This is a genomic window from Geodermatophilus sp. SYSU D00684, assembly GCF_054050455.1.
In genome coordinates, this window is record NZ_JBJGZI010000029.1 from 1 (window position 1) to 55,988 (window position 55,988).

The following is a 55,988-nucleotide window of genomic DNA, read 5'->3' on the forward strand; positions in this document are numbered from 1 at the left end:
GTACGGACGCCGCTTCCCCGACGGCGTCCGGACGACCTGGTCTGCAGCCTACGACGAGGAGGCGGGGTGCCTCACCTCGTGTGCCCTGATCGTGACCTGCGCCTTCGCCCCGGACCCTCAGACGACCTGGTGCAGCCAGGTGGTCTGGCTGCCGTCGCCGGCGTAGCGGTAGACCTCGAGGTCGGCGTCCCAGGCCGCGCCGAGGAGCTGGTCGACGCCGTGGCGGAACGCCTCCGCCGAGGTGGCGGTCGCCGCGAGCGTGCGCAGCTGCTGCTCGGTCACCACGATGTCGCCGTTGGCGCTCGTGGGGGCGCGGAAGACGCCGTGACCGGGCACGTAGGACATGCGCTCGCCGTCGTTGCCGTGGCTGGCCTCCTCGGTGACCTCGAAGCGCAGCATCGGCCACGCGCGCAGCGCGGCGACCAGCTTGGCGCCCGTCCCGGGAGAGCCGGTCCAGGCGACCTCGGCACGGTAGGCACCGTGCGCCGCGGGCTGGTCGGCCCACGACAGGGAGACCGGCGCGCCGATGACGCGTTCGAGCGCCCACTCGACGTGCTGGCAGAGCGCCTTCGGGCAGGAGTGCACGAAGACGACACCCTGGGTAGACCGTCGCTGCACGAGGCACCTCCATCGACTCGATCGGTCTCGTCTTCCCCAACGGACGATCGATTCGGTGACAGGCTGTGGTCAACGGCGGCGGACCAGGGCTTCCGGTGACAGTGTGCACGATGAGGTGCCGGTCGCGCCAGTGCGGATGCAGCGACTGTTCCGGATGTGACCACACCCGCCCCGCGCGTCACGGAAGTGCAGGTCAGCGCCATACCACGAGCACCGGCGCGGCGTCCAACCCGGGGTCGGACCGCCCCGACGGTACACCGTGGCACCCGTCACGGGCCGTTGCGGGGCCTCGTGTCGCATACGGAACTCCGTCGGCCGCCGGTCACGCTCGGTGAGCGCTGCTCGGGAGTGTCGGTCACCCTGCGAGATCGGCGACCCGGTCCCCGCCGGCCGCCTTGGCCCGGTACATGGCCTCGTCGGCGCGGTGCAGCACGCCCGCGACGTCGTCGTCGGGGTGGACGAGGACGCAGCCCACGCTGGCGGTCACCCCGCAGCCGGCCCCGACCTCCGCGACGGCGGCCCGCAGGCGGTCGGCGAGCAGGACGTCGTCGGCGGGCAGGAGGGACCCGGCGAGGACGGCGAACTCGTCGCCGCCGAGCCGGGCGACGGTGTCGGTCTCGCGGACCACCCGGCCCAGCGCGGCGGCGACCGAGCGGAGGACCTCGTCGCCGGCGGCGTGGCCCCGCAGGTCGTTGACCGCCTTGAAGCCGTCCAGGTCCACGATGCAGACCACCGCCCGCTCGCCCCGGCCGGCGAGGCGCAGGGCGCGGCCCACGCGGTCGAGGAAGACCCGGCGGTTGGGGACGCCGGTGAGCGGATCGGTGGTGGCCAGCGCCTCCTGGGTGCGCAGGAGCAGCACCTGCCGGTCGTGGGCGGCCCACTGGTTGGCCGAGGACAGCGTGCAGATCAGCGTGACCGTCCCGAGGACGGTGGCCACCAGCAGGGAGTGCGCGTCCGGCGGGCCGGCCACCAGGGTCGCGTACGCGGTGGTCATGAGCGTGCCGGTGAGCACCACACCGGCCGGCGGGTAGGCCACCGCCATGTAGACGAGGACCAGGAAGAACACCGCCGACAGCGGGCTGTCGGTGCCGCCGTCCAGGCGCGCGGCGGTGGCGACGATGGCCGTCACCGCCGCCGTCCAGGCGTAGAACAGCAGCGGGCCGCGCAGGTCGCGGACGATCCGGTGCAGCGGCAGCAGGAGCAGCAGGGGCGTCAGGACGACGACCGAGCCGGCCAGCGTCAGCAGCACGGGGTGCCGGTGACCGGGCGTCGGGGTGGTCAGGGTGTAGACCAGGCAGGCCCAGCCGGCGATCTCGCTGAGCAGCACGCCGGTATGGACGTGGCGGACCCAGAAGCGGGCGCGCTCGTCGTCCTCGGCCAGCGGCCGGTACAGGCCCGCGCCGAGCCAGGCGGGCGCGGCACGCCGCGGCCGGCGTGGGGTCCCCGCCCCGGTTCGCCGCACTCCCGCCCCGTCCACGGTCGGGTTCTCGGCCGATTCCGTTCCGTTCTCCACCCGGACGCACGTGCCGCTCCCCCGACGGGGTGGGTAGGGGCCCGGGCATGGGACGGGACGACGCGACGCACGGGATGGCCGACGCCGGCCGGGACGTGGTGGGGGCGATGGTGCTCGGCGCCTGGGACGCCTTCCTCGAGCAGGCGGCGGCGGTGGACCTGACGCGGCCGACGCGGCTGCCGGGCTGGCGGGCGCACGAGGTGTGCGTGCACCTGGGCTGCTGGCCCGACCACGCCGCCCTGGCCGACCTGGCGGCCTCCGCCCGGGCCGGCGGCACCGGGACGCCGGCCGACGTCGACGCGACCAACGCCCGGGTGACCGCCGCCCACCGCGACGCCTCGCGGGAGGAGGTCCTCGCCGCGCTGCGCCGCAACCGGGAGGCGACCGAGCGCTACCTGGCCGAGGAGCCCGAGGAACTGGACACCGCGCCCGCCGTCTCCACGGTCGGGCGGCTGCCGATGCTGTCGGTGGTCCTCGGCCAGGCCTACGAGCTCGCCGTGCACGGGCTGGACCTGGTGCCGCTGGGCGCTCCCCCGGTCCCGGCGCCGGTCCTGGACGCCGGGCTGGCCGCGCTGGCCGACGTCACCGGCGCGCTGGCCGCCTCCTCGGGCATCACCGGCGGCGCCGCCCTGGTCACCCCGAACGGCGGGTGGGTCTTCGCGGCCGACCCGGCGGGCTGGACGGTGCGCCGGGTGGGCGGTGCGCGCCCGCGCGGCGCCGTCGTCGAGGCCGCGGCCGACGTGCTGCTGGAGGCGGCGTCGGGGCGGACCAACCCGGCCGCGGCGCTGGTGCGGCGCCGGCTGCGGGTGCGGGACCTGCCGGAGCTGATGCGGCTGGCCCCGATCGTCGAGTCGGCACCGGGCATCCCCGGCGGGCCGATCCTGGCGCTGGCCGCGCGGACCGTCGGGGGCGCCGGCGACCTGCTCGGCCGGTTCCGGGGGCGCCGCTAGCAGGCGCCGCCCAGCGAGATGCCGTGCGCCTGCAGCCACGGCATCGGGTTGACCCGGCTGGCGTAGAGCCCGCCCTCGTGCACCTCGAAGTGCAGGTGCGGCCCGGTGGACTGGCCCTTGTTGCCGACCTCGGCGATCTGCTGGCCGGCGCCCACGACCTGGCCGGCCGAGACGAAGAACCGGTTGACGTGGCCGTAGAGGGTGATCGAGCCGTCGTCGTGCTGGACGTAGACGGCCTGGCCGAAGCCGCTGGCGGGACCCGCCTGCAGGACGACGCCGCCCTCCGGGGCGAACACCGGGGTGCCGATCGGGGCGGCGATGTCCACGCCCTGGTGCATGGTCCCCCAGCGGGGGCCGTAGCAGGAGGTCACGCGGCCGGTGGTCGGGGCGATGCCGCCACCGGCGGTGGACTGGACGTTCACCGCGGCCTGCTGCTCGGCGGCCTGCTGGGCCTCCCAGGCGGCCTCGGCCTCGGCGATGCCGCGCAGCCGCAGCAGCTCGACCTCGGCCGCGCGCAGCTGCTCGTCCAGGCGGGCCTTCTCGCCGGCCAGGGCGTCGTAGTCGCCCTGCGCCTGGGCCAGCCGGGCGTCGGCGGCGGCCTGGGCCTGCGCGGCGGCCGCGGCGGCGGCGTCGCGCTCCTGGACGGCGGCGCGGGCGGCGGCGTCGGCCTCCTCCTCCTGGGTCTCGAGCAGCTCGTACCGCTGGAGGGTCTCGGCGCGCTGGGCGCCGAGCAGGTCGAGGGTGGCGGCGCGCTCGAGGACCTCGCGGGGGCCCTGGCTGTCCAGCAGCACCGAGGCGGTGCCGCCGAGGTCTCCCCCGCTGCCCATGTAGGCCTCGCGGCCGAGCTCGACGACCTCGTCCTGCGCCTGCGCGACGGCGTCGCGCGCGGCCTGCAGCTCGGCGGCGGCCACGGCGGCGGCCTCCTGGGCGGCGGCGAGCTCGGCCTGGGCGACCAGCGCGGCGTCCGCGGCGGCCTCGGCCTCGACGGTCATCCGCTGGAGCTGCTCCTCGGCGGCGGTGACCGCGCCCTGGATCCGGCTCACCTCGGCGACGAGGGCGGCCTCGGCGGCCTCCGCCGTGGCGACGTCGTCCTCGGGGTCCGCCATCGCCGGGACGGGCGCCGCCAGCAGGAGCGCGGCGGCGCCGACGGCGAGCACGGCGCGGCGCAGCCGGGAGGCGGGGCGGGCGGTCCGGTGGTGCACGGTCGCCAAGAGGGCGGCTCTCCCTTTCTCGCGGCCGCCTGCCGGTCGGGGCCCGTCCGGGACGGGCGACCTGCCCGCGCATGGCGTCCGCGGGCGCGACCGAGCCGGGGACCTCGGTGCGGTCCCCGCGTCCGGCGCGTGCCGGGACGGTCAGGCGGAGTCCGGCCGGGGTCCCCGTCGGTCCGAGGCGCAGCGGCCCGGCAGGACCGCGGGCGAAGGTACTACGGATGAGGCGGGTGAGGTCACGGGGACGTAACGGCACCCGCGTGTCCGCTTGCGTTCTCAACCGTTTGCACACCTCGGCGACCTGGATGTCTCACCGTCCGTGCCCGGACCAGCACGCCGGGTCACTCCTGCGTCCGGGGCATGTCTCACGGTGCCGGGGCTCACAGGTCCGTCACAGGAACCGCGGGCAGGCTGGCCGGCCGGACCGGCTCTCGTGGGGAGGAACGACATGGACGGGACCCCGATCCCAGGACCGACGACGCCGTTCGACGGCCGGGCGCGGTACGCGGCCGCCGTGAACGGCACGGCGCGGCCGGGCGCCGCACCCCAGGCGCCGCCGGTGCGCGCGACCGACGCCGACCGGCTCGCCACGGTGCACCGGCTGCAGGACGGCGTCGCCCGGGGGGCGCTCACGCCCGACGAGGGCGGGGACCGGATGGCGGCCGCCTGGGCCGCCGTCCACCTGCGCGACCTCGCGCCGCTCACCGCCGACCTCCCGCCGGTAGCGGCCCGGCCGGAGGTCACGGCGCCGGGCTGGCGGCCCCTGGGGCTCATGGCCTGGGAACAGGTGCGGACCACCGTGGCCGGGGCGCGCGCCGGCCGCCCCGCGGCGGTGCGGGTCGCGCTCGTGGGCCTGGTGACCCTGCTGGTGCTCGTGGCGCTCGGCTCGCTGGTGCTGCACGGGCTGGTGGAGGGCCTCGGCGGCGGTCCGGACGGGTTCGGCGGCGGGCCCGGCGGCTTCGACGGCTTCGGCGACGGCCCCGGCCGGGGCTGACACCCCCCGGCCGGGGCCGCCCGCGCGCAGGGTCGGGCGCTGTCGTCGGTGGTGCCGTCGTCGAGGCCCGGCGGGTTCGGAGGCTGTGAGGTGACTGCGCGTCCGGAACCGCTCCGGCGTCAGCTCCAGAGCGCGTCGAGGGTGACGAAGCCGTACCCGGCCGCCCGCATCCGGTCGATCACCGTGGGCAGGGCGGCGGCGTCCAGCGTGGAGCCGTCGTCGGGGTGGGCCCCCACGTGCATGAGGACGATCTCCCCCGGGCGCAGCGCCCCCAGGGCGCGGTCGACCACCGTCTGGACCGACCGGCCCCCGCTCGTGCCCTGCCAGCCGAGGGTGTCCACCGTCCACCGGACCGCCCCGTAGCCGGCGCCGTTGACGACGGCGATCGTGTGGGCGGTGCGGTCGCCGAAGGGGAAGCGGAACAGCGGCCGGGGGTCGGCGCCGCCGGCGCGGATGGCCCTCTCGGCGTCGAGCAGCTCCTGGCGCATGGCGGCGTCGGTGGACGCGGGGAAGTGCGGGTGGGTCATCGAGTGGTTGGCGACGCGGTGCCCGGCACTGCGGATGGCGGCCACGCCCGACGGGTTCGCGGCGGCCCACCGCCCGGTGAGGAAGAACGTCGCCGGGACCTGCCGGCCCGCCAGCGTCGCGAGGATGCTGGCCAGCCCGGAGGAGTCCCCGCCGGCGTCGAACGTCAGGGCCACGACCCGCCGGTCGGTCGGGATGACCTCGAGGTCCTGCCCGCGCAGCACGAAGGGCAGGCCGCCCCGGGACCCGGTGGCCCACGCCGTCGACCAGTCCGGCCGGACGAGCACCACGTCGCCGTCGTCCTGCACCACCAGGCGGGTGGCGCCGCTGCCGTAGGTCGCGGTGTGCCACACCGCCCGCCCGTCGGGCGCGTAGCCGACCAGGTTGCCGTCGGCCTGCATGGCCAGCACGGTGCCGGGGACGAAGCTCCAGCTGCCCCAGGTCGCCCCCCACGGGCCGTAGACGACGACGTGGCCGTCGGCCTGCATGGTCAGCCGGTAGGCGCCGCTGCGGGAGTACACCGACTGGCCGACGCCGAGCCGGTGCCCGCTGACCAGCGCGTCGGACGACGCCCAGGTGTTGGTCGACCAGACCGCGCGACCGTCGGGCCGGTACAGGACCAGGTTGCCGTCGTCCTGCACCACGAGGCGGGTGGCGCCGCTGCCGTAGGTCGCGGTGTGCCACACGGCCCGCCCGCCCGGGGCGTAGGCCACCAGGTTGCCGTCGGCCTGCATCACCAGCACCGTGCCGGGGACGAACGTCCAGCTCCCCCACATCGCGGCCGGGCCGTACAGGACGACGTGCCCGTCCCCCTGCATCACCAGGCGGTACGCCCCGCTGGGCGACACGATCTCCTGACCGACAGCCAGTTGCTGGCCGGCGAGCAGCTCGCTCGTGACCGCGACGACCGCGGTGCGGGCGGCCGCCGGACCGCCTCCTGCCACCCCGGGTGGCGCCCAGAGCAGTGCGGCGACGAGGGCGAGCGCCGCGAGACCCGATCCGAGCGCTCCCCGGTGACCGCGCATGGCGACATCGCCGTCCTCCCGCCGCCCCCCGCAGCACGGATCGCACCAGGTGAGCCGCTCCCCGCGCTGGGGTCCTCGGTCACCTCCCGGCAGGTCCTCGGTCGTCCTCGCGGCCGCGAGGAGTCGGGGCCAGCCAGGGCGTGCGGCCGGGCGGCCGGCGTCTGGCAGGCCGGACGCCGTCCGGGGCGGTAGCTCAGCCGGTCAGAGCACGGGACTCATGAGCTCGTGGTCCTGATGCCCCAGAGATGCAGACTTGCACTGCCGACCAGCTGGTTCTTCCGCTGGTGAGCCTGGGAGTGCCACCCTCTGCCACAGGCCGGCTCAGCGAGCAGGAGCGCACCGTGCTCGCGCTCATCGGCGAGGGCCTGACCAACCGGCAGATCGGCGAGCGGATGTTCCTCGCCGCGAAGATCGTGAAGAACCACGTCTCCCACCTGCTGGCCAAGCTGGGCCTGGAGCGCCGCACCCAGGCCGCCGTCCTGGCCACCCGGCTGCGGGACCACCGGGCCGCCGACGCGAGGTGATCGCACCGCCGCGAGAGCTGGTCGAGTCCGCGCCGCCGAGCTCGAACGCACCCGGAGTCGGGCCATGGCGGTCACCGACAGGTGGTCGCCGACCGTTGACGCACCGGCACCGTCACCGTCGTCACCCCGATACACGGCCGGTTGGACACGGACACGGGTGTTTCCTCAGCCGGTTTGCGACGCGACGACGACGCCACGGGTCACCGCATCGCGTAGCTGCAGGTACTGGGACTCGGTGCGGTCGGCGTAGCCCTCCGCGAGGGCGGCCACCGCCTGGTCGAAGGCGTCACTCTTGCCCAGGTAGGCGGCGATCGCGATCCGGTCACCGGAGCGGGCGTGGGCACGGGCCAGCGTCCAGGCGCACATCTGCCCGTAGACGGCCAGCCGCCGCGGGCTCATGTCCTCTACGTCGGCCGAGGCCTTCCCGTCCCGCAGCTGGCGCACGTAGTAGTCCCGCACCTGGCCGTCGATGTCCCGGGCACGCTGCCAGCCCAGGAAGATGTCGCTCGCGGCCTGGATCACCCGCTGGCCGTGGACCACCCGCTGCCCGGCAGTGGGCCAGGGGCTGACGCCGCAGTGCGTCTCCAGCACGCTCTCGCCCGCCTCCTTCACCTGCAACACGAGCGGGTCGGTGTCATCCCGCCCGGTGAGCAGCAGCACGAACGCTCGCGTCCCGACGCTGCCGACGCCCACCACCTTGCGGGCGACGTCCACCAGCCGGAACTCGTCGAGCAGGTGCCGGCGGTCCTCCTGCAGCGTCGACCGGTAGGAGGCCAGGATCTCCCGCAGGGATGCCTCGAGTGCGGCCGCCGTCACGTCGGGCAGCAGGTCGCTCAGCCGGACGAGCAGCGGCGGGTCGTCGACGAACCGCGGCGGGCCACCGTCGGAACGGGTGAGGCGGTGCAGGGCGTCGACGTTGTCCCGGGTCCGTGCCCGCCGCACCGCCTTCGCCGTCCGTCGCCGGTCGGCGGCCTTGAGGCGCGGGGTCAGGTCGGCGAGCACCCGGTCGACGTCCAGGCTGGCGTACCAGACCGCCAGGTTGCCCATCCGGGCGAACTCCCGCATCGCCGTCCGGTAGCGACCCACCGCGGCGCGGAGCACCTGCCGCCGGGCGCGGGCGTCGTGCCCGTTGGCCCGCCCGGCGAGCGCGAGGCTGGCCGCGAGCCGCTTGACGTCCCACCCGAACGGCCCGGCCAGGGTCTCGTCGAAGTCGTTGACGTCGAACACGAGCCGCCGCTCCGGGGTCGCGTAGACGCCGAAGTTGGACAGGTGCGCGTCACCGCACAGCTGTGTGCGCAGTCCGCTGCCCGGTCCTCGGGCGAGGTCGGTGGCCATGACCACGGCCGACCCGCGGTAGAACGCGAACGGCGAGGCGAGCATCCGCTCGTAGCGGATGGGGAGCAGCTCCGGCACCCGGGCGCGGTCCTCGGCCTGCAGCAGCCCCACGACGTCGACGGGGTCGCGGGGCAGGCCTTCGTGCTCGTCCAGCGGCAAGGTCCGGCGGGCGGCCTTGCCCAGCTGCGCCCGCTCCCGCGGCGTTCGATGGGGCGGCGCCGCCGAGGACTCGGCAGCGGAGGCCCAGAAGCCCGCGGCCGCCGGTGGGGTCAGCACCGTGTCGGTCATGCCGTCCTCCTGCTCTTCTCCTGCCGCGATGCCGGCATGGCGTGGGCGTCCGCCGGCATCCCGGCACGCTAGGAGCCCTGCGCGTCGACCCACCCCACCCGCTGGGGGTGAAGCCGGCCTGGTGGCGGTGTCATGGGCCGCGATCCGGACGCGGTCAGCCGGCCGGCAGCCGTTCCCGTGTCCCCACCGTCCAGGTGACGTCGGCGGGTACAGCGGTCAGCCCGGCGTCGTCGAGCGCCTGCCGGAGCCCGTCCCGGACCGAGCTCCCTCGGTCGGTGGCCGGTGTCACGGTCCTCGGGTGGGCTCGGTCAGAGCAGCCCGAGGTCTCGGGCTCGCGGCACCACCTGCTGCCGGTCGGTGACGTCCAGCTTGGCGCGGAGGCGGTGGATGCGAGTGCGGGCGGTGTTCGTGGAGATCGACATGGCCGCGGCGATCTGGGCGGTCGATCGGCCCTGGGCGAGCAGGTGCAGCGCGTCGAGTTCCCGGGCGGACAGGACCGGCCGTCCGTCGGATCGGGCGACGTCTGGTTCGGCCGCGGTCGGGTCGTGCATGGCTGCGCTCCGTTCCCCACGGTCGCGCCGGGCCGGCCGCTCCCGGTCCGGTGCGGCGGATCCCCTGCAGCACCCCGGGGACCGGCGACCTGCTCAGGCGGCGCAGGTCCGGGTGTCGCCACGGTAGGAAGTCGCAGGTCGGCCCGCTTTCCCGATGAGGCCGGTTTACTTGCGGATGCGGGCCACCAGCGGAGGGAGCCGGCATGGAGCGCCTCGTTCGCTACGCGGCGCTGACCGGATACCCGGAGGTGGCCCGCTCCGTCGGCCTGGACCCGGCGCGGTTGATGGCCGCAGAGGGGCTGGACCTCGGCGCGCTGGCCGAACAGGACCGGTGGGTCCCTGCGGCGCCGGTCGCCCGGCTGCTGGAGCGCTCGGCGGCAGCATCCGGCTGCGAGGACCTCGGCGTGCGGATGGCGGGCTACCGGCGACTGTCGGCCCTGGGCCCGCTCAGCGTGGTGCTGCGCGAGGAGCCGGACCTGCGCAGCGCGCTGGACCTGCTCATCCGCTACGAGCACGCCTACAACGGCGTGCTGGACCTGCGGCTGCTCGAGGCCGACGGGCTGGCGACGGTGCAGGTGTGGTTGAACTTCGGCGCGCCGGTCCCCGTCCGCCAGTTCCTCGACGGCACCACGGCGGTCCTGGTCGGTGTCGTCCGCAGCCTGGTGCGGGTGGACTGGCAGCCGCTGTCGGTGGTCTTCGCCCACGGCCCACCGGCCGATCCCACGCTGTTCCACCAGGTGTTCGGCCCGGGGTTGCGGTTCGACGAGCCGTTCACCGGGGTGGTCTTCCCGGCGCGTGACCTGGAGCTGCCGACGGTGACCGCCGATCCGGGGATGCGGACGTACGCCCGCCGGCTGCTGGAGACCGTGCCCGCCCCGCGGCCGACCAGTCCCACCGAGCAGGTCCGTTCGATGGTCGAGGTGCTGTTGCCGACCGGCCGCTGCTCGTTGGTGCACGTCAGCCGCTCGCTCAACATCCCGCCGCGCACGCTGCGGCGGCACCTGGCTGAGGAGGGCGAGACCTTCTCGACGATCGTGCACGCCACCCGCATCCGGTGGGCCGAGCGGTACCTGGCCAACGACGCCTACTCGCTGACCCGAATCGCGCATCTTCTGGGATTCGCCGCTCCCAGCGCATTCTCCGTCTGGTTCCGCGGGCAGTTCGGCGCCACCGCGACCGAGTGGCGCCGGCGCGCGCAGTGCCGCCCGGCGCCGGGCCCGCCGCTGGAGGACGGAGTCGGCGACCGTGGCTGACGCCGTCGCCGACCCGCCGGTGCCCGGGGCGGCCCGGTCGGGGTTCCCCGGGGTCGTCTTCGCGCTGGCGTTCGCGCTGCTGCTGTCGGACTTCATGTGCCGGCAGGTCCTCGTGGCGGTGTTCCCGGCGCTCAAGGCCGAGTGGGCGCTGAGCGACACGGAGCTCGGGGCGCTGAGCAGCGTCGTCGCGCTCACCGTCGCGGTGCTTACCGTGCCGCTGTCGCTTCTGGCCGACCGGTACGGCCGCCGCCGCGCCGTCCTGCTGATGGCCGGGCTGTGGAGCCTGGCCACGCTGGGCTCCGCGATGGCCGCCGGCTACGGGCAGCTGCTCGGCGCCCGCGTGCTCGTCGGCGTGGGCGAGGCCGCTTACGGCAGCGTCGGCCTGGCCATCGTGCTGGCGGTCTTCCCCGCACACCGACGGGCCACGCTGTCCGGGGCGTTCACCGCCGGCGGCTCGTTCGGCGCCGTGCTCGGGATCTTCTTCGGCGGGGCGCTTGCCGACCGGTTCGGCTGGCGCCCGGCCGTCGCGGCGATGGCCGGGCTCGGCCTCGTGCTGCTGGTGGCGTTCCGGCAGCTGGTCACCGACGACCGGCTCACCCGCCACGCGCAGCCCGACGCGGCCTACGGTCCGCCGGGCGCGCGGACGCCGGCGCGGCTGTCCGCGGTGCTGTCCCCGCCGGCGGTGCTGTGCGCCTACCTCGGCAACGGGCTGCAGCTGTTCGTCGCCGGCTCCCTCATCGCATGGCTGCCCAGCTACCTCCACCGCGCCCACGCGCTACAGGCCGGTACCGCCGCCGCGCTCGCCGCAGCCCTGCTGCTGCTGATGGGCGTCGGCATGATCGGTTGCGGGCTGCTGACCGACCGGCTCGCCCGCACCCGGCCGGCGCGCCGCTGGACGACCGCGGTCAGCTTCGTTGCGGCCTCACTGGTCCTCCTCGGCGTTGGCTTCTCCCTGCCCGTCGGGCCGGTGCAGCTGGCCCTGATCGGCGCCGGGGCCTTCTTCGCCGCCGGCACCTCCGGTCCGGCCGGTGCCCTGGTGGCGGAGCTGACTCCCGCGTCGGTCCGGGCCAGCGCGCTGGGCGTGCTCGCGATGGCGAACAACCTGATCGGCCTGGCTGCCGGCCCGGTGATCACCGGCGCGCTGGCCGACCGACTCGGCCTGGCCGCTGCGCTGCGGTGGGTGCCGGTGGTCTCCGTCGTCGCCCTCGCCGTCCTCGCTCTCGGCCGCCGCACGCATCGCGACGGTCTCCACCGCGTCGCCCCCGCCACCTGACCGCGGCGCGCCGCGCCGGCGCGGTGACCGGTCACGACACCAGCGGTTTGCCGGCAGGCTGCCCCTGGCCGCGCAGTCACTCGGCGTGTGGGTCAGAACGGTCGCGGCTGACGCACCCGGCGCTCCAGAGGACGCCACGCTGCTGTAGCCGCCGGAGTCGACTCCCGCGCCATGCACGGCACCGCGGGAGCCATGCCGGTGTGGACGCCGCTGCAGATGGCCCAGCGGGTCCGTGACAGGACGTCTGCGCCGCCATGCGACGAGGCGGACCCGCCCGTGCACCGCGTACCGCCACCGCCCCAGCGCCGGCCGCGGCTCCAGCTCACCACCACACCGTGTCCGCTCCGCGTTTGCCACAATCGGCTGTGGCACGGCGTGGCACGCCCCCCGAGCGGCACCCCCGCGAGCGGGCGAATGACACACCCATGCCACACGCTTCTTGTGGCAAGACGCACCCTACTGCCCTTGCCTGGTGGGCACACAGGGCGCTGAGCAGGGAAGATGCAGTTCAGGGGCGGTAGCTCAGCCGGTCAGAGCATGGGACTCATAATCCCTGGGTCGTGGGTTCGAGCCCCACCCGCCCCACGTACGGACCCGCAGCTCAGCGCGTCGTCGGGGCGCTCAGCCGACAGGGCGCTCGAAGGTCACCAGGATGCCCTCCACGCTGCCGGGCCCGATGCGGCCCTTCACGTCGACGGAGGTGATCGCCTTGAGCTGCCAGCCCTCGCGGGCGTGCTCGTTGAGCACCCTCTCGAGCTTGTCGCCGGACATCTTGCCGCCGATCATGCCCTCGCGGAGCTCCTCGACCTTGTACTCGTAGCGTCCGGCCATCGACTGCTCCCCTCGTCGGCGCTGGGCAGGTCAGTCTGTCGGGCCGGACGCCCGGGCGTCCACGACCGCGCCCGCCGCCGCCCGGCAGGCGCCCGCGCGGACCGGGAACACCGAGGACGCACCCCGTGGACGCGACGGTGGCCGGCGAGTAGACCGGACCCCTCACCCGAGTGGAGGGAGTGGGACATGACCACCACCAGCGGCCAGGAGGCCGGGCAGGTCACCGGCACTCAGGACAAGGACTACAACCTCATCTGGTTCACCGAGCAGTGCCTGAGCAACGCGCTGCGGCTGGAGACCTACATCCAGGACGCCGACCGCGACGGCGACGGCGAACTCGCCGAGCTCTTCCGCAAGGCGCAGGCGGACAGCCGCAAGGGCGCCGAACAGGGCAAGCAGCTGCTCAGGTCCCGGCTCGGCGGCTGAGCCGGCCGGGCGCACGCCCCCGGGGGACCCGGCGCGGGCACGGCGAGGGCCGTGCCCGTCGGCCGGGACTGCTGAGGGCACTGCGAGCCGGGACCGTCGCGGCGGGGCGGGTGGACGGCCCGCCCCGCCGCGGCGCGGGTCAGCTGTCGAGCTCGGCCAGCAGCTGCTGCATCTCGGCGATCTCGGCGGTCTGGCCGTCGCGGATCGACTCCGCCAGGGCGATCGCGTCGGCGTCCTGCCCGTCGGCGATCTCGGTCTCGGCCATCTCCACGGCCCCCTGGTGGTGGGCGATCATCATGGTCAGGAACATCCGGTCGAACTCGGCGCCGGACGTGCCGGCCAGGGCGCCGGTGTCCATCTCGCCCGTGCCGCCGTGGTCCGTGTCGCCGTGGTCCGTCCCGTCGTGGTCCATCCCGCCCGTGCCGCCGTCGGTGGCGCTGCCGGAGGCAGCGGCGCCCCAGTCGGCGAGCCAGCCGGTCATGGTCTCGATCTCCGGGTCCTGGGCGGCCTCGATGCGGCCTGCGAGGTCCTCCACCCGCTGGTCGGCGGCCTGGTCCTGGGCCATCTGCGCCATCGTGATGGCGGACCGGTGGTGCGGGATCATCTCCTGAGCGAAGCGGACGTCCTGGTCGTTGTGGTCGGCCTCGGCGGTGTCCGAGGAGCCGACCGAGCCGCTGCTGCTCGTCATCGAGCCGTGCCCGGGGACGTCAGCGGGGTCGTCGCCGCAGCCGGCGAGCAGCAGGGTGCCGGTGACGAGGGCGCCGGCGAGGCCGGTGAGGCGGACGGTGGTGCGGTTCATGGCGTGCTTCTCCTGCTGGGGATGGTGGGGACGAGGGCGTGCGCGGACCGCCGCCGCAGGCCGGCGGATGCCGGCGGCGGGGCGGTGACGGCGGTCGGCCTACGTCCGCAGCAGGCAGAAGGCGTGCAGGTCCGGCGGTCGTGGCAGCGGCAGCGAGCCGCGGGCACCGGCCAGGGCGCGGGGAAGCGCGAGCGTCACCACCGCGATCAGCCGGGGTGCGAGAGCGGCGAGCACGGCCGCGAGGCCGGCGGCGAGCACGGCGAGGCAGACGGCCCACAGGTGGGCGGCCGAGCCGTGCGGGGCGCTGCGGTGGTCCGTCGACGGCACCACGGTCGCGGCCCCCGCACCGGAGACGGCGACGTCGGATCCGACGTGGTCGGCAGCGACCGGGCCGGCGACGGGGTGCCCGGGCACCGGATCGGCGAGCACGTGGGTCACGACCGCGGCCGTGGTGGGCGCGGATGTCCCGGCGATCGTCACGGCCGGGGTGGGGTGCCCGGCGCCGGCGTCCGCGGTGCCGGTGCAGGACAGGCCGTGCATCGCGAACACGGCGCCGAGCAGCAGCAGCGTCACGACCAGCCGCGGCGTCGTCACCCGGTCCGTCACGCCGCTCCTGCCCATCACGGTCGAGGCTAGGCGGGCCACCCGGCGCCCCGCCGGGTGGCCCGCCGTCGCCGTGGTCACACCGGTCTAGTGGGTCACCGGCTCCGGCGCCGGCGCGCGGGTCGCCGCGGGCTCAGCCGGGGCGGCGGGCAACCGCAGTCGCTTGAGCAGCAGCGCGTTGACCGCGACGAGGAAGGACGAGCCCGACATCGACAGCGCGGCGATCTCCGGCCGCAGCACCAGGCCGAAGGCCGGCTCGAACACCCCGGCCGCGATCGGCAGCGCGACGGCGTTGTAGCCGATGGCCCAGCCCAGGTTCTGCCTCATCTTGCGCAGGGTGCCGCGGCCGATGGTCAGCGCGGTCGGGACGTCGAGCGGATCCGAGCGCATGAGGACGACGTCGGCGGTCTCGATGGCGACGTCGGTGCCGGCGCCGATGGCGATGCCGAGGTCGGCCTGCGCCAGCGCGGGGGCGTCGTTGACCCCGTCGCCGACCATCGCCACCCGCTTGCCGGACCGCTGCAGCTCGATGATCTCCGCGGCCTTGTCGCCGGGCAGGACGTCGGCGATGACGGTGTCGATGCCGAGCCGGCCGGCGATGCGCCGGGCGGTGGCCTCGTTGTCGCCGCTGAGCATCACGACCTGGACCCCGGTGTCGTGCAGCGCGGCCACCGCGGCGGCCGAGGTGTCCCGCGGGGCGTCGGCCAGGGCGATCACACCCGCGGCGCGGCCGTCGACGGCGACCAGGACGGCGGTGCGCCCGCTGCCGGCCAGCTCGTCCCGGCGCTCGCCGAGCGTCCCGAGGTCGACGCCCTCGTCGGCCATCAGCCTGACGTTGCCGACCAGCACGCGGCGTCCGGCGACCTCCGCGGACGCCCCGTGGCCGGGGACGTTGCGGAAGCCGGCGGCGGTCAGGGCCGGGACGCCGAGGCTGTCGGCGTGCCGGGCCACGGCGGTGGCCAGTGGGTGCTCGGACTCCCGCTCGACGGCGGCGGCCAGCGCCAGGACGTCGTCGGGCTCCATCCCCTCGACGACGACGTCGGTGACCTCCGGCTCGCCCTTCGTGAGGGTGCCGGTCTTGTCCATCACCACGGTGTCGATCCGGGCGGCGGTCTCCAGCGCGGTGGCGTTCTTGAACAGCACGCCGCGCTGCGCGCCCAGGCCGGTGCCGACCATGATCGCCGTCGGGGTGGCCAGGCCGAGCGCGTCCGGGCAGGTGATCACGACGACGGTGATCGCGAACAGCATCGCCGTGGCGAACGAGGCCCCGGCCAGGAGCCACACGGCCAGGGTGAGGCCGCCGCCGACCAGCGCGACGAGGACGAGCCAGAACGCGGCCCGGTCGGCCAGCCGCTGGCCGGGCGCCTTCGAGTTCTGCGCCTCCTGCACCATCGCGACGATCTGCGCCAGCGCGGTGTCGGAACCGACCCTCGTCGCCCGCGCCCGCAGCGTGCCGGTGGTGTTGACCGAGGCGCCGATGACCTCGTCGCCGGGTGACTTGTGCACCGGCAGGCTCTCGCCGGTGACCATCGACTCGTCGACCTCCGAGTCGCCGTCCTCGACCCTCCCGTCGACGGGGACCTTGGCGCCGGGACGGACCAGCAGCAGGTCGCCGACGACGACCTCGGCGGTGGGCACCTCCACCGGCTGCCCGTCGCGGAGCACGACCGCACGCGGCGGCGCGAGTTCCAGCAGGGTGCGGATCGCGTCGTTGGCACCGCCGCGGGCGCGCATCTCGAACCAGTGCCCGAGCAGCACGAACGCGGTGAGCACGGTGGCGGCCTCGTAGAAGACCTCCCCGCCGCCGGTGAGGGTGATCACCAGGCTGTAGAGCCAGCCCGCGCCGACCGCGACGGCGACCAGCACCATCATGTCCAGCGTCCTGGCGCGCAGCGCCCGCCAGGCACCGTCGAAGAAGATCCAGGCCGCCCAGAGGACCACCGGCAGCGACAGGATCAGCGAGAGGACGTCGTCGCGCAGGCCGAACGGCGCGGGTGCGGTGAAGCCGAGGACCTCCCGGCCGATCGGCGACCACAGCAGGATCGGGATCGACAGGAGGGCGGCGACCAGGAACCGGTTGCGCATGTCCCTGGCCATGTCGTCCATCGACGTGCCGGCGTGGTGTCCGCCGTGACCCATCGCGTCCTGTGGCGTCATCCCGTCGTGTCCGCCGGAGCCCGTCGCGTGCCCGGCGGGGGCGGCCTGGCCGTGGTGCGTGTGCGGCTCCGCGGCGGGGTCGCACACGTGCCGGGGCACCGACTGCCCGGCGCAGTGGTAGCCGCAGTCGCGGATCCAGCCGGCGAGGTCGGCCACCGACGTCCGCGTCGGGTCGTAGGTGACGGTGGCGGTCTGGCTGACGGGGTTGGCCTCGACGCCGAGCACGCCGGGGCGCCGGCCGAGCACGCGCTCGACCGTCGCCTTCTCCGATGCCCAGTGCACGCCGGCGACCTCCAGGACGGCCGTCGTCGGATCCGTTGCCATGACCTCTCCTCTCGGTCCACCGCGCACCCGTGGGCGCGCGGGTCTCGCAGTGAGTGGGCGGCCGCTCAGCGGGCCGGGGTGGTCTCCCGTGGTGTGTCCCTGGCCGCGTCGGCCGCCGGGGCCGGGCCTGCGCCGGCCGGTGCCGCACCGTCGGCGGTGCGGAAGCGGCGCAGCCGCAGGCTGTCGGAGACGACGAACACGGAGGAGAACGCCATCGCCGCGCCGGCGAGCACCGGGTCGGGCAGCCCGGCGGCGGCCAGGGGCAGCGCGGCGACGTCGTGACCGGAGGAGTGCTCCGCCCCGGGTCCGGGTGAGGCCGGGACGACCTCGTAGCCGGCATCCCCGACGGCCTCGGACACGGCTTCGTCGGTCACCGGACCGCGGCTCTGCACGGGGACCCGGCCGGTGGCCGCGGCGGCGCAGTGCCCACGGGTCATCCCTCGGACGGTGTACTCGGCGCTCGTCACGACACTCCTCCTCCCCGGATACCCCCCTGGGGTACCCGGTACAAGAGATACCCCCCGCCCGTACTTTCCGCAACCAGGTCGTCGGTGCCCGGCACCGGCCACCTGCGTCCACGGCACGGGCGCCCGGCCGACGCCGCGGCCCACGGCGTCACCACGAGGCCCGATCCCTCGGACTGCCGGTTCCTCAACCGGACGGCGGCCCCGTGTCCACCCGATGGGCGGACCGCGCGACGACCAGGGGCCGCTTGCCGGCCGCACCGACCGGGATGGTGTCGACGACCTGGACCCGCACTGCTGTCGCGGTCGCGCCGGCGGCGGCCACCGCACCGACGACGTCGGCCTGGAGCCGGGTGGGGTCGACACCGGCGCCGGGAGCGGCGAGCAGCACGGTCAGCCCGCCGTCCTCGTCCTGACGGACCTGCCATCCGGCCGCGTCGAGGAGGTCGAACACCTGGTGGAACGCAACCGGGTGCACCGCCACCGTGCCGCCGCCGGCGGCGGGCAGGGTGAGCACGTCGTCGGTGCGGCCGTCGACGCCACTCACCAGCCGGAACGGCAGCCCACACGGGCAGACGGCGGTCGACAGCCGCACCCGGTCGGTGAGCTCGAACCGGATCAACGGCAGCGTGCGGGAGGACAGCACGGTGACCAGCAGCCGGGACCCGGCGACTCCGGCCGCCACCGGGGCGTAGTCGTCATCGACAGGCTCGGCGACGACCAGGTCCTCGAACAGGTGCAGGCCGGCGTGGTGCCCGCACTCGGCGGCGATGCCGCCGGTCTCGGTCGCCGCGTACACGTCGAACGGTGCCACGCCCCAGGCCCGGGTCGCCAGTTCCCGCGCGGCGGGCGTGAGCACCTCGGAGGCCGAGTTCACCGCCCGCGGCGCGATGGTCAGCCGGCCGGCGAGTTGCTCCTCGGCCAGTACCCGGACCATCGAGGCGTAGCCGACGAGCACCTCCGGCTGCAGCTGGTTGAGCCGGGCGACGATCCCGGGCAGGGGGTCGGCCGCGTCGAGCCGGGTGCTGTCGACCAACGGGCTGCGGATGCTGGCAGCGACCCGGGACGACTGGTGCCAGGTCGTGGTGGAGCTGACCACGGCCATCCGGGTGCGGTGCCGGAGCCGGGCACGGACCCCGGCCCACTCGCCGGCCCGTGCATAGGAGGCGATCACCGCTGTCCACTCGTCGATGTCGGTGGGGATCACGCTGCGTCGACCGGAGCTCCCCGACGTCGCCGCCACCCAGTACCGGCCGGCGAACAGCTGCCCGTCCCCGCGGCCGTCGGCCTGGTCCGCCTCGAGGTAGGCCTGCAGATCGGCCAGCCGCAGGCTCCGGTCGGTGACCACCTCGTCGAAGGCGTCCATCAGGGCCGCCTTGCTCACGGGAGGCAGCGCGGTCAGCGGCGCATCCTCCAGTCCACGGTGCAACCGACGGTAGAACGGCGAGCCGTCCATCGCGTGCGCGCGCAGCACTCCCAGGGCGCGCGCCTGGTGTGCGGCCACCTGCACCGGCGTCCACCGCTCCCGGGCACGCAGCCGGCGCCGGAGCCAGAGCACCCGCGCCACCAGCGCCGTCGACGTCATCGCACCACGCTCCCCGCCGGGCCGGCCGTGGCCCCGATCAGACACCCGGTGACGGTGCTGCGGGCCCCGTCTCGCCCTGGTGCACCGCCACACCGTCGGCGCGGACCGCGTCGGCGGGCCGGGCCGTCCCGGCGCGGGCCGCTCAGGGACTTGGCGACGGCGTGGAGGTCGCCGGCCGGAGGTGGGCCACCAGGTCGCCCCTGCTGCGCACGCCGGTCTCGGCGAACACCGACTTGAGGTGGTCCTGCACGTCCGCCTCGGCCAGCCGTGGTCCGTACTCCGCCGGGATCCGGTCCTCGCCGCTGACCACGGTGCTGACCACCAGCTCCTCCGTGTCGATGGCGACCCAGCAGGTCAGATCGGCCCCGACCACGGCACCGATCCGGCGGATCCCGGTGGCCTCGAGGTCACCGACGCCGAGCCCGGCGGCGGCCAGTGCCGCGATCTCCCGGCGGACGCGGTCGGCCCGCTCCCGCCACACGCTCGAGCATGTCGCCGCGGCCGGGCGCCGGACATCCCCAGGATCCTGGGATGTCGCCGGTGCCCGACTGGTCCCCAGCGTCGATCCATGACACAGCTGGTGCAGTACACCCCGGTCGGTGAGGGCGCCGAGCTCCGTGCACCGGACGCCGCCCTCACCGTGACGATCGACGCGGAGCACACCGACGCGGCCTACGAGGTCTTCGAGGTCGACGCGCCGCGGGGTCCGGCCGCCCCGCTCCACCGGACCGGCCGGCCGGCCCAAGGCCTACCACGTCCTGCACGGCCGGATGGTCGTCCAGGTCGACGACGAGGCGTACGACCTGGGGCCGGGTGCATCCGGGACGCGGCCCGCGCACGAAGACCGTCCGTGAGCACGATGCCGGCGGACCCGCGGTGGGTCCTGCAGCCGTTGACCGACGCGGGCCTCGCGAGCGACCAGATCAGCGACCTCGTCTTCCGCCTCGCCTTCGACACCGTCGTCGACCCCGGCCGGCTCACCCCCGCGCACCTGGGCTCCCTGGTCGCCGACCAGCCGGTGCACGTCCGCCGGGCGTGGCTGGAGGTGCTGGACCGGATGACGACGGAGTCCGTCGGCTGACGGGAGCGGCGTGGGGTTCCTCACGGGGCGTGGGACCGGCGGTAACCCGGCGGTGACACGACGCGCCTCGGGCGGAAACGAACGTCGGCGAGGGTCGGGCGCCGCTGACCGCGCAGCCGACCCGAGCGAGGACCCCGATGACCTCCCTGTCCCCCACCCGCTCCCCCCTCCGGCGGGCCGCCGCAGCGGCCTCCGCCGTGGGCCTGGCCCTCGCCCTGGGCGCCTGCGGCGGGTCCGACGACCCCGGCGGACCGCAGGGCTCCGGCGAGGACGGCTTCGGCGAGCTGTCCGTCCAGCTGTCCTGGATCAAGAACGCCGAGTTCCTCGGTGAGTACGTGGCCGACACCAACGGCTACTACGACGACGCCGGCTTCTCCTCGGTCGACCTCGTCGCCGGCCCCTCCACCGGCGTCGCCGAGCTGGTGCAGGGCTCGGTCGACGTCGCGCTCAGCGACGCCGTCTCGGTCGGCACCGCCGTCGCCAACGAGGACGCCCCGGTCCGGATCATCGGGACGACGTACCAGAAGAACCCGTTCACGATCCTGTCGCTGGCCGACGGCGGGGACATCGCGACGCCGCAGGACATGGTCGGCAAGCGGATCGGCGTCCAGGACTCCAACACGAGCCTCTTCCAGGCGCTGCTGGCCGCCAACGGCATCGACCCGGGCGAGGTCACGGTCGTGCCGGTGCAGTACGACCCCTCGGTCCTGGTCAACGGCGAGGTCGACGGCTTCGTCGCCTACCTGACCAACGAGTCGATCACCGTGGCGAGCCAGGGCCTGGCCGTCACCAACCTGCCCTTCGCCGACAACGGGCTGCCCTTCGTCGCCGAGACGTTCACCGCCACGGAGCAGGCGATCACCGAGGACCGCGAGAGGCTCAAGGCGTTCCTCGTCGCCGAGATCCGGGGCTGGACCGACGTCCTGGCCGACCCCGAGGCCGCCGTCGACGTCTGCCTGGAGAGCTACGGCGCCGACCTCGGCCTGGTCCGCGAGAACGAGGTGCAGTCGGCGCACACCGCCAACGACGAGCTGATCACCACCGAGGACACCGAGGCCAACGGCCTGTTCACGATCACCGAGGAGCTCCAGCAGGAGACCGTCGAGTCGCTGGCCGGCGCCGGCGTCGAGATCGAGGCCGACGAGCTGTTCGACCTGTCCCTGCTCGACGAGGTCTACGAGGAGAACCCGGAGCTGAAGGACTACCGGCCCTGATGCACCGGTGACCGAGACGACCACGACGCCCGGTGCCCGGGGCGCCACCGCCCCGGGCACCGGCGTGCAGATCACCGGCCTGTCCAAGACCTTCGCGATGGGCCGCCGCCGGGTCGAGGCCCTGTCCGCGGTGGACCTGCACACCGACCGCGGCACCTTCCTCTCCCTGCTCGGGCCCTCGGGCTGCGGCAAGTCCACGATCCTGCGGGTGCTGGCCGGGCTGGAGCAGCCGACCGGCGGCTCCATCCGGGTGGACGGCAGGAGCCCGCAGGAGCTGCGCCGCGGGCACGAGCTCGGCATCGCCTTCCAGGACGCCGCGCTGCTGCCCTGGCGCAGCGTGCTGTCCAACATCCGGCTGCCCTTCGAGGTGGCCGGGGTGCGGGTCGACGACGCGTACGTGCGCGAGCTCGTCGCGCTCGTCGGGCTCGAGGGCTTCGAGAGAGCGAAGCCCGCGCAGCTGTCCGGCGGCATGCGCCAGCGCGTGTCGATCGCGCGGGCGCTGGTCCTCAGGCCGTCGGTGCTGCTGCTCGACGAGCCGTTCGGCGCCCTGGACGACATGACCCGCCAGCGGCTCAACCTCGAGCTGCTGCGGATCTGGACCGAGAAGCCGGCGACCACGCTGATGGTCACCCACGGCATCACCGAGGCGGTGTTCCTCTCCGACCAGGTGGCGGTCATGAGCCCGCGGCCCGGCCGCGTGCGGGAGGTCATCGACGTCGACCTCCCCCGCCCGCGGACGCCGGAGATGCAGCGGACGCCGGAGTTCCACGCCTACGTCGACCGGGCGTCGGAGCTGCTGTTCGGCACCGGCGCGGGGACGGACGGGGACGGCGGGTGAGCGGCGTCCGGCTGCCGTCCTGGGCGGTCGGCGCGCTCGGGTCGGCGCTGGTCGTCGCGCTGTGGTGGCTGGCCGCCGTCACGGTGCTGTCCGACGTCGGCGCCGGCTCGGTCGACGCGATCCCCACCCCGCCCGAGGTGGTGGCCCAGTGGGCCGCCGACGGCTGGTCGTTCTACGGCCGCAACCTCGGGGTGACGCTCGAGGAGGGCACCCAGGGCTTCCTGTGGGGCAACGGGCTGGCGCTGCTGCTGGCCGCCGTCGTCCTGGTGGTGCCGCGGACCGAGGGTGTCGTCACGCAGCTGGCCACCGTCACCTACTGCGTGCCGATCGTCGCCGTCGGCCCGCTGGTGCTGATCGTCGCCGGCGCCCCGGAGGTCGGCGAGGCCTCCGGGACGGCGGTGTTCCTCGCGGCGCTGAGCTGCTTCTTCACCACCGTCGTCGGCACGCTGCTCGGCCTGCGCGCCGCCGACCGGGCCGCGCTCGACGTGGTCGCGGTGTACGGCGGCGGGGCGCTCACCCAGCTGCGCAAGGTCCGGCTGGTCGCCGCGCTGCCGGGCGTCCTCACCGCGCTGCAGATCGCGGTGCCGGCCTGCTTCCTCGGCGCGGTCCTCGGCGAGTACCTCGGCAAGGTCGACGTCGGCATCGGGCCGGCCATGACCGCCGCGCAGCAGGGGCTGAACGCGGCGCGGGTGTGGGGCATCGCGCTGGCCTCCGGCGCGGTGGCGGTCGTCGGCTTCGGCCTGCTCGGGCTCGTCGCCCGGTTCGTGACCCCGTGGTCGAGAGGACGGCAGGCCTGATGGCGCAGACGCTCGACCGGCCGCGGCCGGCGACCGCACCGTCCGCCGCCGCGGCCCGCCGCCGGGAGGTCCGGCGGCAGGCCACCCGGACGGTGCTGCGCGCGCTGGGGCGCTCGCTGCTCACCTCCCTGGGGACGCTGGTCGTCGTCGGGGTGCTGTGGGTCGGCGTGATCGAGCTGTCCGGCATCTCGTCCTACGTCGCCAAGGGCCCGCTCGACGTGTGGGCGTACCTGGTCACCGACGACGACGCCGGCGAGCACCGGGCGCTGCTGCTCGACCGGCTGGGCACGAGCCTGGGGCACGCCCTGGTCGGCTTCGTCGCCGGCCTGGTGGTGGCGCTGCTCGGCGCGACGGCGTTCCGGCTGTCGCGGGGCGTGGAGCACGCGCTCATGCCGATCGCGATGCTGCTGCGCTCGGTGCCGCTGGTCGCGATGACGCCGCTGATCATCCTGGTGTTCGGGCGCGACGTCGCCACGGTCGCGGTGGTCGCCGGGATCGTCGTGCTGTTCCCGGCGCTGGTGACGATCGCGTTCGGGCTGCGGTCGGCGTCCCCACAGGTGCTCGACGTCGTGCACGTCTACGGCGGCGGCCCGCTGACCGCGCTGCGGAAGGTGGCGCTGCCCGCGTCGCTGCCGGCGTTGTTCGCCGCCGTCCGCGTCTCCGTGCCCGGCGCGCTCACCGGGGCGCTGCTGGTCGAGTGGCTGGCCACCGGCGACGGCATCGGCTCGGCGATCCAGACCGCGTACGCGCAGGTGCAGTTCTCGCTGGTCTGGTCGGCGGTCGTGGTGGTGACCGCGGTGTCGCTGGTGCTCTACACGCTCGTGCAGATCGTCGAGACGATCGTGCTGGCCCGGATGGGGACGACGCCCCGCGAGGGCACCTGAGACGGGGCTTCCGCTCCTCCCACCTCAACGTATAACCCGCCCCGGGGCTTGCGGCAAGACCCGGGGCGGGGCCCACACTCGCCCGCCGTGAGCCCCCTCAGCACCGCCGTCTTCGCCCTCCCCGACGACCTCGCGGCCAAGGCCGACCCGGCGCTGGTCGCGGACGACGTCGCGCACTTCACCACCGTCGCGGCGAGCCTCGAGCGGACCGTCGCCGAGCTGACCGACCGCCTCGACGCCGAGCGCCGGTCCCCCGGCGGGCACGGCCAGGCGGCGCTGGACCGGGACCTGGAGGTGCACCGGCTCACCGCGCGGCTGCGGACCCTGCGCCGCTTCGGCCTGGACCTGTGCCTCGGGCGCATGGTGCCCGCGGACGGCGGCGAGCCGGTCTACGTCGGGCGGCTCGGCCTCACCGACGGCGCGGGCCGCCGGCTGCTGGTCGACTGGCGCTCGCCGGCCGCCGAGCCGTTCTTCGGCGCCACCCACGCCGACCCGATGGGGCTGGCCAGCCGCCGCCGGTACCGCTGGACCCGCGGCCGGATCACCGACTACTGGGACGAGGTGTTCACCCCCGAGGGGCTCCGGGGGCACGCCGCGCTCGACGACCAGTCCGCGTTCATCGCCAGCCTCGGCAGCGACCGGTCGGACCGGATGCGGGACGTGCTCGGCACCATCCAGGCCGACCAGGACGCGATCATCCGCGCGGGCTCCCGCGGCGCGCTCGTCGTCGACGGCGGCCCGGGGACGGGCAAGACGGTCGTCGCGCTGCACCGCACCGCGTACCTCCTCTACTCCGACCCGCGCCTCGGGCACCACCGGGGCGGGGTGCTGTTCGTCGGCCCGCACGAGCCCTACCTGGCCTACGTCTCCGACGTCCTGCCCAGCCTCGGCGAGGAGGGCGTGCGCACCTGCACGCTGCGGGACCTGGTGCCCGAGGGCGCGACGGCCGGGGCCGAGGCCGACCCGCGCGTGGCCGGGCTCAAGGCGTCCGCGCGGATGGCCGAGGCCGTCGAGGCGGCGGTGCGCTTCCACGAGGAGCCGCCCCGCCGGGGGACGACGGTCACGACGCCCTGGGCCGACGTGCGGTTGGGCCCCGACGACTGGGCCGAGGCGTTCGAGGCGCCCGACCCCGGCACCCCGCACAACGAGGCGCGCGGGCAGGCGTGGGAGGCGCTGGTCTCCATCGTGGTCGACGCGCACGACGGCGAGGACGCCGAGCCGGAGGAGGTGCGGCGGGCGGTGCGGCGCGACGGCGAGCTGCGCGCGGCGTTCGACCGCGCGTGGCCGCTGCTGGAGGCCGCCGACGTCGTCGGGGACCTGTGGTCGGTGCCGGCCTACCTGCGCCGGTGCGCCCCCTGGCTCGGCGCCGACGACGTCCGGGCGCTGCAGCGCGCGGACCGCCGGGCGTGGACGGTGTCGGACCTGCCGCTGCTCGACGCGGCGCGCCTGCGGATCGGCGACCCGGAGGTGGAGCGGCGGCGGCGCCGGCACGACGCCGTCGTCGCGGCCGAGCGCGAGCGGATGGCCGGCGTCATCGACGAGCTCGTCGCGGCCGACGACTCCGAGCTGCTGCTGATGACCACGCTGCGCCACCAGGACCTGCGCGACGCCCTGGTCGACGAGGCCGCGCTCCCCCAGGCCGACCCGGACGTGCTCGCCGGCCCGTTCGCGCACGTCGTCGTCGACGAGGCGCAGGAGCTGACCGACGCCGAGTGGCAGGTGCTGCTGCGCCGCTGCCCGTCCCGCAGCCTCACCGTCGTCGGGGACCGCGCGCAGGCCCGGCACGGCTTTCCGGAGTCGTGGGAGGAGCGGCTGGAGCGGGTCGGCCTCGCCGACGTCCGGGTGTCCTCGCTGACGGTCAACTACCGCACGCCCGAGGAGGTCATGGCCGAGGCCGCGCCGGTCATCCGGGCCGCGATCCCCGACGCCAACGTGCCGACGTCGATCCGCAGCACCGGCGTCCCCGTCACGCACGGCTCCACCGCGGACCTGCGGGCGGTCGTGGACGGCTGGCTGGCCGCGCACGCGGAGGGCACCGCCTGCGTCATCGGCGCCCCGGCGTTCCCGGCGATGCCGCGTGTCCGGTCCCTGACGCCGGTGCTGGCGAAGGGGCTGGAGTTCGACCTGGTCGTCCTCGTCGACCCCGGCCGGTTCGGCGGGGGCATCGAGGGGGCGGTCGACCGGTACGTCGCGATGACCCGGGCGACCCGGCGGCTCGTCGTCCTCACGAGCCGCTGACGGCGGCGCGGGCCCCGGGGACGGGGCCCGCGCCGGCGGTCAGCGGAGGGTGGCGGTGTCGATGACGAACCGGTAGCGCACGTCGGAGGCGAGCACCCGCTCGTAGGCGTCGTTGACCCGGTCGGCGGGGATGACCTCGACCTCGGCGCCGATCCCGTGCGCGCCGCAGAAGTCGAGCATCTCCTGGGTCTCGGCGATGCCGCCGATCATCGAGCCGGCGTACGTACGCCGGCCGCCGATCAGCGACATGGCGTGCAGGCTCAGCGGCTCGGCGGGCGCCCCGACGTTCACCAGCGCGCCGTCCACGGCCAGCAGCGACAGGTACGCGTCGACGTCGATCGGCGCGCTGACGGTGTTGACGACCAGGTCGAACCGGCCGGCCAGCTGCGTGAACGTGTCCGGGTCGCTGGTGGCGGCGTAGTGGGTGGCGCCGAGCCGGAGGCCGTCCTCCTGCTTCTTCAGCGACTGGGACAGCACCGTGACCTCGGCGCCCATCGCGGCGGCGAGCTTGACGGCCATGTGGCCCAGCCCGCCGAGCCCGACCACGGCGACCCGCCGGCCCGGCCCGGCGCCCCAGCGGCGCAGCGGCGACCACGTGGTGATGCCGGCGCACAGCAGCGGCGCGGCGGCCGCCGGGTCGATGCCGTCGGGCACCCGCAGGACGAAGCCGGCGTCCACGACGACGTGGGTGGAGTAGCCGCCCTGGGTGGTGGTGCCGTCGCGGTCGGTGCCGGCGTAGGTGGCGACCATGCCGGCCAGGCAGTACTGCTCGTCGCCGTTGCGGCAGTTGGCGCACTCGCCGCAGGAGTCCACCATGCAGCCGACGCCGACGAGGTCGCCGACCCGGTGCCGGGTGACGTCGGCGCCGACCTCGGCGACGACGCCGACGATCTCGTGGCCGGGGACGACGGGGAACGGCTGCGGCCCCCAGTCGCCGTTGACGGTGTGGATGTCGGAGTGGCAGATGCCGGCGTACCGGATCTCGACGAGGACGTCTCGGGGGCCGACGTCGCGGCGCTCGATCGTCGTGGGGGCCAGCGGGCGGCCCGCGGCGGGGGCGGCGTAGGCGTTGACGCGCATGCGGGTGTGCTCTCCGTTCGGGGTGGGTGGTCGCCGTCGGTCGACGGCGGGGCGGCGGCGGCGATCGAGCCGCGGGTGGTCTGCCCGGGGTCTCGCCCTCAGGGGCGCAACAGCGCCTTGATCGCGCGGCGCTCGTCCATCGCGCGGTAGCCCTCGGCGGCCTGCTCCAGCGGGAGCTCGAGGTCGAAGACCCTCCCGGGGTCGATGGCCCGGGTGCAGATCAGGTCGATCAGCTCGGGCAGGAAGCGGCGCACCGGGGCGGGGCCGCCGTGCAGGTGGACGCCGGAGAAGAACAGCTCCCGGCCGGGCAGCGAGACGTCGTGCGAGACGCCGACGTACCCGACGTGGCCACCGGCCCGGGTGGCGCGGACGGCCTGCATCATCGACTCCTGGGTGCCCACCGCCTCGATCACCGAGTGCGCGCCCAGGCCGCGGGTGAGCTCCCTGAGCTCGGTGACGCCCTCGTCGCCGCGGGTGGTGAGGACGTCGGTGGCACCGAACTCGCGGGCCAGCCGCTGCCGGTCCTCGTGCCGGCTGAAGACGACGACCCGCTCGGCGCCGAGCTGCCGGGCGGCCAGGACGCCGAGCAGGCCGACCGCGCCGTCGCCGACGACGGCCACCGTCTTCCCCGGCCCGGCCTCGGCGGCGACGGCGGCGAACCAGCCGGTGCCCAGCACGTCGGAGGCGGCGAGCAGCGACGGGACCAGGTCCTCGGACGGGGTGTCCGGGGTGGCGACGAGCGTGCCGTCGGCCAGCGGGATCCGCGCGTACTGGGCCTGCGCGCCGGTGGGGGCGCCGGGCTGCCGGTCGACGCAGTGCGTCTGGTAGCCGGCCCGGCAGATCTCGCAGGTGTTGTCGGAGGCGAAGAACGAGCCGACGACGAACTGCCCGGGCCGCACGGTGCGGACCTCGCTGCCGACCTCCTCGACGACACCGGCGTACTCGTGCCCCATCGGCGACGGGCCGTCCACCGCCTCGATGCCGCGGTAGGGCCACAGGTCCGAGCCGCACACGCAGGCGGCGGTGAGCCGGATGACGGCGTCGGTGGGCTGCTCGATCCTCGGGTCCGGGCGGTCCTCGACGCGGACGTCGCCGGGGGCGTACAGGACGGCTCCTCGCACGGTGGTGCTCCTCCTCGATCGGGGTGTGGCCTCCACGGAACCCCCTCCGCCGCACGCGCGGGGGGTCGGGTTCGTGGGGGGTACTGCCACGACCCCCCTGGCCCGGCGGGCCGCCGTACCGTCGACAGGCGTGGACAACCGCGCCGACATCCGCGACTTCCTGGTGAGCCGGCGCGCCCGGATCAGCCCGGAGCGGGCCGGCCTGCTGCCCGGCGGCGGGCGCCGGCGGGTGCCCGGGCTGCGCCGCGAGGAGGTCGCCGTTCTCGCCGGGGTGAGCACCGACTGGTACACGCGGCTGGAGAAGGGCCACATCGCCGGGGTGTCGGAGGACGTGCTGGAGGCCGTCGCCCGGGCGCTGCAGCTGACCGAGGCCGAGCGGACCCACCTGTTCAACCTGGCCCGCTCCGCCGCCCGGCCGGCCCGCGCGCCGCAGCGCCGCAGCCGGGCCGCGATCCCGCCGCAGGTGCAGTGGATGCTGGACTCGATGACGGGTTCGGCGGCCCTCGTCGCGAACGGCCGCCTCGACGTCCTCGCGACCAACGCCCTGGGCCGGGCGCTGCACTCACCGCTGTTCGACGCCCCGCGACGGCCCGCGAACTCCGCCCGGTTCCAGTTCCTCGACCCGCGGGCGCGCGACTACTACGGGGACTGGGAGCTCGCCGCCAACACCACCGTCGCGCTGCTGCGCGGGGAGGCCGGCCGCCGCCCGTTCGACGCGCAGCTGCGCGAGCTCGTCGGGGAGCTGTCCACGGTCAGCGAGGAGTTCCGGGTCCGCTGGGCGGCGCACGACGTCCGCATCCACCACGACGGCGCCAAGCAGTTCCGCCACCCCGTCGTCGGCACGCTCGACCTCGGCTACCACACGTTCGACCTGCCGGCCGAGGACTCCGCGGACCTGCGCATGACCGTCTACACCGCCGAGCCCGGCACCCCGTCCGAGGACGCCCTCAAGGTCCTCGCCAGCTGGGCCGCGACCGCGGGCCAGGAGCAGCCCGGCCCGGCAGCCGACCGCGTCTGAGCCGCGGGTGTCGTCCGGTCGGCCGGCCGGACTGCCGATGCGGTCGCCGTGGACAACGAGCAGCGCACCGTCCTGGTCACCGGGTGCTCCTCCGGGCTCGGCCTCGAGACCGCCGTCGAGCTGGCCCGCCGCGGCCGGCACGTCGTCGCCTCGATGCGCGACCCGGGCCGGCGGGCCGCGCTCGACGCCCGCACCCGGGACGCGGGGCTGGAGCCGCTCGACGTCGTCCAGCTGGACGTGACCGACGCGGAGTCCTCCCGGCGGGCGGTGGCGGAGACCCTCGCGCTCACCGGCGGCCGGCTCGACGCGCTGGTGAACAACGCCGGCACCGCGAGCGGGGGCGCGTTCGAGGACACCGACGAGGACGAGTGGCGCCGGGTCCTCGACACCAACCTGCTCGGCGCCCTCCGGCTCACCCAGCTGGTGCTGCCGGTGATGCGGCGGCAGCGGGCCGGGCGGCTGGTCCTCGTCTCCAGCGACTCCGCCCGCTACGGCAACCCCGGGCTGTCGCTGTACTGCGCGTCGAAGTGGGCGCTCGAGGGCTGGGCGGAGTCGCTGGCCTACGAGGTCGAGCCGTTCGGCGTCCGGGTGGTGCTGGTCGAGCCGGGCAACTACGACACCGCGATCTGGGCGACGACGCCGCGCATCACCCCGCCCGGCAGCCCCTACCGCGGCCTGCTGCAGACCGTCGAGCGGTTCGTCGAGGAGGAGCACCTCCCCCGCTCGCGCGACCCCCGCGAGGTGGCGCACGCCGTCGCCCGGGCGCTCGACTCCGGCCGCCCGCGGTTCCGGGTGACCGTCGGGCCGGACGCGAAGCTGGCCGCGGTGCTGGACAAGGTGCCGTACCGGGTGGCGGCCGCCGCCGTCCGCCGGGTCACCGGCCTGCACCGCTGGAAGCCCTGAACTCCGCGGGCGGGCCCGCCGCCGACGGCGCAGGCTGACCCCGTGCGACGCCCCCTGCTGACCTCCTCGGCCGCCGTCGGGCTGACCGCCCTGGTCGGCTCCGCCGGGACCGACGTCGGCTCGTCCTGGTACCGCGGGCTCGACAGGCCCCGCTGGCAGCCGCCCGGCCCGGTGTTCGGGATCGCGTGGACGGCGCTGTACGCGCTGCTGGCCCTCGCCGGCGGGCGCCTCCTGGAGCGGGGAGAGCCGGCGGACGCCCGGGCCCTCGCCGGCAACCTCGTGCTCAACGCGGGCTGGACGTGGACCTTCTTCCGCGCGCACCGGCCGCCGCTGGCGGCGGCGGAGGCGGCGCTGCTGGCGGCGTCGACGGCCGACCTCACGCGGCGCACCGGCCGGGTGGACCGTGCCGCGGGCCGGGCACTGCTCCCCTACGCGGCCTGGACGGCGTTCGCGACGGTGCTCAGCGCCGAGATCGCCCGCCGGAACCGGCGCTGACCGGCCTCACCCGCCCGCGGCCTCCGCGGCGACGTCCACGAGCGCGTCGAGCACCCGGCGCACGACCAGCCGCTCGGCGGTGTCCGGCCGCAGCAGCGCGTCGACCTGCCGGCCGGCCCGCACCCCCACCAGCGGCAGCAGCCGCACGCCCGGGTGGCCGCCGCCGGTGAACCGCGGCAGCAGCGAGATCCCGTGCCCGGCGGCCACCAGCGCCTCGACGACGGAGAAGTCGTTGATCCGGTGCGTGATCCGCGGCGCGGCGCCCGACCCCGCCGCGACGGCGGCCAGCACCGTGGCGACCGGGAAGCCCTCGCGGACGGCGATCCAGTCCTCGTCCACCAGGTCCCCGGGGCGCACCTGCGACCGGCCGGCCAGCGGGTGGTCACGGGGCACGGCGACGTCGAGCGGCTCGCGCAGCAGCGGGACGACGCGCAGCCCGGGGACGGGCCACTGGGCGCCGTCGGGCCGGTGGGCGACGACGACGTCGACCCGGTCGGTGAGCGCGGGGAACTCGTCGAGCGCGACGTCCTCGTCCGAGCACTCGACGGTGATCCCGCCGAGCGCGCGCACCCGGGTGAGCAGCGGCGGCAGCAGCAGCTGGGCGCCGCTCTGGAACGCCGACACCCGCACGGTGCCCTCGGGGCGCTCGAGGAAGGCGGCGCAGGCGGCCCGGGCCCGCTCGACGGCGACCGCGACGTCGACCGCCGCCTCGGCCAGCGCCTCCCCCGCCGCGGTCAGCCGCAGCCCGCGCCCGACCCGCTCGGTGAGCGACACCCCGGCCTCCCGCGAGAGGACGGCCAGCTGCTGCGACACCGCCGACGGCGTGAGGTGCAGGACGGCGGCCGCGGCGGTGACCCCGCCCTGCGTCCGCACCGCGCGGAGGGTCTCCAGCGCGCGGACGTCCATGCAGCGACGCTACATCGTCGTGTCAGGAACTCTCGCTGGTGCTGGAAGGTTGCCGGGCGCACGCTCGACGTCGTGCCGACCCGCGACCGCCTGCTCGCCCTCCTCGTGGCCGTCGTCTGGGGACTGAACTTCCCGGCGATCCACCTGTCGCTCGAGCAGTTCCCGCCGTTCTTCCTCGTGGCGCTGCGGTTCGCGCTGGTCGCCGTCCCGACGGTGCTGCTGGTGCCGCGGCCCGGCGTCCCGTGGCGGTGGGTGCTCGGGTACGGCGCCGGCTTCGGCGTCCTGCAGTTCGTCTTCCTCTACGTCGCGATGGACACCGGCATGCCGACCGGCCTCGCCTCGCTGGTGCTGCAGTCCTCGGCGCCGTTCACGGTCGTGCTGGCCGGGCTGCTGCTCCGCGAGCGGCTGACCGGGCGGCAGGCGGCCGGGGTGGGGCTCGCCGTCGTCGGCCTGGCCGGCATCGCCGTCCACCGGGCCGGGCTGGACGGCGGCGCCACGCTGCTGCCGGTGCTGCTCACGCTGTGCGGCGGCCTGGGCTGGGCGCTGGGCAACCTGTGCAACCGGCAGGCGCGCCCAGCCCGGCCGTTCCGGCTGATGCTCTGGATGACCGTCGTGCCGCCGCTGCCGATGCTCGCGCTGTCGCTGGCCACCGAGGGCCCGGCGCGCATCGGCACGTCGCTGGCGACGCTCGGGACGACGACGGGGCTGCTCGCGCTGGCCGGCCTGCTCTTCACCGTCGTGGTCGCCACGCTGCTCGGCTCCGGCATCTGGACGGCGCTGATGAGCCGGCACCCCTCGGGCACCGTGGCGCCGTTCTCGATGCTGGTGCCCGTCGTCGGGATGGGCTCGGCGTGGCTGTTCTTCGGCGAGCGGTCGCCGCTGGTCGAACTGGCCTGCGGCGCGCTCGTGGTGGCCGGCGTCCTGATCGGCAGCCGCCTGCCACGGGTGCCGACGCAGACGACTTCTCGACAGGCGGCGGACTCGTGCACAGGACACGTCTCCGCTGTTCAGGAGCCTGCCGCTCGCCTATGATCGAACGCGTGTTCGATGACCACGAGGCAGGTGACACCTCGGTCGAGCACGCACTGGGCGGGGTCCTCGGCTCCCCCGCCGTCCTCGACCTCCTCCACCCGCGTCTGCGGTCAGGGCAGGAGTGGGAGGTCGAGGTCGGCGAGCACGTGCGCACGGCGACGGTCCCGAGCGCCGACCGGGACCGGCTCCTGACTGCAGGGGCGGACGTCCTGGCCCGGGCGACGTCGGCGTCGCGGCGGACGGCACGGCTCGCCGCGACCGTCGCGACCTCGCTGGCCGCGTTCGCGCGCCACCGCCCGTCGACGCTCCTGGACCGGCAGCCCGGCGAGCGGGGCGCCATGTCGGCGGCCACCCGCGCCGCCCGTCCGGCGGCGCTGACCGAGGTCAGCGAGTGGGCGGTCGACGAGGTGGCACTGGCTCTCGGCACCACCACGCGGGCGGCCGCCGCGCAGCTCGAGGAGGCCGTGACACTCGTCGAGCGCCTGCCCGCCACGCTGGCGATGCTCTCCCGCGGCGAGCTCACCCACGCGCACGCCCGGCAGATGGTCGCCGTCGTCGGGCCGGTGCGTGACGACGCCGTACGCGCGGAGATCGAAGCCCACGTGCTGCGCCTCCGCGGCGACAAGACCCCGCCCCAGCTGGGTGACTGCGCCCGCCGCATCGTGCTCCGCAAGGACGCCGAGGCCGCCGGGCGGAGGCTGGTCGCCGCCGTCCGCGGGCGCGGAGTGCGGATGCACGACCGCCGCGACGGCACCGCCTCTCTCGTCATCGACCTCCCGCTGCCCGTGTGCGCTGCGATCCACCGAACGCTGGAGGCCCACGCCGAACGCGTCCGGGTGGACGGCGACGAGCGCACCAGGCAGCAGCGGATGGCCGACGTCGTGGCGGACCTCGTCCTCCGGCCCGGCGAGCACGGGCTGCCGCCGGTGACCATCGCCCTGACCCTGGTGGCGACCCTGGAGACGATGCTCGGCGGTGCCGAGCCCGGGCAGGTCGACGGGCACGTGGTACCGGCGGACGTGGTCCGCGAGCTGGCCTGGACCTTCGGTCTCCTGCCCCGCCCGGCGCCGGCGGTCGTCGAACGACGCGACAGCGGACCGCCGGGAGCCCCACCGAGTACGCCGACACCTGTCGCCGACCGTCCGCTGGCCGAGTGGATGGCGACAGCGGCGGCCCGACACGAGACCGCGGTGCGGGAGGCGTCCTCGGGTGCCCGGCAGGCCGTGCTCGACGGGACCTGGACCGACGGCGAGCTCCGCGGCCTGCTCGACCTCGGCACGCTCCTGGACACGACCGCCCTCAGCGGTACCGCGCTGGCACACCGGCCGCGCGTCGCGGTGGCCGACATGCTCCGCGGCAGCCTGGTCGCGCTCACCGACGGCGCCGGGCTCCGCCGCGGCGCCTCGCTGGGCCCGCCTGCGGCAAGAGAGGCGCACGACCCGCCACCCGCGCTGGACCGCTTCGTCCGACTCCGCGACCGCCGCTGCCGGTTTCCGGGGTGCCGCGCCCGCGCGCGGGCGTGCGACCTCGACCACGTCCGCCGCTGGCCCGACGGCCCGACAGCGCACGCGAACCTGTGCTGCCTGTGCGAGCACCACCACCGGCTCAAACACCAGGGGCCGGGCTGGAGGTTCGACGTCGGCGACGACGGCGTCCTGGAGGTCACGACGCCCGGAGGCGAGGTCCGGCGCAGCCCGGTCCCGCGCTTCGGGACCGACCTCGACCTGCCCCCGTTCTGAGCGCCCGGTCCCGGGCCGCCACCGGGAGATCTCGCGACACACGGGTGAACAGCACCGGCATGCGTGGACGAACGGAACGCCCCGGGTCAGGATTGGCGGGCTGTGAGAGCTCAGGGGGAAGCATCCATGGACAGGAAGCGGCGCGGGGTCCGGTCCGCCCGGTTGATCCCGGGGCTCGGCGCGACCGCGTGCGCGCTCGGGATGGCGGCCGCGCTGGCGGCGGTCTCCGGGCCGCCGGTCGCGGGCGCGGTCGGGGCGGACACGACGTCGGCCGAGGCCGGGCGCGGCGGCCCGGGCGACGACGGCCTGCCCGAGGGCGGCCCGCTCGCGATGCCGAGCATCGGCGTCACCGCGCCCGGGTTCGAGGACGGCTGGGCCCCCGCGGCCGCCACCCGGCCCGCGCCGGACGACGACGCCGACGACTCCCTCCCCCGGGGCTCGTTCCCGCGCGGGTCGTCCACCGAGCACCGGTCCCTGCCGACGGAGGTCCCGGCCGAACGCGCGCCGGTCGACCCCGCCCCCCTCGACCCCGCTCCCCTCGACCTCGCGCCCGCCGCCCCGGCTCCTGCCGCCCCGGCGCCCGGCGTCCCCGCCCCGGCTCCCGTGGCTCCCGCGGCCGAGGCGCCGGCGCCCCCGTCGCCTCCGGTCGAGCAGCCCCCGGCCGGGCAGCCCCCGGCCGGGCAGCCGCCCGCCGAGCAGACACCCGCGCCGGCGGACCCCGCCCCGCCGGCGTCGGAGCCTGCCGAGGAGCTCCCCGCGGACCAGCCGCCGGTCGAGCAGCCGCCGGTCGAGCAGCCCCCGGTCGAGCAGCCCCCGGTCGAGCCGGCCCCGGTCGAGCAGCCGCCCGCCGGGGAGCAGCCCGCCGAGGAAGCGCCGGCCGAGGAGCCGTCGTGCGGGGACGCCGACGCCGGGACCACGACCGACCCGGCTGCCGACCCTGCGGCCGCCCCGGCCACGGAGGCGACGACGGACCCGGCGGCCGCGGAGTCCCCCGAGCCGCCGGCGCCGGAGGAGTGCACCGCGGCGGAGCCCCCTGCCACCGAGGACGTCCCGGCTCCCTGAGCCGGGCGCGGGTCCCTCAGCCCAGGTCCCGGACGTACCAGACCTCGCGCAGCCGCCGGCCGGCCCACTCCCGCTCGAGCACCTCGCCCGTCGGCCGCCACCCGGCCTGCTCGTAGAAGGCGCGCGGGCCGGCGTTGCGCTCCTCGGTGCGCAGCCGGGCCCGGTCCCACCCGGCCGTCCGCAGCAGGTCCAGGACGGCCGCCAGCAGCGCCCGCCCGGTGCCCCTGCCCTGCTCGTCGGGGTCCACGTAGAGCAGCGCGACCTCACCGGTCGCGACGTCGGCCCGCCCGAACCCGACGACGACGCCGTCCCGCTCGGCCACGAGGAACCCGTCCGCGGGGACCCGCTCCCGCCAGAGGGACACGTCCGGCCCGGCCAGGACGTCCCCGAGGAACGCCGACCACGCCGCCCGCCCGGCCCGCGCGTGCACCCCCGCGACGGCGGCGGCGTCCGCGGGACCCGCCGGCCGGATCACCACCTCGTCCACGCCGGCAGTCTGACCCCGCCGGGCGGCCCGAGCGGCCGCGGTCGAGGATGGGGCGTGCCCATCGACGCCACCACGAACTACACCGCCGCCCCCGACCGCGTGTTCGCCGAGCTCACCGACGAGGTCTTCCTGCGTGAGGTCGCCCAGGCCCTGGACGGCGAGGTGCACGAGGTGTCGAGCCGGGCGAACGGGACGGGCAACACCACCCGGGTGCGGCTGTCGGCGCCGACGACGGGCATCCCGCCGGTCTTCGCCCGCTTCGTGGGCAGCACGGTCCCGGTCACCGAGACCACCACCTGGCAGCCCGACGGCGACGGCGGCTACCGCGGCGCCCTCGACCTGCGCGCCGAGATCCTGGGCCGCGAGGCACGGGTCACCTGCGAGCGCCGGCTGACCCCCGCATCCGGCGGCGGCACCCGCGCCACGGTCACCGGCGACGCCAAGGTCGACGCGCCCTTCATCGGCCGCCAGGCCGAGGGTGCGGTCCGCGACCTGGTCACCCAGGTCGTGCTGCGGCGCGAGCACGAGGTGCTGCAGCGCCGCCTCGGGGAGGGCTGAGCTCAGGGCGCGTTCGAGCCCCAGCGCGCCACGTCGCCACCGGCGTCGTCGACGAGCACGTACTCCGCGGCGCCGGGCGGGTCGTCCGCGCGGTGCCGCGCGACGACGTCGACGGCCTCGGTCTCGGCGGCGGTCGCGTCGGCGGCGTCCCACTCCTGCAGGACGGCGCCGTCTCCGGTGGTCAGGCGGAACTGCGGCATGGCCGGACGGTAGCCGCGGGCGCCGCCGGCCGCCCGCTCACGCGAGCCCGGCCAGCGCGCGGACCAGCACCTCGCGGGTGTCCGCGGGGTCGACGACGTCGTCCACCTCGAACGCCGACGCCACGTTGAGCGCCTTGCCCTGCGCGTAGGAGGCGGCGACCAGCTCGGTGAACCGGGCGTCGCGCTCCCCGGGCGGCAGGGCCTGCAGCTCGCGCCGGTACCCGAGCCGCACCGCGCCCTCCAGGCTCATCGGCCCGAACTCGCCGGTCGGCCAGGCCAGCGTGAGCAGCGGGACCTGCAGGTCGCCGCCGAGCATCGCCATCGCGCCCAGCCCGTACGCCTTGCGCAGCACCACCGCCAGCAGCGGGACGCCGAGCTGCGCCCCGGCCACGTACAGCCCGCCGAAGCGGCGCACGGTGCCGGTGCGCTCGGACTCCGGGCCGACCATGAACCCGGGGGTGTCCACCAGCGACACCACCGGCAGCCCGGCCGAGGAGCACAGCCGCAGGAACGCCGCGGCCTTGTCCGCAGACTCGCCGTCGATCGCCCCGCCGAGGTGCCGCGGGTCGTTGGCCACGAGCCCCACCGGCCGCCCGTCCAGGCGGGCCAGCGCGGTGACGATCCCCCGCCCGAACGACGGCCGCAGCTCCAGGACGCTGCCGGGGTCGGCGAGCGTGGCGACCACCGGCCGCACGTCGTAGCTGCGCACCCGGTTGGCCGGCAGCGCCGTCCGCAGCGGCCGCTGGTCGGCGGCCTCCGCCGGCACGACCCGCCCGGTCAGCAGCCCGACCGCCTGCCGCGCGGCGGCCACGGCCGCGGCGTCGTCGGGCACCACGACGTCGACGACGCCGGCAGCGGCCTGCACCGCCGTCGGCCCGACGTCCTCCGGCGCGACGACGCCCAGCCCGCCGGCCTCGATCATCGCCGGGCCGCCCATCCCGATGCTGCTGTCCTCGGTGGCGATGACGACGTCGCAGCAGCCGACCAGCGCGGCGTTGCCGGCGAAGCAGTACCCGGAGACGACGGCGACCGTGGGCACCTTCCCGGCCAGCCGCGCCATCGTGGTGAAGGTCGGGACGTCGAGCCGGGAGAAGCCGCCGCCGTCGGTGTCGCCGGGCCGCCCGCCGCCGCCCTCGGCGACCAGCACCACGGGCAGCCCGCGCTCGGTGGCGACCTCGAGCAGCCGGTCGGTCTTGCGGTGGTTGGTGCGGCCCTGGGTGCCGGCCAACACGGTGTAGTCGTAGACGAGGACGGCGCACGGCACCCCGCCGACCTCGCCGATGCCGGTGACCATGCCGTCGGCCGGCGTCCGCGCGACCAGCTCGGCCAGCGTCCGCCGCGCGCGCTGGGCGGCGATGCCCAGCTGGCCGTACTCGACGAAGGTGCCCTCGTCGACCAGCGCGGCCACCGTCTCCCGCGCGGTCATCCGCCCGGCCGCGTGGCGGCGGGCGACCGCCTCGGGCCGGGCGTCGTCGAGGGTGGCGGCGCGCCGCTCCTGCAGCTCGGCGAGCTCCGGGCGGATCGCACCGGGGTCCTCCCCGGCCGGCCCGCCCCCGGCGTCGCCGGCCTCGCCGGGGACGACCCCGCCGAGCACCGTCCCCGCCGTGACGACGTCACCGACGCGCACGGCCAGCCCGGTGACCACGCCGGCGGCCGGCGCGGCCACGACGTGCTCCATCTTCATCGCCTCGAGCACCAGCAGCGTCGCCCCGGCGGCGACGGCGTCGCCCTCGGCGGCGGCCACCTCGACCACCGCGCCCGACAGCGGCGCGGTCACCGGCAGCACGCCGTCGACGGCCGCCGCGACCTGGGCCGGGCGGTCGGGCACCAGCCCGGCCAGGCGCGCGTCGACGAGTTCGGTGGTCGCGCGGCCGGCGGCCACCTCGGGGAGGTCGAGCAGCGCCGCGAGCAGGTCCGCGTTGACCGGCACCCCGGCGACGTCGAGCTCGCCCAGCGCCCGGCGGCAGCCGGCCAGCGCCCGCGGCAGGTCCCGGTCGGCGACGACCACCTTGGCCAGCAGCGAGTCGTAGCGCGGGCCGACCTCGTCGCCGGCGACCACGCCGGTGTCCACCCGCACGCCGCGCCCGGTCGGCGGCACGAACCGCTCCAGCCGCCCGGCGCCGGGGTGCACGGTCCCGTCGGGCAGCAGCGTCTCGGCGTTGACCCGCGCCTGGACGGCGGCCCCGCGCGACGGCGGCGGCGTGGCCAGGCCCAGGTCCGCGAGCGTCGCGCCCTCGGCCAGCCGGATGCCGACCTCGACCAGGTCCAGCCCGGTGACCTCCTCGGTCACGGTGTGCTCGACCTGCAGCCGCGGGTTGACCTCGAGGAAGGCCACCTCGTCGCCGCGGACCCCGTCGTGGCGGACGAGGAACTCCACGGTGGCCAGCCCGCGGTAGGCCAGCGACCCGCACAGCGCGGTGGCGTGCGCGGCCAGCCGGGCGCGCAGGCCGTCGTCGAGCCCCGGCGCGGGGGCGACCTCGACCAGCTTCTGCCGCCGCCGCTGCAGCGAGCAGTCGCGGTCGCCGAGGGCCACCACGGCCGCGCCGTCGCCGGCCACCTGCACCTCGACGTGCCGGGCGCCGGTCAGCAGCCGCTCGACGTAGACCGCGCCGTCGCCGAACGCCGCCCGCGCCTCCGAGCGGGCCCGCTCCAGCGCGGCGGGCAGCTCGGCGGGGTCGCGCACCGGGCGCATCCCGCGGCCGCCGCCCCCGGCCACCGCCTTGACCATCACCGCGCCGCCGTCGCCGAGGCCCGCGAGGAAGGCGGTCGCGGCGGCGAGGTCCGTGTCGCCGTCGGTGGCGGCCAGCACCGGCAGGCCCAGCTCGCCGGCGCGGGCGCGGGCGGCGGTCTTGTCACCGAGCAGGGCGAGCGCGGCGGCGTCCGGGCCGACGAACGCGATCCCGGCGTCCGCGCAGGCGCGGGCGAGGTCGGGGCTCTCGGCGAGGAAGCCCCAGCCAGGGTGCAGCCCGTCGGCGCCGGCGCGGGCGGCGGCCCCGACGACCACGCCGACGTCCAGGTAGGCCGCAGGCCCGGTCCCGGGCAGGCGGACGACCCCGTCGGCGCGGCGGGCGTGCAGGCTCCCGGCGTCGTCCTCCGGCGCGACGGCGACGGTGGACAGGCCCAGGGCGGCGGCGCTGCGGAAGACCCGGACGGCGACCTCGCCGCGGTTGGCCACCAGCAGGCGGGTGATGCTCATCGGCGCCGGAGTCTAGGTGGCGCCGGTCACGCTCCCAGCCCCGGCGCCGCCCCACCCAGCCCGGCGTCGCGGGCGCGGGCCACGGCCTCGGCCCGGCTGCCCACCTCCAGCTTGGCGAAGACGGTGGAGACCACGTTGCGCACGGTCTTGTCCGACAGGAACAGCCGCCGGGCGATGTCGCCGTTGGACAGCCCGCCGGCGAGGAGCCCGAGCACCTCCCGCTCCCGCTCGGTGAGGGTCGGGAACGCCGACAGCGCGTCGCCGCGGGGCCGCAGGTGCGCCAGCGCCGACCCGACGCCGCGGCCGAGGATCGTCTCGCCGTCGGCGACCGCCTCGATCGCCCGGGCGATCTGCGCCCGCGACGCGCCCTTGACCAGGTAGCCGCGGGCGCCGGCCCGCAGCGCCGCGGCGACGGCGTCCTCGTTCTCCACCATCGTGAGCACCAGGACGGCGGTGTCCGGGAGTGCCTCGGTGATCCGCGCGGTGGCGTCCAGGCCGTTGCCGCCGGGCAGGTGCAGGTCCATGAGCACGACGTCGGGCCGGTGCTCCAGCGCCGCGGCGACCGCGTCGGTGGCGTCCCCGGCCTCGGCGACGACCTGCGCCCACGGCAGCGAGCCGACCAGCGCCACGAGCCCGTCGCGGAACAGCGGGTGGTCGTCAACCACGAGGACGGTGGTCACGCGGACACCGCCGGCAGCGCCGCCGTGGGCAGCACCGCCCGGACCGTCGTCCCCGGGCCGCCGGTGACCTCGCAGCTGCCGCCGAGCTCGGCGGCGCGCTGGTGCATCGAGCCCAGGCCCACGCCGGTGCGGCTGCCCGGCCGGACCCCGACGCCGTCGTCCTGCACGCAGACCTCCAGGGAACCGTCGCGGTGGGTGATGACGACCGAGGCCCGGCCGGCGCGGGCGTGCCGCGCCACGTTGGTCAGGGCCTCGCCGGCGATGCGGAAGGCGGCGACCTCGGCGGCGGCCGGCAGCGGGCCGAGGTCGTCGGGGACGTGCACGGTCACCTCGACGCCGGCGTCGGCGAGCCGGGCGGCGTGCGCGCGGACCGCGCCGGCCAGGCCGAGGTCGCCGAGCGCGGCCGGGCGCAGGTCGTCGACGATCCGCCGGACGTCGGCGACCGTGCCGCGCAGGTGCTCCGCGGCCCGGTCGAGCATCGCGGTCGCCCGGACCGGGTCGACCGGCACCAGCTCGGCTGCCGCCTCCAGCTGCATCGCCGTCGCCGCGAGCACCGGGCCGAGGTCGTCGTGCAGGTCGTGCCGCAGCCGCCGGCGCTCCTCCTCCCGCGAGGTGACGATCGACTCGCGGGAGCGCTGCAGCTCCTCCTGCAGCAGGACGGCGTGCGCGGCCTGGCCGGTCTGCCGGACCAGCTCGTCGAGCAGGCCGCGCAGCCGGGGGCCGAGGCCGCCCGCCGGCAGGACGACGTCGAGCTCGCCGACGCCGCGGCCCTGGTGCACCAGCGGCAGGGTGCGCACCTCCTCCCCCGGCTCGGGCACACGCCCGGCGGTCACCGGCGCCCGCCCGGGCAGCCGCAGCGCCACCGACGGCAGCCGCAGCGTGCGGGCGAGGACGCCGACCACGCCGGGCAGCACCTGCGCGGGCGTCGTCGCGGAGTCCACCTGCCGGCCGAGCTCGCCGACCACCGTGCCCGGGTCGGCGTCCTGCCCGTAGAGCAGCCGGTTGACCCCGCGCTGCAGGACGTCGCGGGCCGGCTGGACGAGCACCGCGGCGAGCGCGAACACCAGCAGGTCCGAGCGCCGGGCGAGGCCGCCGAGCAGGGCGCCGGCGAGGACGAGCAGGACCCCGTGCACGACCAGCGCGAGCAGGGTCAGCGAGAGGTAGACCAGCGTGCGGCCCAGCGCCGGGTCCAGGTCCCACAGCCGGGTGCGGGTCAGCGCCCACGCCGCGGCGGCCGGCAGCGGCAGCAGGGCGGCGGCGATCAGCGCGGTCTCCGCCGTCGGCACCGTCCACGCCAGGGCCAGCAGCAGCAGGGTGCCCAGCGCGCCGGCCAGCACCCACAGCACCTGCTCACGGGCCGGCCCGGAGCTGCGCCGCAGCCGGACGACGAGCGAGGCCACGCCCGCCGCGGTGCCCGCGAGCGCGAGCACCAGCGCGACGCCGACCAGCGCGAACGCGCCGTCCACGCCCAGCGGGTTGGTCAGGTGCGCGTAGGCGGCGGGGACGGGGCGGTCCTGCTGGTCGTAGGGGGTGAGCGCCCAGCCGACCGGCGCCAGGACGACCGCCGCCGCGCCCACGGCGGCCGCCGCCCGCCAGCCGCGACCGGGCAGCCGCCCGCCGGGCAGCACCTGCAGCAGCAGCGCGGCCACCGGCACGTAGGCCGGCACCCACAGCCACGAGGACACCCAGAACGCACCGGCGGTCAGGGCCGACGACGGGTCGGTGGCGACGGCGGCCGCCGCGAGCGTGGTGGCCAGCGCGACCCCGCCGCTGCACACGCCGACGAGCAGCATCAGCCAGCCGGCGAGCAGCCGCGGCCGGGCCGCGGCGACCACCGCGCCCAGCACGCCGGACCCGCCGGCGCCGGCCAGCCCCCACGCGACCGCGGCGGCGTCGGGGTCGGGCACCCGGGTCAGGGCGAGGACGAGCGCGGCGACCGCGGCGGCCAGCCCCGCCGCGGCGAGGCCGGCGGCGACGACGGTCCGGGCGGCGGGCACCGCGACATGGTGGCAGCGCAGCTGTCCCGGGACCCAGGGACTCCGGCACCGCGCCGTGTCGGGACACCCGTCCGATGCCGCCGGGACGCCCGGGCCGCGACGGTTCCGCTGCCCGGCCGACGGAGCCGGACCCCCAGGAGGAACACCGTGACCACCACCCGCCTCGGCTCCGGCCTCACCGCCCCCGAGACCACCGCCGCCGAGACCACCGCCGCCGAGACCACCGCCGGAGACGCCCCCGCCCCCGCTCCGGCGGCCGCCCCGGCGCCGCACCCCCGCCGGCGGCTGCTGGCCGGCGCCGCCCTGCTCGGCCCGGTCGCGCTCGCGGCCCAGTACGTGCTCTCGTCGGAGGGCCTCCCCCGCGACGAGGCCGGCCCGTGGCTGGCCGGCCTGGCCGAGTCGCCGTCCGCGCAGGTCGCCTCGGTCGTCGTCTACCTCGTCGCGATGGTCGCCGGGATCGCCGGCGCCGCGGCGATCGCGCTGGCCTGCGGCCGCCGCGCCCCGTGGCTGTCCGGCGTCGCCGCGGCGCTGCTCGCGGCCGGCAGCGTCGGCGGCGGCGGGTTCGCCGGGATGCGGCTGATCGCCGTCGTCCTGGCCGGCGAGGGGGGCCCGTCGGCGGCGGGCACCTGGACGTCGGTGCAGCAGGGTCCGCCGTTCCTCGTCCTCGGCCCGCTGGTCGGCATGGCGATCGCCGGGACGCTGCTGGCCACCGTCGCGCTGGTCCGCGCCCGTGCCGACGTCACCGTCTGGGCTGCGCCCGCCTACCTGGCCGGGTTCGTCCTCGCCAGCGGCGAGTTCCCGGTCGCGGTGAGCGTCCTCGGCGAGGCGCTGGTGCTCGCCGCGCTCGTGCCGGTCGTCCGGGCCGCGCTGCGCCCCTGAGCTCCCGGCCGCCGGCCCCCGTCCCCCGCGGGACGGGGGCCGGCGCCGTCCCGGGGAGCGGACCGCGCCGTCGGCGGGCAGGCTGCGGTCATGACGACGCCGTCGCAGCCCGAGCAGCCGCAGCCGCGCGACATCGCCCTCGAGATGGAGGACGCGGAGACCGAGGCCTCCCTCGAGGCGCGGAGCGAGCCGGAGCCGCCGCAGGACGGGACCGACTGAGGGCGGGACGCCGGCTCCCTCCCGGGCGTACCGTCCGCCCATGTCCGCCGACACGGGTGCAGGGCGGCTGGTCGCCGGCCGCTACGCGGTCACCGGGATGCTCGGCCGCGGCGGGATGGGCGTGGTCTGGAGCGCGACCGACCAGGTGCTGGGCCGGCCGGTGGCGCTCAAGGAGGTCACCTTCCCGGCCCACCTCAGCGACGACGAGCGCGGGACGCTGCGCGACCGCACGCTGCGCGAGGCCAGGGCGGCGGCGCGGCTCGTGCACCCGTGCGTGACTACGCTCTACGACGTCGTCGAGGAGGACGGCCGGCCCTGGCTGGTCATGGAGCTCGTCGACGCCCGCAGCCTCCAGGAGATCGTCGAGCGGCAGGGCCCGCTGCCCTGGCCGGTGGTGGCCCGCATCGGCCTCGACGTGCTGGCCGCGCTGGAGGCCGCGCACGCCGCCGGGATCGTGCACCGCGACGTCAAGCCGGCCAACGTGCTCGTCGGCCGCGACGGCTCCGCGCACCTCACCGACTTCGGCATCGCGGTCGCCACGGGCGGGCCGTCGATCACCACGTCCGGGGCGATCATCGGCTCGCCGTCCTACATGGCGCCGGAGCGGGCGCGGGGCGAGGAGCCCGGCCCCGCCGTGGACCTGTGGTCGCTGGGCGCCACGCTCTACACCGCCGTCGAGGGCCGGCGGGCCTTCGACCGGCCCGAGTCGATGGCCACCCTGCTGGCCGTCGTCTCCGAGGACCCCGCGCCGGCCCAGCGGGCCGGCCCGCTGGCGCCGGTGCTCGAGGGGCTGCTCACCAAGGACCCCCCGCGGCGCTGGGACGTCGCGCGGACGCGGGCCGCCCTGCGCGCCCTGTCCGAGCGGTCCGGGCCGGCGCCGGCGTGGCCCCCCGCCGCCGGCGGACCGCGCGCCGCCGGTCCGCGCCCCGCCGGTCCGCACCCCGCCCCCGGGGACCGGGTCGAGCGCTTCGACCTCGACGACCTGCGCGGGCTGGCCTCGGTGCTCGGCACCGTCGCCCGCGACGCCCGGGACCAGGCGCGCCACCTGGCCGACCGGCACCGGGAGCGGCGCGCCGAGCGGTACGCCCGGGCCGCCGCTCCCCCACCGGCACCGCCCCCGCCACCGCCCCGGCGGCGGTTCCGGCGCCGCTGGGTGGTCGTGCCGGTGCTGATCGCGGTGCTCGCCGTGCTGGCCGCGATCGGCGGGGTGCTGGCGCTAGTGGCCGCCGCGTTCGGCGTGTGGTGACCGGTCCAGCCGCGTGACGTCCAGCCGGTGCGCCGCGACGTAGTACAGCGTCGCGCCCTCCGGCACCGGGGTGTCCCAGGCGGGGCTGACCCGCAGGTCCTCGGCGGTCCGCAGCGCCAGCACCGTGGCGCCGTGGTCGCGCCCGAGGGCGGTCTGCCACTCGCCGAACGTCCGCGGCCGCGCACCGGCCGGCACCCGCAGCGAGTAGGTGTTGCCGTGCCCGCCCGCCGTCATGAGCTCGTTGTAGATCTCGGTGAGCCCGGGGTCGGCGGCCTCCTCCGACAGCAGGAACGGCATGTGCCACTGCACCACCTGCACGCCGGGGTTGACGTAGCGGAGGGTGTCGCGCCGGCCCAGGTCGCGGACCGCGGCGACCATGTGCACCCGCGGGTTGGCGTGGTCGACGGCGACCGCGATCGCCAGGGTCTCGTTGTCGTCGCGGCCGTCGATGACGACCGTGCGGGCGCGGGCGACGCCGGCGCGGTCCATGACGTCGGCGTGGGTGAGGTCGCCGCGGACGAAGGAGACCGCCGCCTCCTCGGGCATCGGGTTGACCGCGACGTCGTCGTGGGCGCACAGCGCGATGCGGGTGCCCGGCTCGACGGTCAGCTCGGTGACGATCCGCTCGGTCCGCCCCGGGGTGTAGCCCAGCACGACGACGTGGTCCCGGAGGTCCAGGCCGACCACTCCTCTCAGTCGCCTGCCCCGCGCGGTCTGCAGGGCGGTGGCCAGCTCGGTGAACAGCAGGGTCAGCGTGACGATCCCGCCGACGACGACGTACGCGCCGACGACCCGGCCACCGACCGACGACGGGTACAGGTCGCCGTAGCCGACGGTCGCGGCGGTGATGACGAAGTACCACCAGTAGCTCTCCGGCGCCGCGATCCCGGTCCCGGCCGGCTCGACCAGCGCCATCGCCGCCCAGCTGGTGAGGAACACCAGCAGGATGACCGCCAGCGGCAGGCGCCAGCCCGAGAGCCGGACGCGGAGGGAGCGCAGCAGCCGCTGCAGGAAGAACACCAACGATCTGGCTCCCTCGACGGCCGGGCGGACACCGCAACCTACCGTCGGCCGGCGCCCGCAGGCGTCCCCCGCGAGCGGGACGGGTAGCGGCCGGTCATGCGGACCCGTGACCTGCTCACCTACGCCTACGCGCAGATCGGCGAGACCCTGCACGCCGCCGTCGAGGGCCTGTCCCCCGACCAGCTGGCCGAGCGCGTCGGACCCGGCGCCAACCCGGTCGGCTGGCTGGCCTGGCACCTGCTGCGGGTGCAGGACGACCACCTCGCCGAGGTCGCCGGCACCGAGCAGGCGTGGACCGCGCAGGGGTTCGCGGGCCGGTTCGGCCTGCCCGTCGACGACGCCGCCACCGGCTACGGGATGAGCGCCGAGGAGGTGGCGTCGGTCCGGGTGCCCTCGGCGGAGCTGCTCCTGGAGTACGCCGACGCGGTCGCCGCCCGCAGCGCGGAGTTCCTCGGTGGCCTGTCCGACGACGACCTCGACCGCGTCGTCGACCGGCGGTGGGACCCGCCGGTGACCCTCGGCGTCCGGCTGGTCAGCGTGCTGTCCGACGACCTGCAGCACGTGGGCCAGGCGGCCTACGTGCGGGGGCTGCTCGGCGCCTGACCCAGGACCCGGGCGGCGAGCTCCGCGAGGACGGCCGCGGGCTCCGCGAGGCACCGGGCGAGGTCGGGCTCGGCCTCGGTGAGCGCGTGCGCGGCGGCGAACCCGGCCCCGCGCAGCTCGTCGTGGCTCAGCGCCACCCGCCCGGCGAGCGCGACGCACGGGACGCCGGCCCGCCGGGCCCGGGCCGCGACCACCGCGGGCGCCTTGCCGCGCAGCGACTGCGCGTCCAGCGAGCCCTCGCCGGTGATCGCGAGGTCCGCGCCCGCCAGCGCCGCGTCCAGGCCGACCAGGTCGGCGACCAGCTCGGCACCCGACCCGACCGAGCACGTCAGGACGGCGGCCACCCCGGCCGCGGTGCCCCCGGCCGCGCCCATCGCCGGCCGGCCCTCCAGGTCGACGCCGAGGTCGCGGCGGACCACCACGGCGAACCGCGCGAGCGCCGCGTCGAGCTGCGCGACCTGTGCCGGCGTCGCGCCCTTCTGCGGCCCGTAGACCGCGGCCGCGCCGGCCGGGCCGGTGAGCGGGTTGTCGACGTCGGTGGCCACCCGGACCTCCAGGCCGTGCAGCCGCGGGTCGCGGGCGCCGGGGTCGATCCGCGCGAGGCGCGCCAGCCCCGCCCCGCCGGGCGGGACGTCGCGGCCGTCGGCGTCGAGCAGCCGCACGCCGAGCGCCTGCAGCAGCCCCGCGCCGGCGTCGGTGGTGGCGCTGCCGCCCAGGCCCAGCACCACCCGCCGGGCGCCGGCGTCGAGCGCGGCGAGCAGCAGCTCGCCCACGCCGCGGGTGGTCGCGGTCGTGGGTGCCGGTCGGTCGAGCAGCCCGAGCCCGGCCGCGGCGGCGAGCTCGACCACCGCCGTCGTCCCGTCGACGGCGAACGTCGCGCGCACCGGCCGGCCGTCGGGGCCGCCGACCGTCGTCGTCACCGGGCGGTACCCGGCGCGCACGGCGGCGGCCACCGTGCCCTCCCCGCCGTCGGCCACCGGGCGGGCGAGCACCTCGGCGTCCGGGCGCACCCGGGCCAGCCCGCGGGCGACGGCGTCGGCAGCGTCCTCCGCGGTCAGCGTGCCCTTGAAGGAGTCCGGGGCGACGACGATCCGCACGCCCGGCAGCATGCCCTGCCCGCGCGTAGCGTCGGGCCGTGCCTGAGACCGCGAGCACCGACTTCTACGCCCTCGAGGAGTTGCTCACTCCCGAGGAGGTCGCCATCCGCGACCGCGTGCGTGCCTGGTGCGACGAGGAGGTGACGCCGCGGATCAACGACTACTGGGAGCGCGCGGAGTTCCCCTTCGAGCTGGTCCCCGGGTTCGCCGAGCTCGGCATCGCCGGGGGCACGGTGCAGGGCTACGGCTCGCCGGGCATGAGCGCCGTCGCCGCGGGCCTGGTGGCCGCCGAGCTCGCCCGCGCCGACGGCAGCGTCGGCACCTTCAACGGCGTGCACAGCTTCCTCGCGATGCAGTCGATCGCGATGCTCGGCTCCGAGGAGCAGAAGGAGCGCTTCCTCCCCGAGATGGCGCGGATGGAGAAGATCGGCGCCTTCGGCCTCACCGAGCCGCAGCACGGGTCGGACGCCGTCGCCCTGGAGACCAGCGCCCGCCGCGACGGCGACGTCTTCGTCCTCGACGGTCAGAAGAAGTGGATCGGCAACGGCACGATCGCCGACTACGTGCTCATCTGGGCGCGCGACGAGGAGGGCGCGGTCGGCGGGTACGTCGTCGAGAAGGGCACGCCCGGCTTCAGCACGCGGGTGATGACCGGCAAGACGGCGCTGCGGGCGGTGTGGCAGGCCGAGATCACCCTCGAGGGCGTCCGCGTGCCGGCCGAGAACAAGCTGGCCCACTGCCGCTCGTTCAAGGACGTCTCCACGGTCCTCGACCGCACCCGGTACACCGTCGCGTGGCGCGCGCTGGGCGTGGCGACGGCGGCCTACGAGCTGGCGCTGGCGCACTGCCTGCACCGCGAGCAGTTCGGGCAGCCGATCGCGGGCTACCAGCTGGTGCAGGAGAAGCTCGCGACGATGCTCGCCGAGATCACCACCATGCAGCTCATGTGCTGGCGGCTGTCCAGCCTCGCCGACGCGGGCCGGATGACCGCGGCGATGGCGTCGCTGGCCAAGCGGCACTGCTGCGCCACCGCCCGGCGGATCGTGGCCGACGCGCGGGACCTCTTCGGCGGCGACGGGATCCTGCTCGAGCACCACATCGCCCGCCACCACGCCGACATCGAGGCGATCTACACCTTCGAGGGCACCGACCACGTGCAGGCGCTGATCGTGGGCCGGGAGATCACCGGCCTGTCGGCGATCAGCGGCCGGCGGCGCTGACCGCCGCGGTCAGCCGGCGCGGCTGAGCAGGGCCTGCTCCCAGGCCAGCCCGGACAGCCGGCGGCAGTCCGGGCAGCCGGTGCGCCCGGCACCGATGCGCTCCCACCGCTGGTGGCCCCAGATCTGCACGATCGACCCGCAGAGGGCCAGCTCCACCTCGCCGTCGCGCTCCGCCGCCGGCCGCACCGACGGAACGGCGTGCCACGGGGTCCGCCGAGCGGCCGGAGTGCCCTGCTTCCAGCGGTCAGGGCGGGCGAATCCGACCGCGAGGGAGTCCACGAGCTGCTCGTGCCCGGGACGGTCTCGTATCGAACCGCCCGTCCGGGTGAATCCGGAACGCGACCGGGCCCGGCACCCCGGGCGCGCCCGCGGCGTTACCGTCAGGAGGTCTGCGGAGCGGAGGAGCGACGACGGTGGAACCTGTCAGCCTGGTCATCGGTGCGGCACTGCTGGCCGCGGGCTTCGTGGCCGGCCGGCTCGGGCGCCGTCGTCCCGCGGGCCCGCCGCCGAACCCGACGCCGGTGTGCGGCTGCGGGCACACGCTGAGCCAGCACGACACCGAGACCAACACCTGCTACGCCGAGCTGCGCCGGGACACCTTCGACCGGCGCGGCCGGTTCGCCGGTCACACCTGGGTGCCGTGCACCTGCCGGCAGTACGTCGGCCCGCGCCCGATCGACGAGGTCTTCGTCCCCCGCATCCTCCCGCCGTCCGACTGACCGGCGCGCCGTCGCCGGTCGCCGCCTGCGGGCGCCGGACCGGAGTACCCACGTCGAGTCGATCATCGGATGCGTGCCGCTCACGCCGGCGTGTCGGCGCGTGTCCCGTGCACCCAGCCGATGATCGACTTCGCGGCGCGTCTCTGGCGTCCTCGCCGCCCGCGATCATGGAGTTGCGACGGCAACACGCCGGCGGGTGACGGCGTGTCGCCCGGGAACTCCGTGATCGCGGCGGGAGGCGGCCGGTCGCGGGGGCCGATGGCGCTCGCGGGGTCAGGCGGGCGGGTCGGCGAGGTCGCTGAGCGCGGCGACCAGCGCGGCGACCCGGGCCGGGCCGAGCTCGGTGGTCAGCGCCGCCTCGTGCGCGGACACCAGCGCCTCGAGCCGATCCAGCCGGGTGCGGCCGCGGGCGGACAGGTGCACCCGCACGCGGCGGCCGTCCTCGGGGTCGGGCAGCCGGTAGGCGAGCGCGGCGTCGACCAGGCCGTCGACCATCCGGGTGGCGGTGGGCGCCGGGACGCACAGCGCCGCGCACAGCTCGCTCATCGTGCGGCCCGGACCCGAGGCGAGCGCGCGCATCAGCCGGTAGGTCTCCAGCGTCGCGCCGTCCTCGGCGAGCACCGTCCCGACGCCGCGGGCGACCCGCCGCGAGACGACGGCCAGCAGCTCGACCAGCGAGGCGGCGGGCGTGGGGCGCGCGGCGGGCACCGCGGTGCCCGTGGCCTCCTGCTCGACCGCCATGGCCGCACCATACTCAGGAGGTGCCCGGACCGACCGCTCCGATGGAGGCGTGGGAGGCGGCCGTCGTCGGCCGCTCCCCCGACGTCGTCCGGATCGGGCTGGCCGTCCCGCTGACCGGGCCGCTGGCGATGACCGCGCCGTCGGCGCTGGACCTGGCCGCGCTCGCCGCCGACGAGGTCACCGAGGCCGGCGGCGTCCGCGGCCGCGCGGTGGAACTGGTCACCGTCGACGCCGGGCGCCGGCCCGCCGAGGTCGCCGCCGACGTCGCCGCGCTGCACGCCGCCGGCGCGGTCGACGTCCTCGTCGGCTTCTCCACCAGCGACGTCTCCCGCGCGGTCGCCGCCGCGCTGGCCGGGCGCGCGGGCTACGTGTTCACCCCGCCGCACGAGGGCGGGCGCGGGTCCCGCGGGGCGCTGCGGATCGGCGCCTCCCCGCTGGCCCAGCACGCCGCCGCGCTGACCTGGCTGGTGCGCCACCGCCGGGCGCGGCGCTGGGTGCTGCTGGGCACCGACTACGTGTGGCCGCAGGCGGTGCACCGCGCCGCGCGGTCGGTGCTGCACGACCTCGGCGCCGAGGTCGCCGGCGAGCTGCTCGTCCCGTTCGGCCCGGCCGACCCCGGCCCGGCGCTGGACCTGGTCCGCCGCACCCGCGCCGACGCCGTGCTGCTCAGCCTGGTCGGCCGCGACCTGGTCGCCTTCAACCGCGCCTTCGCCCGCGCCGGGCTCGACCGCCGCGTCGTGCGGCTGTCCGGCGCGCTCGAGGAGAACGGCCTGTACGCCGTCGGCGGCGACGGCACCGGCGAGCTCTACGCCTGCATGCCCTCGTTCGCGGCGGCCGACGGCGCCGGCGACGAGGGGCAGCTCGCCCTGCAGGAGCGGCTGGCCGCCCGGGTGGGGCCGAGCGCGCCGGTGGTCTGCGCCTACGCGCGTGGCGTGCACGCCGGCGTCCGCACCGCCGCGCGGCTGCTGGAGACCGGCACGCCGGGGCCGCCGCCGATCCCCCGGCCGCGGCTGGCGCGCGCCGACGGGCTGGTGTTCCGCGAGGTCGGCGCGCGCGACTGACCCCCGATGTTTCCGATCGGAAGCAATGGGGCCTACCCTCCCCGCGTCCGGCTCCGAGCCGGCCGAGAGGAGGAGTCGTGACCGACCCCCGCACCACCCCGTCCGCGCACGTCACCGGGACCACCGGTGCCGGCGCGGCCCCGGCGGCCGGAGCCGCCGGCGTCGAGGAGTTCGGCTACCGCCAGGAGCTCAAGCGCTCGCTGACGTTCACCGACCTGCTCGTCTACGGCCTGGTCTTCATGGTGCCGATCGCGCCGTTCGGCATCTTCGGCAGCGTCTTCCAGGGCTCCGGCGGCATGGTCGCCCTCGCCTACGCGATCGGCGGGCTGGCCATGGCCTTCACCGCGGCGTCGTACTCGCAGATGTCGCGGGCGTTCCCGATGGCCGGCTCGGTCTACACCTACGCCGGCCGCGGCATCGCCCAGCCGGTCGGGTTCATCGCCGGCTGGATGATCCTGCTCGACTACGTGCTGGTCCCGGCGCTGCTCTACCTCATCGCCGCGATCGCCATGAACTCGATCGTCACGTCGATCCCGGTGTGGGTCTGGCTGATCGGCTTCGTCGTCCTCAACACCGTCGTCAACTACTTCGGCATCGAGTTCACCGCGCGGGTCAACAAGATCATGCTGGTCGCCGAGCTGATCGTGCTCGCGATCTTCCTGGTCATCGGCGTCGTCGCGCTGGCCTCCGGCGAGGGCCGCGGCTTCGACTTCACGCCGATCTACAACAGCGACACGTTCTCCCTCGAACTGGTCTTCGGCGCGGTGTCGATCGCGGTGCTGAGCTTCCTCGGCTTCGACGGCATCTCCACCCTCGCCGAGGAGAACCGGGACTCCGCGCGTTCCATCGGCAAGGCGATGATCGCGGCGCTGGCGCTGGCCGGGACGCTGTTCATCGTCCAGACCTGGGTCGCCGCGCTGCTCGTGCCCGACCCCGACACCCTCATCGCCGAGGGCGACGCCGCGGGCACCGCGTTCTACGACGCCGCGGAGGTGGCCGGCGGCGCCTGGCTGGGCACGCTGACCGCGATCGCCACCGCCATCGCGTGGGGCTTCGCCAACTCGCTGGTGGCCCAGGCGGCGACCTCGCGGCTGCTGTTCGCCATGGCGCGCGACCGCCAGCTGCCCGGTTTCCTCCGCAAGGTGCACCCGACCCGCCGCGTGCCGGTCAACGCCACCCTGCTCGTCGCGGTCGTCTCCCTCGTGCTGGGCCTCTACATGGAGCAGCGCGAGGACGGCATCACGCTGCTGTCGACCCTGGTGAACTTCGGCGCGCTGTCGGCGTTCCTGCTGCTGCACGTGGCCGTCGTCGTGCACTTCGTCGGCCGGCTGAAGAGCCGCAACTGGTGGCTGCACCTGGCGGTGCCGGTCCTCGGGTTCGGCATCCTGGCCTACGTCGTCTACAACGCCCAGGTGGCCGCCCAGGAGCTCGGCTTCGTGTGGCTGGCCATCGGCGTGCTGCTGATGATCGTCCTGATCGCCACGGGCCGGCGGCCCGAGATCCGCGCGGAGGAGAACCTGTGAGCGAGCTCGCGAGCTCACCGATGAACACAGCACCGGCGTTCGCCGGTGCGACGAGCGCCAGCGAGGAGAACCGGTGACCGCGTCCCTCGAGGTCGTCTCCCTGGAGCCGACCCCCGACCAGCTGCGCTACTCGTTCGGCGGCGGCGAGCCGCTGCTCACCGTGGCGCCGGGCACGGTGGTCGAGCTGACCACCGAGGACTGCTACGGCGGCAAGGTGCGCAGCGTCGACGACCTGCCGAGCCAGGTGTGCGACTTCCCGTTCCTCAACCCGGTGAGCGGGCCGGTCGCCGTCGAGGGGGCCGAGCCCGGGGACACCCTGGCGGTGCACCTGGTGGACGTCGCGCCGGCGCGGGACTGGGCGGTGTCCAGCACGTTCCCGCACTTCGGCGCGCTGACCACCACCCACTCGACGGCGATGCTGCACGAGCCGCTGGAGGAGCTGGTCTGGCTCTACGAGATCGACCGCGAGCGGGGCACCTGCCTGTTCCGCCCGCGCCGCGGCGGCCCGGAGGTGGAGCTCCCGCTCGACCCGATGCACGGCACGATCGGCGTCGCGCCGGCCGCGGGCGAGGTGTTCGCCAGCATCACGCCCGGCGCGCACGGCGGGAACATGGACACCCCGGAGGTGCGGGCCGGCACGACCGTCTACTTCGGCGTCAACGTGCCCGGCGGGATGCTCTCCCTCGGCGACGGGCACTGCCGGCAGGGCGAGGGCGAGGTCTGCGGCACCGCGGTCGAGTCGGCGATGCGCACGGTCGTCGTCGTCGACCTGGTCAAGGGCGGCGGGCCCGCCTGGCCGCGGCTGGAGACCGACGAGTTCCTCATGTCGACCGGCTCGGTCCGGCCGCTGGAGGACGCCTACCGGATCAGCCAGCACGACCTGGTCACCTGGGCCGCCGAGCTGGCCGGCTGGGACCGGCTCGACGCGCTGCAGCTGGTCAGCCAGGCGGGGCTGGCGCCGGCGGGCAACGTCGTCGACACCAACTACACGATGGTGGCCAAGCTGGCGAAGCGGTACCTGCCCGGCGCGATCGCCGCCGACGGCGTGCACGAGCGGCTGCGCGCCACCGCGGCGGCGTACCTGCAGGAGCGCTGACCCCGCGCCCGGGACCCGCCTTTCGCGCGCGGAAGGCGAGTCCCGGGCGCCCGGCCGGGTAGCGGTGTCGCAGACCCGTCACCGCCGTCGGAGGGAAGACCGTGACCGACGCCCCGAACAGCCCGGAAGCCCGCCGCCGCCTGCTCGCCGCCACCGAGCCCGTGCGGGCCGCGGCCAGCGCCGGCGCGCTCGCACTGACCTACCCGCTGCTGCGCGGCGCCCCCCGCGGGGAGCCGCACGGCGTGCTCGTGCTGCCCGGCCTGATGGCCTCCGACGTCTCCACCGCGACCCTGCGCCGCTGGCTGCGCGGTCTGGGCTACCCGGTGGTCGGCTGGGAGCTCGGCCGCAACCGCGGCCCCACCAAGGAGATCACCGACGAGCTGCCCCGCCTGGTGCAGCGGCTGGCCGACCAGCACGCCGGACCGGTGAGCATCGTCGGGCAGAGCCTGGGCGGCATCTACGCCCGGCGGCTGGCGCTGCGCGTGCCGCGCCTGGTCCGCCAGGTGATCAGCCTCGGCTCGCCGTTCGGGCTCGCCGGGGGCCCGCCCGACGACAGCCCGGGCGCCCGCGCCTACGCCCGCTACCGGCACCTGCACGCGGTGCCGCGCGGGCGGGGCGGCCTGGCCGGCGGCCTGCCGGTCCCGAGCACCGCGGTGTACTCGCGCTGGGACGGCGTCGTCGACTGGCGGGCCTGCCGGCAGACGCCCGGCCCGCGCGCGGAGAACGTCGGCGTGCACGCCAGCCACCTCGGGATGGGCCACGACCCGGCGGTGCTGTGGCTGGTGGCCGACCGCCTGGCCCAGACCCGCGACGCCTGGCGGCCGTTCACCCCGCCGGCCCGGCTGCGGCTGCTCTACACGAGCGAGGACGACGTCACCGGCTGACGGCGCCGCGCCCGCAGCACCGCGTCGGCGGCGTGCGCCGAGCCGTGCTCGTGCCCGCGCGCCTCCCGCGGCCGTGCCTCGGCCACCTGGACCTCCCAGTCGCCGGGGTCGAGCACCGCGGCCATCTGCTCCCCGGTGGCGTACCAGTCGGGCGACCCCGGCCGCTGGATGCCCTGGGCGGCGTCGCTGCCGTCGTGCATGGTCACCAGCAGCGTGCCGCCGGGCGCGACCGCCGACGCCAGCGTCCGCAGCACGCCGTCGCGGGTGCCGGGCGGGAAGTGCAGGAACGAGGCGGTCACCAGGTCCCACCGCTCCTCGCCGGGCCGCCACGAGGAGACGTCGGCCTTGCGGGTCTCGAGCGGCACCCCGGCCGCCTCGGCCGCCGCGGCCGCCCGGTCCAGCGCGGTGCGGGAGAGGTCGAGCGCGGTCACCGTCCAGCCCCGGCGGGCCAGCCAGACGGCGTCGCCGCCCTCGCCGGCGCCGGCGTCCAGCGCGCGGCCCGGCGGCAGGTCGGCGGCCTCGGCGGCCAGGACGTCGTTGACCCGGCCGCTCCACACGCCGGAGCCGTGCGTGCGGTAGCGCTCCTCCCACCACTGCTCGCCGTACTCCGGATCGCTCATCGCGCGGATCACGTCGACGGCGGCCCGGGTGTCCTCGGCGACCAGGTCCGCGTTGACCTGCGCGCCGGCCATCAGCCCGGCGGCCGCGGCGCCGATCACCTGGGCGCTCGGGTCCGCGACGTTGCCGGCCGCCCACACGCCGGGCACCGCGGTCGCGCCGCGGGCGTCGACCGGCACGTGCGACCCGACGACCGCCTCGCCCATCCGGAACGGCTGGGCCTCCAGCCCGAGCCCGGTCAGCACCGCCGAGCGGGCGGTGAACCGCGGGGCCACGACGACGGCGGC

Annotated in this window: 55 protein-coding genes and 1 tRNA gene (1 of these 56 running past the window's edge); 30 read left to right on the plus strand and 26 right to left on the minus strand. The window is 76.3% G+C overall.

The features are described 5' to 3' along the window. Window positions 1-117: 117 nt before the first annotated feature. Window positions 118-618: a DUF3145 domain-containing protein gene (locus tag ACI79L_RS19185; protein ID WP_456930409.1), complete on the minus strand. Its 501-nt coding sequence runs from the start codon at window positions 616-618 to the stop codon at window positions 118-120. 355 nt (window positions 619-973) lie between these two features. Beyond that, entirely contained in the window at window positions 974-2,080 is a 1,107-nt protein-coding gene (locus ACI79L_RS19190) for a diguanylate cyclase domain-containing protein (RefSeq protein WP_456938313.1), read from the minus strand. A gap of 98 nt (window positions 2,081-2,178) precedes the next feature. On the opposite strand from ACI79L_RS19190, the gene ACI79L_RS19195 reads away from it, so the two are divergent. Beyond that, window positions 2,179-3,081, plus strand: a complete 903-nt coding sequence (locus ACI79L_RS19195) for a maleylpyruvate isomerase N-terminal domain-containing protein (protein ID WP_456938314.1) — start codon at window positions 2,179-2,181, stop codon at window positions 3,079-3,081. Here the strand turns inward: ACI79L_RS19195 and ACI79L_RS19200 are convergent. Beyond that, on the minus strand, window positions 3,078-4,283 hold the full coding sequence (locus ACI79L_RS19200; RefSeq protein WP_456938370.1) for a M23 family metallopeptidase: 1,206 nt from the start codon (window positions 4,281-4,283) through the stop codon (window positions 3,078-3,080). The genes ACI79L_RS19195 and ACI79L_RS19200 overlap by 4 nt on opposite strands. Before the next feature lie 454 nt (window positions 4,284-4,737). Here ACI79L_RS19200 and ACI79L_RS19205 point away from each other — a divergent pair, with 454 nt between their 5' ends. Beyond that, a complete protein-coding gene (locus ACI79L_RS19205) occupies window positions 4,738-5,283 on the plus strand; it encodes a DUF1707 SHOCT-like domain-containing protein (protein ID WP_456938315.1) in 546 nt (181 codons plus the stop codon). 119 nt (window positions 5,284-5,402) lie between these two features. On the opposite strand, the gene ACI79L_RS19210 is transcribed toward ACI79L_RS19205, so the two are convergent. Then, window positions 5,403-6,752, minus strand: coding sequence for a polysaccharide deacetylase family protein (locus ACI79L_RS19210; RefSeq protein ID WP_456938316.1), 1,350 nt, complete (start codon window positions 6,750-6,752; stop codon window positions 5,403-5,405). Between the two features lie 326 nt (window positions 6,753-7,078). Here ACI79L_RS19210 and ACI79L_RS19215 point away from each other — a divergent pair, with 326 nt between their 5' ends. Beyond that, window positions 7,079-7,357: a response regulator transcription factor gene (locus ACI79L_RS19215; protein WP_456938317.1), complete on the plus strand. Its 279-nt coding sequence runs from the start codon at window positions 7,079-7,081 to the stop codon at window positions 7,355-7,357. Between the two features lie 165 nt (window positions 7,358-7,522). Here the strand turns inward: ACI79L_RS19215 and ACI79L_RS19220 are convergent, their stop codons facing one another. Both ACI79L_RS19220 and ACI79L_RS19225 read right to left on the minus strand, forming a co-directional pair. Further along, complete coding sequence (locus ACI79L_RS19220) at window positions 7,523-8,980, minus strand: DUF2252 domain-containing protein (protein WP_456938318.1); 1,458 nt, start codon at window positions 8,978-8,980, stop codon at window positions 7,523-7,525. Between the two features lie 308 nt (window positions 8,981-9,288). Continuing rightward, window positions 9,289-9,531, minus strand: coding sequence for a response regulator transcription factor (locus ACI79L_RS19225; RefSeq protein WP_456938319.1), 243 nt, complete (start codon window positions 9,529-9,531; stop codon window positions 9,289-9,291). A gap of 203 nt (window positions 9,532-9,734) precedes the next feature. On the opposite strand from ACI79L_RS19225, the gene ACI79L_RS19230 reads away from it, so the two are divergent. The 3 genes from ACI79L_RS19230 to ACI79L_RS19240 all read left to right on the plus strand — a co-directional run bounded on the left by ACI79L_RS19230 (window position 9,735) and on the right by ACI79L_RS19240 (window position 12,642). Then, the gene (locus ACI79L_RS19230) at window positions 9,735-10,784 is read left to right on the plus strand and encodes an AraC family transcriptional regulator (RefSeq protein ID WP_456938320.1); all 1,050 of its coding nucleotides are present in this window, start codon (window positions 9,735-9,737) and stop codon (window positions 10,782-10,784) included. Next, a complete protein-coding gene (locus ACI79L_RS19235) occupies window positions 10,777-12,057 on the plus strand; it encodes an MFS transporter (protein WP_456938321.1) in 1,281 nt (426 codons plus the stop codon). The genes ACI79L_RS19230 and ACI79L_RS19235 overlap by 8 nt, the downstream gene beginning before the upstream one ends. Before the next feature lie 511 nt (window positions 12,058-12,568). After that, window positions 12,569-12,642 (plus strand) — tRNA-Ile (locus tag ACI79L_RS19240). A gap of 36 nt (window positions 12,643-12,678) precedes the next feature. Here the strand turns inward: ACI79L_RS19240 and ACI79L_RS19245 are convergent. Further along, complete coding sequence (locus ACI79L_RS19245; RefSeq protein WP_456930418.1) at window positions 12,679-12,888, minus strand: DUF4177 domain-containing protein; 210 nt, start codon at window positions 12,886-12,888, stop codon at window positions 12,679-12,681. Window positions 12,889-13,074: 186 nt separating this feature from the next. Here ACI79L_RS19245 and ACI79L_RS19250 point away from each other — a divergent pair, with 186 nt between their 5' ends. Further along, window positions 13,075-13,314, plus strand: a complete 240-nt coding sequence (locus ACI79L_RS19250) for a hypothetical protein (RefSeq protein ID WP_456902659.1) — start codon at window positions 13,075-13,077, stop codon at window positions 13,312-13,314. 139 nt (window positions 13,315-13,453) lie between these two features. Here the strand turns inward: ACI79L_RS19250 and ACI79L_RS19255 are convergent, their stop codons facing one another. The 6 genes from ACI79L_RS19255 to ACI79L_RS19280 all read right to left on the minus strand — a co-directional run bounded on the left by ACI79L_RS19255 (window position 13,454) and on the right by ACI79L_RS19280 (window position 19,727). After that, a complete protein-coding gene (locus ACI79L_RS19255; RefSeq protein ID WP_456938322.1) occupies window positions 13,454-14,113 on the minus strand; it encodes a DUF305 domain-containing protein in 660 nt (219 codons plus the stop codon). A 99-nt stretch (window positions 14,114-14,212) separates the two neighbouring features. Beyond that, window positions 14,213-14,719 carry a hypothetical protein gene (locus ACI79L_RS19260; RefSeq protein WP_456938323.1) on the minus strand — a complete coding sequence of 169 codons (507 nt, stop codon included), beginning with the start codon at window positions 14,717-14,719 and terminating at the stop codon, window positions 14,213-14,215. Window positions 14,720-14,803: 84 nt separating this feature from the next. Then, window positions 14,804-17,197 carry a heavy metal translocating P-type ATPase gene (locus tag ACI79L_RS19265; protein ID WP_456938324.1) on the minus strand — a complete coding sequence of 798 codons (2,394 nt, stop codon included), beginning with the start codon at window positions 17,195-17,197 and terminating at the stop codon, window positions 14,804-14,806. A 65-nt stretch (window positions 17,198-17,262) separates the two neighbouring features. Then, window positions 17,263-17,634, minus strand: a complete 372-nt coding sequence (locus ACI79L_RS19270; RefSeq protein ID WP_456938325.1) for a hypothetical protein — start codon at window positions 17,632-17,634, stop codon at window positions 17,263-17,265. Between the two features lie 214 nt (window positions 17,635-17,848). Beyond that, complete coding sequence (locus ACI79L_RS19275) at window positions 17,849-19,246, minus strand: phenylacetate--CoA ligase family protein (RefSeq protein ID WP_456938326.1); 1,398 nt, start codon at window positions 19,244-19,246, stop codon at window positions 17,849-17,851. 142 nt (window positions 19,247-19,388) lie between these two features. Beyond that, complete coding sequence (locus ACI79L_RS19280; protein WP_456938327.1) at window positions 19,389-19,727, minus strand: hypothetical protein; 339 nt, start codon at window positions 19,725-19,727, stop codon at window positions 19,389-19,391. Window positions 19,728-20,096: 369 nt separating this feature from the next. Between ACI79L_RS19280 and ACI79L_RS19285 the strand changes: the two genes are divergently transcribed. The 6 genes from ACI79L_RS19285 to helR all read left to right on the plus strand — a co-directional run bounded on the left by ACI79L_RS19285 (window position 20,097) and on the right by helR (window position 26,298). Further along, a complete protein-coding gene (locus tag ACI79L_RS19285; RefSeq protein WP_456938328.1) occupies window positions 20,097-20,327 on the plus strand; it encodes a hypothetical protein in 231 nt (76 codons plus the stop codon). A gap of 137 nt (window positions 20,328-20,464) precedes the next feature. After that, window positions 20,465-21,541: an ABC transporter substrate-binding protein gene (locus ACI79L_RS19290; RefSeq protein ID WP_456938329.1), complete on the plus strand. Its 1,077-nt coding sequence runs from the start codon at window positions 20,465-20,467 to the stop codon at window positions 21,539-21,541. 7 nt (window positions 21,542-21,548) lie between these two features. Further along, a complete protein-coding gene (locus tag ACI79L_RS19295) occupies window positions 21,549-22,379 on the plus strand; it encodes an ABC transporter ATP-binding protein (protein ID WP_456938330.1) in 831 nt (276 codons plus the stop codon). Next, window positions 22,376-23,176: an ABC transporter permease gene (locus ACI79L_RS19300; RefSeq protein WP_456938331.1), complete on the plus strand. Its 801-nt coding sequence runs from the start codon at window positions 22,376-22,378 to the stop codon at window positions 23,174-23,176. The genes ACI79L_RS19295 and ACI79L_RS19300 overlap by 4 nt, the downstream gene beginning before the upstream one ends. Continuing rightward, window positions 23,176-24,060, plus strand: coding sequence for an ABC transporter permease (locus ACI79L_RS19305; RefSeq protein WP_456938332.1), 885 nt, complete (start codon window positions 23,176-23,178; stop codon window positions 24,058-24,060). The genes ACI79L_RS19300 and ACI79L_RS19305 overlap by 1 nt, the downstream gene beginning before the upstream one ends. An 87-nt stretch (window positions 24,061-24,147) precedes the next feature. Continuing rightward, window positions 24,148-26,298, plus strand: a complete 2,151-nt coding sequence (gene helR / locus ACI79L_RS19310; protein WP_456938333.1) for an RNA polymerase recycling motor ATPase HelR — start codon at window positions 24,148-24,150, stop codon at window positions 26,296-26,298. 39 nt (window positions 26,299-26,337) lie between these two features. Here the strand turns inward: helR and ACI79L_RS19315 are convergent, their stop codons facing one another. Both ACI79L_RS19315 and ACI79L_RS19320 read right to left on the minus strand, forming a co-directional pair. Next, complete coding sequence (locus ACI79L_RS19315) at window positions 26,338-27,378, minus strand: NAD(P)-dependent alcohol dehydrogenase (protein ID WP_456938334.1); 1,041 nt, start codon at window positions 27,376-27,378, stop codon at window positions 26,338-26,340. 98 nt (window positions 27,379-27,476) lie between these two features. Next, entirely contained in the window at window positions 27,477-28,499 is a 1,023-nt protein-coding gene (locus ACI79L_RS19320; RefSeq protein WP_456938335.1) for a zinc-dependent alcohol dehydrogenase family protein, read from the minus strand. Between the two features lie 130 nt (window positions 28,500-28,629). Between ACI79L_RS19320 and ACI79L_RS19325 the strand changes: the two genes are divergently transcribed. The 3 genes from ACI79L_RS19325 to ACI79L_RS19335 are packed head-to-tail and all read left to right on the plus strand — an operon-like array spanning window position 28,630 to window position 30,915. Further along, a complete protein-coding gene (locus tag ACI79L_RS19325; RefSeq protein WP_456938336.1) occupies window positions 28,630-29,517 on the plus strand; it encodes a helix-turn-helix transcriptional regulator in 888 nt (295 codons plus the stop codon). Window positions 29,518-29,565: 48 nt separating this feature from the next. Continuing rightward, window positions 29,566-30,420, plus strand: coding sequence for an SDR family oxidoreductase (locus ACI79L_RS19330; protein ID WP_456938337.1), 855 nt, complete (start codon window positions 29,566-29,568; stop codon window positions 30,418-30,420). Window positions 30,421-30,462: 42 nt separating this feature from the next. After that, on the plus strand, window positions 30,463-30,915 hold the full coding sequence (locus ACI79L_RS19335) for a TspO/MBR family protein (protein ID WP_456938338.1): 453 nt from the start codon (window positions 30,463-30,465) through the stop codon (window positions 30,913-30,915). Between the two features lie 6 nt (window positions 30,916-30,921). Here ACI79L_RS19335 and ACI79L_RS19340 read toward each other — a convergent pair whose 3' ends face one another. Continuing rightward, window positions 30,922-31,821, minus strand: coding sequence for a LysR family transcriptional regulator (locus ACI79L_RS19340; RefSeq protein ID WP_456938339.1), 900 nt, complete (start codon window positions 31,819-31,821; stop codon window positions 30,922-30,924). A 72-nt stretch (window positions 31,822-31,893) separates the two neighbouring features. Here ACI79L_RS19340 and ACI79L_RS19345 point away from each other — a divergent pair, with 72 nt between their 5' ends. The 3 genes from ACI79L_RS19345 (at window position 31,894) to ACI79L_RS19355 (ending at window position 35,654) form a co-directional block, all read left to right on the plus strand. Next, window positions 31,894-32,853: an EamA family transporter gene (locus ACI79L_RS19345; RefSeq protein ID WP_456938340.1), complete on the plus strand. Its 960-nt coding sequence runs from the start codon at window positions 31,894-31,896 to the stop codon at window positions 32,851-32,853. Between the two features lie 8 nt (window positions 32,854-32,861). Beyond that, on the plus strand, window positions 32,862-34,592 hold the full coding sequence (locus ACI79L_RS19350; protein WP_456938341.1) for a DUF222 domain-containing protein: 1,731 nt from the start codon (window positions 32,862-32,864) through the stop codon (window positions 34,590-34,592). 126 nt (window positions 34,593-34,718) lie between these two features. Beyond that, entirely contained in the window at window positions 34,719-35,654 is a 936-nt protein-coding gene (locus ACI79L_RS19355) for a hypothetical protein (protein WP_456938342.1), read from the plus strand. A gap of 16 nt (window positions 35,655-35,670) precedes the next feature. Here ACI79L_RS19355 and ACI79L_RS19360 read toward each other — a convergent pair whose 3' ends face one another. Next, window positions 35,671-36,141: an N-acetyltransferase family protein gene (locus ACI79L_RS19360; protein WP_456938343.1), complete on the minus strand. Its 471-nt coding sequence runs from the start codon at window positions 36,139-36,141 to the stop codon at window positions 35,671-35,673. A 54-nt stretch (window positions 36,142-36,195) separates the two neighbouring features. On the opposite strand from ACI79L_RS19360, the gene ACI79L_RS19365 reads away from it, so the two are divergent. Next, on the plus strand, window positions 36,196-36,699 hold the full coding sequence (locus ACI79L_RS19365; protein WP_456938344.1) for a DUF2505 domain-containing protein: 504 nt from the start codon (window positions 36,196-36,198) through the stop codon (window positions 36,697-36,699). A gap of 2 nt (window positions 36,700-36,701) precedes the next feature. Here the strand turns inward: ACI79L_RS19365 and ACI79L_RS19370 are convergent, their stop codons facing one another. The 4 genes from ACI79L_RS19370 to ACI79L_RS19385 are packed head-to-tail and all read right to left on the minus strand — an operon-like array spanning window position 36,702 to window position 42,772. Next, complete coding sequence (locus ACI79L_RS19370; RefSeq protein ID WP_456938345.1) at window positions 36,702-36,899, minus strand: hypothetical protein; 198 nt, start codon at window positions 36,897-36,899, stop codon at window positions 36,702-36,704. Window positions 36,900-36,936: 37 nt separating this feature from the next. Further along, window positions 36,937-40,095: a carboxyl transferase domain-containing protein gene (locus ACI79L_RS19375; RefSeq protein ID WP_456938346.1), complete on the minus strand. Its 3,159-nt coding sequence runs from the start codon at window positions 40,093-40,095 to the stop codon at window positions 36,937-36,939. Window positions 40,096-40,121: 26 nt separating this feature from the next. After that, window positions 40,122-40,775: a response regulator gene (locus ACI79L_RS19380; RefSeq protein WP_456938347.1), complete on the minus strand. Its 654-nt coding sequence runs from the start codon at window positions 40,773-40,775 to the stop codon at window positions 40,122-40,124. Continuing rightward, window positions 40,772-42,772 (minus strand): sensor histidine kinase, encoded by a 2,001-nt coding sequence (locus ACI79L_RS19385; RefSeq protein WP_456938348.1) that lies wholly within the window; start codon window positions 42,770-42,772, stop codon window positions 40,772-40,774. Before ACI79L_RS19385 ends, ACI79L_RS19380 begins: the two co-directional genes overlap by 4 nt. A 147-nt stretch (window positions 42,773-42,919) precedes the next feature. On the opposite strand from ACI79L_RS19385, the gene ACI79L_RS19390 reads away from it, so the two are divergent. From ACI79L_RS19390 to ACI79L_RS19400, 3 genes are all read left to right on the plus strand, one after another. Beyond that, window positions 42,920-43,651 carry a hypothetical protein gene (locus ACI79L_RS19390; protein ID WP_456938349.1) on the plus strand — a complete coding sequence of 244 codons (732 nt, stop codon included), beginning with the start codon at window positions 42,920-42,922 and terminating at the stop codon, window positions 43,649-43,651. Between the two features lie 90 nt (window positions 43,652-43,741). After that, window positions 43,742-43,870: a hypothetical protein gene (locus ACI79L_RS19395; RefSeq protein ID WP_456938350.1), complete on the plus strand. Its 129-nt coding sequence runs from the start codon at window positions 43,742-43,744 to the stop codon at window positions 43,868-43,870. A 40-nt stretch (window positions 43,871-43,910) separates the two neighbouring features. Next, complete coding sequence (locus ACI79L_RS19400) at window positions 43,911-45,116, plus strand: serine/threonine-protein kinase (protein ID WP_456938351.1); 1,206 nt, start codon at window positions 43,911-43,913, stop codon at window positions 45,114-45,116. Here ACI79L_RS19400 and ACI79L_RS19405 read toward each other — a convergent pair. Continuing rightward, on the minus strand, window positions 45,087-46,136 hold the full coding sequence (locus ACI79L_RS19405) for an NAD-binding protein (RefSeq protein ID WP_456938371.1): 1,050 nt from the start codon (window positions 46,134-46,136) through the stop codon (window positions 45,087-45,089). The genes ACI79L_RS19400 and ACI79L_RS19405 overlap by 30 nt on opposite strands. Window positions 46,137-46,235: 99 nt before the next feature. Between ACI79L_RS19405 and ACI79L_RS19410 the strand changes: the two genes are divergently transcribed. Further along, window positions 46,236-46,742, plus strand: a complete 507-nt coding sequence (locus ACI79L_RS19410) for a mycothiol transferase (protein WP_456938352.1) — start codon at window positions 46,236-46,238, stop codon at window positions 46,740-46,742. Here ACI79L_RS19410 and ACI79L_RS19415 read toward each other — a convergent pair. After that, the gene (locus ACI79L_RS19415; protein WP_456938353.1) at window positions 46,715-47,839 is read right to left on the minus strand and encodes a glycerate kinase; all 1,125 of its coding nucleotides are present in this window, start codon (window positions 47,837-47,839) and stop codon (window positions 46,715-46,717) included. The genes ACI79L_RS19410 and ACI79L_RS19415 overlap by 28 nt on opposite strands. Before the next feature lie 38 nt (window positions 47,840-47,877). Between ACI79L_RS19415 and ACI79L_RS19420 the strand changes: the two genes are divergently transcribed. Next, window positions 47,878-49,059: an acyl-CoA dehydrogenase family protein gene (locus ACI79L_RS19420; protein WP_456938354.1), complete on the plus strand. Its 1,182-nt coding sequence runs from the start codon at window positions 47,878-47,880 to the stop codon at window positions 49,057-49,059. 9 nt (window positions 49,060-49,068) lie between these two features. On the opposite strand, the gene ACI79L_RS19425 is transcribed toward ACI79L_RS19420, so the two are convergent. Further along, complete coding sequence (locus tag ACI79L_RS19425; RefSeq protein ID WP_456938355.1) at window positions 49,069-49,245, minus strand: hypothetical protein; 177 nt, start codon at window positions 49,243-49,245, stop codon at window positions 49,069-49,071. 227 nt (window positions 49,246-49,472) lie between these two features. Between ACI79L_RS19425 and ACI79L_RS19430 the strand changes: the two genes are divergently transcribed. Beyond that, window positions 49,473-49,778 carry a hypothetical protein gene (locus ACI79L_RS19430; protein ID WP_387984944.1) on the plus strand — a complete coding sequence of 102 codons (306 nt, stop codon included), beginning with the start codon at window positions 49,473-49,475 and terminating at the stop codon, window positions 49,776-49,778. A gap of 273 nt (window positions 49,779-50,051) precedes the next feature. Here the strand turns inward: ACI79L_RS19430 and ACI79L_RS19435 are convergent, their stop codons facing one another. Continuing rightward, window positions 50,052-50,519, minus strand: a complete 468-nt coding sequence (locus tag ACI79L_RS19435; protein WP_456938356.1) for a MarR family winged helix-turn-helix transcriptional regulator — start codon at window positions 50,517-50,519, stop codon at window positions 50,052-50,054. A 20-nt stretch (window positions 50,520-50,539) separates the two neighbouring features. Here ACI79L_RS19435 and ACI79L_RS19440 point away from each other — a divergent pair, with 20 nt between their 5' ends. The 4 genes from ACI79L_RS19440 (at window position 50,540) to ACI79L_RS19455 (ending at window position 55,083) form a co-directional block, all read left to right on the plus strand. After that, on the plus strand, window positions 50,540-51,580 hold the full coding sequence (locus ACI79L_RS19440) for an ABC transporter substrate-binding protein (protein WP_456938357.1): 1,041 nt from the start codon (window positions 50,540-50,542) through the stop codon (window positions 51,578-51,580). Window positions 51,581-51,657: 77 nt separating this feature from the next. Beyond that, window positions 51,658-53,103 carry an APC family permease gene (locus ACI79L_RS19445; protein ID WP_456938358.1) on the plus strand — a complete coding sequence of 482 codons (1,446 nt, stop codon included), beginning with the start codon at window positions 51,658-51,660 and terminating at the stop codon, window positions 53,101-53,103. A 73-nt stretch (window positions 53,104-53,176) separates the two neighbouring features. Next, window positions 53,177-54,199, plus strand: coding sequence for an acetamidase/formamidase family protein (locus ACI79L_RS19450; protein ID WP_456938359.1), 1,023 nt, complete (start codon window positions 53,177-53,179; stop codon window positions 54,197-54,199). Window positions 54,200-54,300: 101 nt separating this feature from the next. Beyond that, window positions 54,301-55,083: an esterase/lipase family protein gene (locus ACI79L_RS19455; protein WP_456938360.1), complete on the plus strand. Its 783-nt coding sequence runs from the start codon at window positions 54,301-54,303 to the stop codon at window positions 55,081-55,083. On the opposite strand, the gene ACI79L_RS19460 is transcribed toward ACI79L_RS19455, so the two are convergent. Continuing rightward, window positions 55,053-55,988, minus strand: partial view of an FAD-dependent oxidoreductase gene (locus ACI79L_RS19460; protein WP_456938361.1) — the 3' portion only. 663 nt of this gene lie beyond the right edge of the window; 936 of the gene's 1,599 nt are visible here — the last part of the coding sequence; its start codon lies off the right edge, out of view; the stop codon is at window positions 55,053-55,055. The genes ACI79L_RS19455 and ACI79L_RS19460 overlap by 31 nt on opposite strands.

Bases quoted from the DNA above. Each gene is read 5' to 3' on its own strand.
- ACI79L_RS19195 (WP_456938314.1), top strand. From the start codon at position 2,179: ATGGGACGGGACGACGCGACGCACGGGATGGCCGACGCCGGCCGGGAC.
- ACI79L_RS19205 (WP_456938315.1), top strand. From the start codon at position 4,738: ATGGACGGGACCCCGATCCCAGGACCGACGACGCCGTTCGACGGCCGG.
- ACI79L_RS19215 (WP_456938317.1), top strand. From the start codon at position 7,079: ATGCAGACTTGCACTGCCGACCAGCTGGTTCTTCCGCTGGTGAGCCTG.
- ACI79L_RS19220 (WP_456938318.1), bottom strand. From the start codon at position 8,980: ATGACCGACACGGTGCTGACCCCACCGGCGGCCGCGGGCTTCTGGGCC.
- ACI79L_RS19225 (WP_456938319.1), bottom strand. From the start codon at position 9,531: ATGCACGACCCGACCGCGGCCGAACCAGACGTCGCCCGATCCGACGGA.
- ACI79L_RS19230 (WP_456938320.1), top strand. From the start codon at position 9,735: ATGGAGCGCCTCGTTCGCTACGCGGCGCTGACCGGATACCCGGAGGTG.
- ACI79L_RS19245 (WP_456930418.1), bottom strand. From the start codon at position 12,888: ATGGCCGGACGCTACGAGTACAAGGTCGAGGAGCTCCGCGAGGGCATG.
- ACI79L_RS19250 (WP_456902659.1), top strand. From the start codon at position 13,075: ATGACCACCACCAGCGGCCAGGAGGCCGGGCAGGTCACCGGCACTCAG.
- ACI79L_RS19255 (WP_456938322.1), bottom strand. From the start codon at position 14,113: ATGAACCGCACCACCGTCCGCCTCACCGGCCTCGCCGGCGCCCTCGTC.
- ACI79L_RS19265 (WP_456938324.1), bottom strand. From the start codon at position 17,197: ATGGCAACGGATCCGACGACGGCCGTCCTGGAGGTCGCCGGCGTGCAC.
- ACI79L_RS19270 (WP_456938325.1), bottom strand. From the start codon at position 17,634: ATGACCCGTGGGCACTGCGCCGCCGCGGCCACCGGCCGGGTCCCCGTG.
- ACI79L_RS19275 (WP_456938326.1), bottom strand. From the start codon at position 19,246: ATGACGTCGACGGCGCTGGTGGCGCGGGTGCTCTGGCTCCGGCGCCGG.
- ACI79L_RS19290 (WP_456938329.1), top strand. From the start codon at position 20,465: ATGACCTCCCTGTCCCCCACCCGCTCCCCCCTCCGGCGGGCCGCCGCA.
- ACI79L_RS19305 (WP_456938332.1), top strand. From the start codon at position 23,176: ATGGCGCAGACGCTCGACCGGCCGCGGCCGGCGACCGCACCGTCCGCC.
- ACI79L_RS19315 (WP_456938334.1), bottom strand. From the start codon at position 27,378: ATGCGCGTCAACGCCTACGCCGCCCCCGCCGCGGGCCGCCCGCTGGCC.
- ACI79L_RS19340 (WP_456938339.1), bottom strand. From the start codon at position 31,821: ATGGACGTCCGCGCGCTGGAGACCCTCCGCGCGGTGCGGACGCAGGGC.
- ACI79L_RS19355 (WP_456938342.1), top strand. From the start codon at position 34,719: ATGGACAGGAAGCGGCGCGGGGTCCGGTCCGCCCGGTTGATCCCGGGG.
- ACI79L_RS19370 (WP_456938345.1), bottom strand. From the start codon at position 36,899: ATGCCGCAGTTCCGCCTGACCACCGGAGACGGCGCCGTCCTGCAGGAG.
- ACI79L_RS19375 (WP_456938346.1), bottom strand. From the start codon at position 40,095: ATGAGCATCACCCGCCTGCTGGTGGCCAACCGCGGCGAGGTCGCCGTC.
- ACI79L_RS19395 (WP_456938350.1), top strand. From the start codon at position 43,742: ATGACGACGCCGTCGCAGCCCGAGCAGCCGCAGCCGCGCGACATCGCC.
- ACI79L_RS19400 (WP_456938351.1), top strand. From the start codon at position 43,911: ATGTCCGCCGACACGGGTGCAGGGCGGCTGGTCGCCGGCCGCTACGCG.
- ACI79L_RS19410 (WP_456938352.1), top strand. From the start codon at position 46,236: ATGCGGACCCGTGACCTGCTCACCTACGCCTACGCGCAGATCGGCGAG.
- ACI79L_RS19435 (WP_456938356.1), bottom strand. From the start codon at position 50,519: ATGGCGGTCGAGCAGGAGGCCACGGGCACCGCGGTGCCCGCCGCGCGC.